This window comes from Winogradskyella arenosi, assembly GCF_003337305.1.
Taxonomy (GTDB): domain Bacteria; phylum Bacteroidota; class Bacteroidia; order Flavobacteriales; family Flavobacteriaceae; genus Winogradskyella; species Winogradskyella arenosi.
The window spans coordinates 769,203-826,873 of record NZ_QPJO01000001.1; the positions used below are offsets into that span (position 1 = coordinate 769,203).

Consider the following 57,671-nt stretch of genomic DNA (forward strand, 5'->3'; position numbering starts at 1 on the left):
AAAGTAATCCTTTTAATGAGTTCTCGATACAAAATTGCAGAAAGAGCAATTTCACTCGAACTGACGTTTTTACTTCAATTGAAACGTTATATCTAGTAGAAACCTAAAGCGTCACTTCGAGTGATTTGTGAGGTACGAGAAAATTGTATCGAGAAGCTTTATAAGAAAAAAGTAAAGTAATCGTTTTAATGAGTTCTCGATACAAAATTGCAGAAAGAGCAATTTCACTCGAACTGACGAAAATACTTCAATTACAACAGTATATCTATTAAAAACCAATAACGTCACTTCGAGTGATTTGTGAGGTACGAGCAAATCGTATCGAGAAGCTTGTAAGTAAAAATTAAAGCAATCGTATCGAGAAGTTCATTTATAAAAAAAAAGACCTCAAAGTTCAAAAACGATGAGGTCTAATATTTTAAATTTAGTAACTAACGGGGCTCAATGAGCTAGCTATAACTAAAATCTAACTACGCTTCTTGCGTTTATTTTTTTTCTTCTTTTTCTTGGATTTAGTCTCCTCTTTTTTAGGATGTACTAAAGTCATTTCGTCAATAAGGTGCGTGGCTCCAGCATACTTATCTACAATGAAAAGCACGTAACGTAAATCGACCATAATGTTTCGGCAGATTTCAGGGTCGTAGTTCATATCGCTCATAGTCCCTTCCCAAACACGGTCAAAGTTAAGACCTACTAGGTTACCTTCAGCATCAATCGCAGGACTTCCCGAGTTTCCACCTGTAGTGTGGTTGGTTCCTAAGAAACAAACCGGTACTTTTCCGTTGCTATCGGCATATTGGCCGTAGTCTTTAGCCTCATAGAGGTCAATAAGTTTTTGAGGCACATCAAATTCATAATCACCAGGAACGTATTTTTCAATAACGCCATCTAAATAACTCACCGGATTGTAATACACGGCATCTCTTGGAGAATACCCTCGTACTTGTCCGTAAGTTACACGGAGTGTACTATTAGCATCTGGGAAATAACGTTCGTTAGGTAAAGCCTCCATTAAAGCTGTCATATATTCGGTTTGTAAGGCATTAATAGGTTCGTTTTTAGCTTCGTACGCTACATTTATAGTGTCATAGAATTCTGAAATTATAGGTTTAGCATAGGCATAAGCCGCATCTTCATTCAGGTTTTTAATGACTGTCGCCGCATCACCTTCTAATAATTTTAAGGCGGCATCTAAATCTGTAAAAGCGGTTTTATCATAAATAGAGGCATCAACAGGCTTTCCGTATAAAGGCATAACATTAAGGTACACGCCCTGGTCTACACCAACATCGTAGTTTTTGTGAATCCCTTTTAAGGTTCCGGTTAAGCTTGCTTTTGCTCTGTCTAGAATTGCAGGGTTATCCTTTAAAGCTTGCTCAATTTGGTAAGCTCTAAACGTCATTTGCATTAATTCATTAGTCGTTAAAAAGACTTCAATAAAGTTTCTTCGTTTTATATTAATAGGAGCAAAATCCTTATATAATTTGTCAAATTCAGGAAGAATATGGCCGTATTTAGTTTCAAGATTCTTTTCTTTTAGCGCTTTTGTAAAGGTGGCTTCAAACGCTCTACGTTTTTCAACGGCATTTGTTTTACTGATTCCTAAATTTTCACCTATCCATTTTTTCCAAGCGTTTGCAATGCGGGCTTGTTTAGAGGCATACTTAATACGTACGGCATCACTTTCTTTCATTTTTTGGTCAATGACTTTTAGTGCTGCTTCTCTAATGGCAATATTAGTCGGGTTATACTCTTTAGTAATATGCTCAATGGCAATGGCAGGTAAATACTCATTGGTGGTTCCAGGAAACCCAAAAACCATAGTAAAATCACCTTCTTCAATTCCATCTAATGAAATTGGAAGGTAATGTTTAGGTTGGTAAGGTTTATTGTCTTTACTGTATTTTGCCGGACGGTTATTGGCATCGGCATAAATACGGAACATAGAAAAATCCCCAGTATGTCTTGGAAAAACCCAGTTATCGGTATCACTACCAAATTTACCAATGCTTGTAGGCGGTGCGCCTACTAAACGGATATCTTCAAAACGCTCGGTTACAAACAGAAAATATTGATTCCCTTTATAAAACGCTTTGGTTTTTACATCTTGCCAAGATTCCTTTGGCCATGTTTCAAGGAGCGCATTACTGTTTTTAGAAATCTGAGACTGTTTCTCTTTTTCCGTCATACTCGCTGTAATGCCTTTTAAAACTTTGTCTGAGACATCGTGAATGCTTACAATAAACTCTATAAATAGGCCTTCGTTTGGTAATTCGTCCTCTAAATTCATCGCCCAAAAACCATCTTTCAAATAATCGTTTTCTAAAGACGAGTGTGATTGAATTTGACTAAAACCACAGTGGTGATTGGTAAGGACTAATCCTTGGTCAGAAATCACTTCACTCGTACAGCCACCGTTAAAATGTCCGATGGCATCTTTAAGGCTAGAGTTATTAACATCATATATATCTTGAGCCGTTAATTTACTGCCCAAACTTTGCATTTCATTCTCATTCATACCTTCTAATAAAGAAGGAATCCACATCCCGCCTTGTTGGGCTGAGACCTGAAAAACAACGAAAAAGAAAAGAATTTTTAAAAATCGCATATTCAATATTTTTTTAGTTTTTGTAAAGATAGAAAAGCTTGTTTTATATCTTTAATCTTTTCAGTTTTAAAGTCTATTTTTTTATGAATTTCACCTCTAAATTACCTCATACTGAAACCACGATATTTACGACAATGAGTGCATTGGCAAAGGACTATCAGGCCCTAAATTTATCGCAAGGGTTTCCTAATTATCCTAGCGATCAAAGGTTAATCGATTTGGTCTCGGCGGCGATGAATAATGGCTACAATCAATATGCGCCAATGGCGGGAAATTTAGACTTGCGTTTAGCAATTGCTCATAAATATGATGTGTTGTACAAACAACATTATCATCCTGAAAAAGAAATTACTGTGACCGCTGGGGCCACGCAGGCTATTTTTACAGTGATTTCCGCATTTATAAAAAGTGGCGATGAGGTCGTGGTATTTAAACCGGCCTATGATTGTTATGAACCTGCTGTAAAAGTACAAGGAGGTACCGTGGTCCCAGTGCAACTTACAGCACCAGATTATAAGGTGAATTGGGAGACCGTGGCTTCTAAAATAAGCGATAAGACAAAGATGATTATCATTAATACGCCACATAATCCTAGCGGTACAATTTGGTCTGAATCCGATATGCTTCAACTTCAAAAATTAACAGCAAATACCGATATTATAGTGTTAAGTGATGAGGTTTATGAGCATATTGTTTTTGATGATGCGCAACATCAGAGTGTTTGTTTATTTCAAGATTTAAAACAACGCAGTTTTATAACCGCTTCTTTTGGTAAAACCTTTCATAATACGGGTTGGAAGGTTGGCTATTGCTGTGCTCCCGATTATTTAATGGCTGAATTTAGAAAAGTACATCAATACAATGTGTTTTCCGTTCATCACCCGACTCAAAAAGGTATAGCCGATTATATGCAAGATGAAAATACATACCTCAGTTTACCTACTTTTTTTCAGCGTAAACGAGATTTATTTTTAAATTTAATTTCAGAATCGCGCTTTCAATTTCAGCCGGCACAAGGCACTTATTTTCAAGTTTTAGATTACAGTGCTATTACTGATCAGGGTGATGTTGAGTTTGCAAAACACCTTACTAAGGTTTTTAAAATCGCATCGATTCCGCTTTCGGTCTTTAATCTCAATCAGCAAGACGACCAAGTCTTGCGGTTTTGTTTCGCTAAAACAGACGACACGCTATTGAAAGCTGCGGAAATTTTAAAAAGCATTTAATGTTAAAGCTTTGGTAAGACCGTGACTTTCTTAAGCGGCGTGTGTCTTAATTGAAGAACCTTTAAATACATGTAATGATGAAATTAGAAAAGTGGTGGATTTGTCTTTCTTTGGGTTTCGTGCTATCTTGTGGTAGTGAACGCGTAATTACGGCGAACGGAGTTGTTTATAACGTAAAGGGCACAACAATATTACAAGATGGAAAAGATGTTACGGCGTCTTTATCTGAGGAGGAAACCGCAGAAATTAAGTTGACCTTAAAGTCTTATAAAGCTGATGAAGAAGCCGTTAAAAAACGCTTAAAGGAAATAAAAACGCGGGAGAAAGAATTGAAAAAAGTTGAAGCGCAAGCTTTAGCAAAACGTAAAGCTTTAGAGGCAGAACAAGAGGCTATAGAGCAGAAGGCTAAGGAACAAGAAAAAGCAAGAGACGCCTTTTTAAAAGCTAAAAAACGTTTTCAGAATAAAAAAGAACGCTTTGAGAAATTGAAAGAAAAAGGCAAGCTGTCTCCTAAAAAAACAACAAAATGGGAGACGAAATTAGAAGCCCTAAGCGAAGATGTAAAATCAACAAAAGAAAAATTAAATAATTTAAATCAATAAAAAAAAGATGAGATATATATTAACGTGTTTAAGCCTAGTATTGGTCATGTGCTTAAATGCACAAGAGGTTACTAAAGAAGGTAAAGTCTATACGGTTAAAAAAGAAAAAATATTTTTAGAAGGTAAGGATGTCACAGAAACTTTAAGTGTAGAAGAAAAAGCTATTATCTTTAAGGAAGCTTCTGTTGTGGCTGAAAATGCCAAGGCTGCTGCAGCTGCTAAATTAGAAGCGGCTAAAGTTAAAGAAGCGGAGTTAAAAGCTAAGGCTGATGCTGAAGCTTCTGAAAAAGAGGCTGCTCAACTAGAGAAAGCCGAAGCTAAAGCTTTAAAAGAGAAAGAAAAGGCGGCTAAAAAGCTAGAAAAAGAAAAGAAAGCGGCGGAGAAAGCACAGAAAAAAGCAGAGAAAGCGCAAAAGAAAGCTGAAAAGGCCTTAAAGAAAGAAGAGAAACTTCGTGCTAATTTGGATAAAGCGGAAGAGAAGCTTGATAAGGCACAGAAAAAATATAATAAATTAAAAAGAAAAGGTAAATTGTCTCCTGTAGATGAAAATAAATGGATTGATAAGTTAGAGAAACTTACCGATAAAGTGGAAAAGGCAAAACAAAAAATATAAGCATGTCTAAGGTTTTAAACGTTGCGTTAATACAAACTGCTTTAGTTTGGGAAAACCCAAAGGAAAACCGACGTCTATTAAATGAAAAGATCAACACCGTAAATTCGGGTGTTGATCTTTTTGTTTTACCCGAAATGTTTACCTCTGGGTTTACTATGAACCCTAGTTTGGTAGCAGAAACGATGGAAGGGGAAACGCTAAGTTGGTTAAAAGAAAAAGCGAAGGAGAAAAATGCAGTAATGCTAGGAAGTCTCGTTATTACGGAAAACGGTAATTTCTATAACCGCATGGTTTGCGTAGAGCCTTCGGGAGCTGTTACTTGCTATGATAAACGCCATACCTTTACCTTAGCTGGTGAAGATAAAGTCTATACGGCAGGGACTGAAAAAGTGATTTTCAACTATAAAGGTTGGAAAATTTGCCCATTGGTTTGTTATGATTTAAGATTCCCGGTTTGGGCTAGAAACGTTGAGGACTATGACCTTCTCATCTATGTGGCCAATTGGCCTAAGGTTAGAGTTGCAGCTTGGGATGCTTTACTACAAGCCAGAGCCATAGAAAATATGGCCTACTGTATTGGCGTTAATAGAGTAGGGTTAGACGGTAACAATTATGAGCACTCCGGACATTCCGTGGCTTATGATGTTTTAGGGAAGCGCTTAGATCAGATCCCTGAAGATACCGAAACCATTGAGATAGTAACTTTAGAGAAAGCGGCCATTAAAAAATACCGCGACAAATTAAACTTCTTGAATGATGCGGATGCCTTTAGTCTAAAAGTTCAAACTCAATAACAAAATCAAAATTGGCACGGACGTCATCTAATTTCTCTTTAGGATAACTCACACGCTCGGGTTGGATACCCAACAAGTAATTTCCGGTATCGTATTTCCCATTGGCATTGCTATCGAAAATAGCTCTAAGTTTATAGGTTCTTGGCGTAAGATTTCTAAAATCTACAATTGGTTTTTCTTTAGCGTAACGTTCATATAAAACATCGCCATTGTCGTTTATTAACTGCACTATCATTGGCAGTTTAGCGTTTCTTAGGTTCACTCTAATATTACCATAATCTGAGATCGATTTTGTTTTAATAGCATAGTTTATAGTGTCCTTATTGGTCTCGTTATAAAAATCGGTAAACGTTCCTGGAAGTAGCGTAAAGCTATAAATTTCATTTTCTTCCTTCTCAATAGGGAAACGATAATTATTATAGATGGAATCGTAAACCACTTTGTAAGCGACTTGTATAGAATCTCTATTAATTACACTAATTTTTGTGGAATCTATTTTAGATAAAGGCGTGTTGGCTTCAATAGTTAAATCGTCTTGAAAATTAACAGGACCCTGCACTAGGGCTTTAATGTTTAAAGAATCTTGTTTTAAGTCTCTAAAACGATGTTTAAAGGTGTCTATTTTTGTACCACTATTTACTATAAAAAAGGTCGAGTCAACTTCAAATTGTGGTTGGTACCAATAGTATAAAGTATCTGTTTCTTTATCCTTAATAATTCTGGTTTTATAGCCTTCAGGTGTTTCGCCTAATACCTTAATGCGGATGGCTTCGTAATCGCCTTCATAAGGAAAAATGATTCGGCTTGCAGCATCTTGAGTAGGCTTAATGGCTTTATTATTTACCGCTTCTTTAAATAACTTTATACCGTAAGTAGAATCACTAGGAACGGTAATATAGTCTTCTTTAAATCCTATTTTATCCGTTTTCTGATTAAAGAGGTAGTTTGAATTTTCATCTTTTAAAGCAATCAACTTATAGGTTCCAGCTTTAATATTATCAATACTGAAAGACGTAAGGCTATCTAAAGTATTGGTGATATAGCGTGGCTTTTCTTTATAAACGATAGAGTCGTTATAGGTAGAGTCAACTTCATACAGCATAACCGAAATAAAGGTCTCAGGCTCTTGTTTTAGGGCATCTTCAACATAACCTTTTACAGATAGTGAATCTATGGTATTTCCTGTTGAAAACACATAACGATAATACGGATAAGGGTTTCCTTCGTTATAATCCACGATGCTTTCACCAAAATTAAAGGCGTAAGTGGTATTGGGATCTAAGGTGTCCTTTATTTTAATAGTAATGGTTTTGCTCGCACCACTAGCTGGAGTTACCACCGGAGCGTTATCCATTGGGGGAGAAACAATAAGTTGTTTCTGAAGGTTCTTTATTTGCACATACTCATTAAACTGAATCGTAATCTCATCACCCTTAAAATTGGTTGAAAAATTTTCTGGATGAGAAGCGGTTATTTTTGGCGGTAAAATATCTTTTTCGCCACCAGTTGGTGTTCCACGGTTAGCACAACTCGCAAGGGTTAATGCTATAAATAGGAAACCTAATATTCGTAAAGGAGATAAATGCATCTATTTTAAAATAAATTTAATACAAAGAAACAACTATAAATTAAAGTAACGAAAAAATCAATCTGCAATTGCTAAGGTGGCAAGACTTAACTTAATGTCTGCAATTTGAGATAAAACAATAGCACAAGATTCTATGGTGGCGCCTGTGGTAATAATATCATCTACAAGTAAAATGTGTTTGCCGCGTAACGATGTATTTTCAGCGATGGCAAAGAGCGATCCATCGTCCTTCCAACGTTTAATCCTACCTTTAAAAACCTGAGTTTTCGCAGATTTTACTTTAATTAGTACGCTATCATTATACTCGGCATTTAAGGCTGCTGCAATTTCTTGACTAAATTTAGCGACCTGATTGTAGCCTCGTTTTCTAAGCTTTGCTTTATACAGCGGTACAGGAATCACAACATCAATCTGTTTATAGGCGTCTATAGAAGCCAGTTCGGCTCCCAACCATTGGCCAAAAAAAAGACCAATATCTTCATGACCTCGGTATTTTAAATTGTGGAGCAGTTGCTGTATTGGTCCTTTTTTTGAGAAGTGTAAAAGGGCGGTGGCGCTTTCTAATTTTACACGACCATAAAGTGTTTTTTTAACAGCCTCAGGAGCCTCAAAATGAAAATTTGTAATCGGTAAATGATGGCGGCATGCGGTGCACAAAACCACTTCATTGTCGCTTAATACAAGGTTGCAAGCTTCGCAAACTCTTGGAAAAAACAAGTTTAACAAGTTTTTCATCATTTAATCGATTAAAATAAGATAACTCTATGATATCGTTTAATTTCGACTCAAATTAATAAATTTATTATAATGATAGTTAACCCTCAGCTATTAAATTATAGATTAATTGTTAGTTCTTTATTGATTGTATTAACTGTTTTAGGAGCTTATAGTATTGATAAGTATAAGTCTGTTGAATCTTACGAAACGTTTTTAGAGCAAGAAAAGGTTTTAATAGAAACGGAATTAACAGAACTTTTATCGAGTTATGATGCGCTTAATAAAGATTATGATCTTATGTCCTTACAGCTTAAAAAAGCCCAAGAGGAAACAAGAACAACTTTAGATTCCCTAAGAATACTAGAAGGCAATTTATCTATAGTAACCAAATACAAAGCACAGCTTGCCGTATTAAAGTTAAAAAGCAAAAATCTTTTAGCAACCATAGACTCTCTAAACCTTGTTAATAAACAATTACAAGAAGATAAACGTTACGCTTTAAATACCATCAAAAAGAATTCTTCTACCATTAGTGATTTAGAAGAAACTAATAGCGTATTAAATGCGTCTTTAAACACGGCATCAGTCCTAAAGGCAAGTCATATTAATGCGGAGTCTTATAAATTAAAATCAGGAAAAAAACGTATTACAGATAAAGCAAAACGTGTCAATGCTATTGATGTGTGTATTACTCTTAATGAAAATGCTTTGGCAGAACGCGGCAATAAAGATATCTATATTCAGATTGTAAATCCAAGTGGTAATGTAGTGTCTAACACTGGCGAGGTTGTTTTTGGTGATTCGTCCTTAATTTACAGCCAGAAAAAGGTGGTAAATTATAAGAATGAAAACTTAGAGATTTGCACCCCAATTATCGCTGATAATAAAGATAATCCTTTGTTAGAAGGTTACTATTTTGTTCATGTTTTTCATGAAAATACAAAGCTTGGAAGTACCAGTCTTAAATTAAAATAATTAAAGTGTAGAATTAACCTTATAAATTTTAAAAAACCGTTCTGTTAATCAGAGCGGTTTTCTATTTTTGCAGTATTATGGCAAACGAAGATCAATTTAAAAAAGTAATCTCTCATGCAAAGGAGTATGGTTACGTGTTTCAGAGTAGTGAAATCTACGATGGACTTAGCGCAGTATACGATTATGCTCAGAATGGAGTAGAATTAAAGAAGAATATAAGAGACTATTGGTGGAAAGCCATGGTACAAATGCACGATAATATTGTGGGTATTGATGCCGCAATATTTATGCATCCTACCACGTGGAAAGCCTCTGGTCACGTTGATGCATTTAGTGATCCCCTAATTGATAACAAGGATTCTAAAAAGCGTTATAGAGCGGATGTTTTAGTAGAAGATTATTGTGCTAAAATTGAAGCTAAAATTGAAAAGGAAGTTAAAAAAGCTGAAAAGCGTTTTGGTGAAGCCTTTAATAAGGAAGAATTTCTTTCTACAAATGGCCGTGTGCTTGGGTACCAAGAAAAAATTGAAACCATCTTAAAACGTTTAGGGCAATCTTTAGAAAAAGAAGATTTAGCTGATGTTAAGGCTTTAATTGAAGAGTTGGGTATTGCTTGTCCTGTAGCAGGAAGTAAGAACTGGACCGACGTAAAGCAATTTAACCTTATGTTTGGGACTAAATTAGGAGCGTCTGCAGAATCTGCAATGGACTTATACTTAAGACCAGAAACGGCTCAAGGTATTTTTGTGAATTTCTTAAACGTTCAGAAAACTGGACGTATGAAGATTCCTTTTGGGATTGCACAAACGGGAAAAGCTTTTAGAAATGAAATTGTTGCACGACAGTTTATTTTTAGAATGCGTGAATTTGAACAAATGGAGATGCAATTTTTCATTAAGCCAGGTACGCAAAAAGAATGGTTTGACTATTGGAAAGAAACCCGATTAAAATGGCATAAATCACTTGGTTTAGGTGCGGATAATTACCGTTTCCACGATCATGAGAAATTAGCACACTACGCTGATGCGGCTACTGATATTGAATTTAAATTCCCATTTGGATTTAAAGAATTAGAAGGGATTCACTCACGTACTGATTTCGATTTAAAGCAACACGAAGAATTTTCGGGTAAAAAATTACAGTATTTTGACCATGAAGATAAAGAAAGCTACACGCCATACGTTTTAGAAACCTCTATTGGTTTAGACCGTATGTTTTTAGCAGTATTCTCAAATGCTTTAGTTGAAGAAGAATTAGAGAACAATACCACAAGAACGGTTTTAAAATTACCAGCAGTTTTAGCACCAACAAAAGCCGCTATTTTACCATTGGTTAAAAAAGATGGTTTACCGGAGGTTGCTAAGAAGATTGTTGAAGACTTAAAGTGGGATTTTAACGTCACTTATGACGAAAAAGATGCCGTTGGAAGACGTTACAGAAGACAAGATGCAAACGGAACACCATTTTGTATTACCGTAGATCACGATACTTTAGAAGATAATTCGGTAACGATTCGTCATAGAGATACGATGGAACAAAAACGTGTGAAGATTGAAGATTTAAAAGACATTATAAAAGCTGAGGTTGATGTAAAGCATTGGCTGATGAAAATGAATTAAAATTTATGTAGAGTCTTAAATATAAAAAACGCCCAAGCTTTTAGTTTGGGCGTTTTTCGTTATAGGTTTTTTAGCTTAAAATCGGTAGCCTAAATTGAAGCCAAATTTGCCAACAATATTAGGATCGTCATAATCCGTATTAAAAAGATTGCGTCCAATTCCATTTATAAGTTCAAATACAAATCCGCTTTTAGTCACCCACTTACCACCTAAACCAATACCTACGGCAAGATCGGTAACGGTTTTTTCTTCGGTATAAAAATAACCATCGTTGGGGGTGATCTCTTTCTCTCTTTCACTAGAATTTAACATGGCAAAACCTTCTACAAAAAAGCCAGCAGCATATTTTTTGCCAAAGAAAACCCTGTAATACGGAGCGACGTAATAATTAATAGAGGGCTGCATAAATTCCTTATCGTAAGGGACAAGGAAAGAAAATACCAACAGAAGATTCGTCATTGAGATTACGCGCATAGCTCGCTTCTGCAGATCCTAAAAGTAATAGGATTCCATTGAGTTTTACCTCATTTTGTTTCTGATATAGCGGCGCTATACTGTCGGTTTTCTGCTATGCGTTTAACAAGGTAATGCTTCCAAAAATCCACAGGGCAAAAAGGATGGGTTTCATCATTATAAAGACAAATTGGTTAACGTAGGTACAGTGTCTAAGTTATAGATACAAAATGTGCGAAAAGGTTGCGTAAAAAAATAAGGTTTTAAAATTATAAAATCTTTTTTGCTAAGTAAACCGCATCTTTTTTAATACCGCCTAGAGTCGCTGAACCTCTAGTGTGTAACCATGGTAGGCCAATAAAATAAAGTCCTTTAGTGGTGCTAATTCCTCTATGGTGTTTTGGGTAACCGTCTTTACAAAGTTCTATTCCTTTTATCCATTCAAAATTGGGTTTATAGCCTGTAGCCCAAATAATATTCTGAACATCGTTTAAATCTTTTGTCGTGGTTTTAATGGTGTTTCCATCTGTATCTAAGGTGTAGCCCACAACCTCTACATTCGTCCTGTTTATAATGGCCTTGATGTCTGTACCAATAATAGGTTGCTTGGCATCGCTAATCTTTTTTCCAATCCACGAGTTTTTACTAAAACTTAAAAAGCCTGTAACGGTAAACCACCACCAAAGGGTTTTCCCTAAAATTTCTTGTGGTAATGTTCTTATGGCTGTGCTTCCTGAGAAATATGTGGTTGCGTTGCTTTGCTTAGAAACTTCATCTAAAATTTGAAACCCACTGTCACCACCGCCTACAACTAAGGTAGGACCGTTTTGTAATTGCTCAGGATTTTTATAATAGTTGCTGTGTACTTGGTAAATTGAAGACGACAGGTTTTTGTGAAACTTTGGAGTAAACGGAATATGAAATGGCCCTGTGGCAACAATTACCTGTTTACAAAAAATGGCTTCTTTGTTGGTGCTGATCTTAAAACCATCTGCTGTTTTTTCTATTCGTTCTGCTAAAGTGTTAAGCTGTACAGGGAACTCAAAGGTTTCGGCATAGTTTTTAAAATAGGCTGCAATTTCATATTTATCTGGGTAGTGCCCTTTTGGTGCCGGAAATGGCATCCCTATTAAATGATTAAACTCTGTAGGGGTAAATAGCGTTAAGGAGTCCCAACGTTTAAGCCAAGAAGCTCCAATTTCGTTTTCCTTATCTAAGATTAAAAAATCTTTCTTTTGCTGTTTAAGAAAATAAGCCATAGAGAGTCCTGCTTGGGCAGCTCCTATGATTACAAAGTCTTTCATTAATTGTATTGTGTTAGTCTTTGCACAGTATACCGTTTTTATAGGTTTTATACAAATTACCGCACCATATAAATTGGAGCTTTAGTCTAAAAATAGGCTTTCAGTTGTATGGTCCCCGTGTGGATGGTTTTTGCCGTTTCAGACTTTCTTCCGAAGTAATTTAGGTTAAGGTCTAAATATTTGGTTAGTTTTTTCTGTGCCAGTAGACTCCAAGTGAGGTTTTTACCTTGTTGAAGACCTTCGAGCATTTGGTAGGCTACAGGAGAATTAGAATTGCCTTCAAAGTCGTTTTCAAATAAATTAAATTCGCCTGTTAATGCTATTTTCTGAGCTTTATTATATGTGAATGAAAAACCGTAGTTGTTTTGGGCTAAGGTTTCAAAACTGGCCATGACGTTAGTTTTAGAAGTGTATTGGTAAAACACATCAAACTGAGCATTTTCATCAAACAGATAACTCAATTTAGGTTTCATAAAATACTGGTCAATGCTGTAATTCTGACTCGTAAAATTATCATTGTTACTCTCTTCATTTCCTATACTTGCTAATATCGTCGTTAACCAGTTGGCATGTAATTTATGGTTAAAATTAAGCTGATGACTGTTAGTTTTATTCTGTTGCGTCCCTGTAGATAATAAATTACGACTCTTATTACTTAGATAGGTGTACGAGGTGGTAAAGTGTTGCTTACCGCGATTAAAAAATAAGATGTTTTTAAGGCTGTAGTTTAAGGATACAAAATCTTCAGTGGCGATATCTTTTTCTAAAGCTTGAAAGGGGTTAAGGTTAAAACCATTATCTGATTTAAACTTTTCACTATTCACTAAAAATGAGGCCTGGTTGTAAAAATGCGACCAAAATAGTTGTGTTTTATTTTCTGAAGTACTCCATTTTTGTGGATTAATGGTTAAGGTTTGTCCGAACTTATTTTGATGGGTTTGCAAGTAAATTTGATTAGGGAGAAGCACTCTTATATAACTGCCTTGGTCTGAAAACTGTGCAATTTCGAATTCATCTAATTCTTGTATGCCATTGGCATTATAATCAATCCAAGTGTAGGCACCTTGCCCGGCTTCGACCTCTACATAGGTGAAATCTTGTTGTGGCGAGGTACCGGAGTTAATTTCAAAATTGCTATTCCAAATAACGAGGTTTTTAAATAATTTTTGATTCAAGATAAAGCGGCCATTCAAACTTTGCTCATCATCAGTACTCGCTTCTTTAGATTTTAAAGTTCTGTAATTTAAAAAAAGTTGTAGGCTTGTATTTTTATTTTGAATCAGTCGTGACTTTAAATAGTAGGTGTTAGAGTTGCTCACGTTTTTAAGCTCATTAGACCGTAAACTATCATTGAAACGTTTTATATAGCCAATTTCTGCATACACATCGGTGCTGTCACCAATACCGACGAAAGCTTCATAGGCTTTAAATTTCTGACTTAAGGCTGTTAAAGAATCGGTTTGTAGGTCGCGTTGCTCATTATCTTCAGTAGAGAATTTTATGCCCGCCCATTTCTTATTTTTTTGATAAGCCAACCGATTAAAAGACCGCAAAAAAGTAGAACCATTTAATGTGCTTTCACTTTTTAGGGCACTAGAGCTAGAGTAAAAGTGAAAACCTCCAAGCTGTAAATTTGTTGTCAGATTGTGTCTATTACCTTTAAAATTTTCCGCGTAATTTAAATGTTCATACGTGTAGTTGGCGCTTCCTTTTTTTAGATGCGAGAGCTGTAAGCCTGTGCTAAATAACAACTGGTCACCTTCCGGTATAGTATAGCTGGTGCTGGTCTCAGACTCCTCTAAATTCCAATCGCGAGTAAATTCCGCACGGTACAAACGCTCAATGGTATTAAAGTTTTTTTGAAGATAATCGGTATCTATGCTTGCCGATAGATTCCAAAGCGAATCGGTCTGGATAAGGTATTGCTGAAGCGTAAATTTAGCCGCATAACCATCATTGTCATTATCATCTAAGTTTGAAAATAAGTTCTCGTCTTTCTTGCTTCCGGCAACTTCAAAAAAGAGTTTTGTTTTATCACTGGGCGTGTAAGTTCCGTTTACGGTGGCAATTTGAAGGCGTTCTGGAGCTATGAGTTGGGTAATAGGTTCGTAATCTCCTTGCGGCACGCCAGCTATAGGAGCCACATATTCGTAAATATTATTAATAGCATTAGAATTGGTTAAAACATAATTGCCTTCATTGGGCCCCACATAAGTAAAGGTAAGGCTGTATAATTCGTCTTCAGAATTATTGGAGTAGACGTAGTATTCTTCGGTCCCTATGGTTTCTTTTCGGTATAAAATGCGGTTTTCAGAATAGCTGGTCAACGTTGCCGATGGTGCAGACATTAAATCTAGATTGTCTCCTGCATTGGCCAAGATTTCCGTTTGTTCTGTAGAGAGATTCTGTTGCAAGGGTTGGTTTTTTGCATCGCTTTCAGAATACACAGCAACATTAAGTTGTAAATTATCGGTTTTAAACTGGGCACCACCAAAGACCGTAAACCTAGAATAGTTACGCTCGCTAAATTGGTAATCTACGGTAATTCGCATTTCGGAGGTGATGGGGTAGGTGGCATTAAAGATAATTTCACCGGCGTTGTAGTCAATAATGTAATCTTTGTTTTCTCCGCGTTCTAAGGGGACCCCATTAACATAAACGGTTTCACTACCCGATACCACAAAGACATACAATTCATTATTAGAACCCGTTAATTTGTATGGGCCTTGGTTGCCTTCTTCAGCCGTAAATTGTGTGGTTGTAAACTGCCCTCTAACTAAAGCGCCTGAGGCAAAAACCGAAGTTTTTTCACTAAGATTGGCATGGACCAATAAGCCTTGGACTCGCTTAGAAAAATCAGCAAAATAACTGTTGTTGTTTTCTAAGTCAATATCTCCTGCTCTAATGTTCCAATCTTCAGAAAATAATTCAATAAAAACCTGGTCAAATTCATCTAAACGCTGTGAATATCCACTTTCTTGCAGCGGAATATCTGAGTCTTGGATGGATGCTCTTAGCGATACTTTATCACTTAATTTACCTGAAATTTGTAGATCGAGTTCACTATTTAAAACTGAATTCTGATTGTTTCCTATGGTAATTCCTCTAGAAATACTTCCCGAAGTGGTCAGGCCATCAAAAGGAGTAAAGCTATTTTTAGAGGTTGTACGCTTTAAACTGTAGAGTTGTCCGTAATTAGAAGAGCGGTCTATAACCACATCATCATCGAGCTGCTTATAAACTTTGGTTAAAAATTCTGGATAGCGTAAATACGCAATGCTAATGCTATCCATAGTTATTGGACGCTTAAATTGCAACCATGCTTGGGCGTAATTTACCGTGTACAAGCTAGGATCTATAAGTACGTTGTCAAGACTAAGGACTTTAAATTGGGTTGGGTTTATACTGACAGAATCTATTTGAATAGAATCGCTAACCGCCACTTTTTTTTGTCTATAATTAGATGCCGCTTCTTGAGAACTCCCCAAGGCGGTACATAAAAAACATAGAAAACAAAGTACAAACCTCATGTGGAATAATAACTGTTGAAAGCTAAAAATATTTTATCGTTAAATGCAGTATAAAATTATAGGGTAAAAGTACAGTATTATTTAATTTAGCAATTCATTGAAATTAGAACAAAAAAGAGCGTCGCTTAAAGCGAAAAATAGGTGTATGAAAATAGTTTCTTATAATGTTAACGGTATTAGAGCCGCCATAAATAAAGGATTTATAGAATGGTTAAAAGCCACAGATCCAGATGTTATATGTCTTCAAGAAATTAAAGCTATGGAAGAGCAGCTTGATTTAAGCTTGTTTACAGATGCAGGATATAACTTTAATTATTGGTTTAGCGCTCAGAAAAAAGGTTACAGTGGTGTGGCCGTATTGTGTAAAAAAGAACCTAAGCATATAGAATTCGGAACCGGAATAGAATCGATGGATTTTGAAGGTCGAAACATTAGAGTAGACTATGATGAAGTTTCTATAATGAGTATGTATTTGCCTTCAGGAACGAATGATGCAAGATTGTCTCATAAGTTTGAATACATGGACCTTATTCAGAAATATCTTATAGAATTGCAGAAAGACAAACCTAATTTAGTGGTTTGTGGTGATTATAATATTTGTCATGAAGAAATTGATATTCACAACCCAAAAATGAAAGGAGTTTCAGGGTTTTTACCTGAAGAGCGCGAATGGTTGGGCGATTTTATTGACAGTGGATTTATAGATAGTTTTCGATTCTTACACCCAGAGCGTCAAGAATATTCATGGTGGAGTTATAGAGCCAATTCTAGAGCAAATAATAAAGGTTGGCGTTTAGATTATGCCATGGTGAGCAGCCCATTAAAAGAAAAAATAAAACGTAGCGTTATATTAACAGAAGCGGTTCATAGTGACCATTGTCCTATTTTACTAGAACTCGATTTTTAAGCAAGTCCCCAAATTAAATATAGATTAAAATAAACCTAACAGAACAAATGATGATTAAAAAACTTTCAATATTAGCCGTAGGCCTTACCTTATGTACGTCTTGTGTTTCAAAGAAAATATACACGGAATTAGAAGATAAATATGCCGATTTAAAGCAAGAAAATAGGGGGCTTTCGGATGAATTAGAAACCTTATCTAGTGACAAAACCCAATTGACCAATGATCTTAATGATTTACAACAAGCCTATGATAAAGCGGTTGCAGAACGCGATAAATTACAAGCAGATTATGCAGCGGCCCAATCTAATTTAGAAACGTTAAGAGCGTCGTATAAGGCATTAGAAGAAAATAGTTCTGCCTCTATTGCAAAAAATGCACAGAAAAACAGAGAGCTTTTGGCACAATTAGAAGCCAAAGAACAAGCTTTAGCGGCCGAAAATGAACGTTTAAAAACCTTAAAGCAAGAGTTAGAGAATCGTTCTCAGCGTGTGGCAGAATTAGAAAATGTTATTGCGAGCAAAGATGCTGCGATGAACAAATTAAAAGACGCCATTTCTAAAGCCTTAACTAATTTTGAAGGGAAAGGACTTACCGTAGAACAACGCGATGGAAAGGTGTACATTTCTATGGAAAATAAATTATTGTTTCAATCTGGAAGTTGGTACGTCGGAGCACAAGGAAAACAAGCCGTTAGACAATTAGGAAGTGTGTTAGCGGAGAACCCTGAAATCTCTGTGCTTATTGAAGGTCATACCGATAATGTTCCTTATAAAGGGAATGCGCAATTAAGCGGTAACTGGGATTTATCTGCAAAACGTGCTACGGCCATTGTAACTATTTTGAGAGAAAATGAGGCTATTAACCCTGAAAATCTAACGGCAGCAGGTCGTGGAGAATTTGCACCTATTGCTAGTAATGAGACTTCAGAAGGTAGAGCTAAGAACAGACGTATTGAGGTGATTTTAACACCGAAATTAGATGAGATTTCTAAGTTACTCAATGATATTTAAAAGAATTAAATGCAGGTGCGTTTTTTCTAACATAAAAAGCTTATTTTTATAGAAGAAGCTTTGTAAGTAAAGTTCGTGCATTTTAGAAAGTTAGACTTCATTGATTATAAAATTAATGAAGTCTATTTTTTTATAAGGTTTTACGGTTCTTATCGTCGAAGTCCTTAACCACTAAGTTTAATTAAAATAATCGTCCTGTTGCATCAGGATCTACTATGAAATATACCACCTTACCACATACCGATATTAAAGTGAGTAAAATTTGCTTGGGTACCATGACCTGGGGAAATCAAAACACGCAAAATGAAGGCTTCGCTCAAATGGATTTAGCCCTAGATAAAGGCGTTAATTTCTTTGATTGTGCAGAGTTGTATCCAGTTCCAGCAGAAGCAAAAACCTATGCAAAAACCGAACGAATTATAGGAAATTGGTTTCAAAAAACAGGACAGCGCGACCAAGTAGTGTTAGCGACTAAAATTGCCGGAACCGGTGATTATACGGCGCATATTAGAACCAATGGTTTTAGTAAAGAAGCTTTAAATGAAGCCGTAGATAACAGTTTAAAGCGATTAAAAACAGACTATATAGATTTATACCAATTGCATTGGCCAGAACGCCAAACTAATACTTTTGGGACACGAGATTATACCCCTAATGACAACGATTCATGGGAGGATAATTTTAATGAAATTCTTCAACATTTAGATGCCATCATAAAGTCTGGAAAAATTAGGCAAGTTGGGATTTCTAATGAGAAAGCTTGGGGAACCATGCGTTATTTAGAAGAATCTAAGCGTCATCATTTGCCACGGATGATCACCATTCAGAATGCTTATTCTTTAATCAATAGAGTCTTTGAAGGTGATATGGCTGAGGTTGCACACCGTGAAAATATTGGGCTCTTGGCCTATTCTCCAATGGCTTTCGGGGTATTATCTGGAAAATACATAAAAGGGACGGCTGCGGCAAATGCGCGCTTAAATTTATTCCCTCGATTTTCACGTTACAATAGTACTCAGGCTACAGAGGCGACAAAGCGCTATTTGAAGATTGCAGAAGACCACAATATGTCCTTAGCACAAATGGCTTTAGCTTTTGTAAATGAAAGACCCTTTGTAACGAGTAATATTATAGGAGCAACTAATTTAGATCAGTTGACAGAAAATATAGAGAGTATAGATATCAACTTATCTCAAGAGCTTATGGAAGCGATTAATGCGGTACATGCTGAAATTCCTAATCCGGCGCCTTAATAGTAAGGTTTCAAATTTGAATATTAAAAAAGCACGCATTTTAAACACGTGCTTTTTTTAGATTTTTATTTGACGATTGATCTGCTCTTGAAGCGAAATAAAGGTTTCCGTTCTTGAAACCCCTTTAATACTTTGGATTTCAGAATTAAGAACATGCATTAAATGCTCATTATCTCTAGAGAGTATTTTAATAAAGATAGACCAGTTTCCTGTGGTGTAATGACATTCAATAACTTCAGGTATTTTCTGCAATTGCTTTACGGCCTCTGGATTACTAATGGCTTTATCAAGATAAACACCGACAAAAGCCATAGTGGTATAGCCCAAGACTTTTGGGTTAATGATGAATTTAGATCCGGCGATAAGACCAGATTTTTCTAGTTTTTTTAAGCGCTGATGAATGGCGGCACCAGATATGCCTACATTACGCGCAATTTCTAAAATTGGGGTTCGTGCATCATCCATCAAAGCCCGAAGTATTTTTTTATCAATACCATCAATATAAATACCTCCATCATTAATTTTCATAAGACTACCTTCTTTTAAATTGAAATGGGAAGATAAAAAAAGCGTTTCAATTTGAAAGGCTTTTAAAATAAATACTTTAAATATTAAGGTTACACATTTAAAGGGTTATAGCCTAAATACGGAACCTCATATTCTTTAAACGCTATATCGTATGCTTCTAAAGCTTTTAAAATAGGTGTATATACTTCTTTAGTAATCGGAATTTGAACGCCTGATGTTTTTATGTCGCCGTTTAAGATGGCTAACGTCGCTATAGCTACCGGTAAGCCTACAGTTTTAGCCATAGCCGTATAGGTTTGATCCTGTCCTAAGGTAACCATCGTGGCATCAATTTGATGCTTTTTACCATTTAGCTCGTAGCCAAATTTATGATACATCACAATCATGTCTTTATCGTCTTTTTCTAAGGTCCAACTGTCCATTAATATCTTTTGAAGAATTTGAGCTGGAGTCCCTTTATCAAGCTCTACCATTTTTTTTGGGTTAAAAAGATCTAACTCTAAAAACTTGTCCCACATCATATCATCTTGATCAATTTTAAGGGCGTGTCTAAATTTTAATTCCACAGAGTCGGTAGGACTGTAGGGTAAAAATGCATTGACAAAATCGCGATAACTCATGTTTTTACTATCGTCAATGGTATAGCTATCATCTGTCATTCCTAATTGTACAAAGGCATTCCACGCTCTACTAAAGCCTACACGTCGCATGGTCCCGCGGTATAAGGTTTTTACATGATCTAAGCCATACACATTTTGATATTTTAAAGAGTCTCTATTAGCATAGGCTTCAAAACGGCCATAGTTTTCAACATCTAAAAATTCGGTACGTCTAAATAATCGGTTATAAGAAATGTACTTAAATTGGTCTTCCTGTAAAAATTTAGCGGCCCCTCCTTGACCAGCGACAACTACGTTTCTAGGGTTCCATGTAAATTTATAGTTCCATAAATTAGTATCACTTTCTGGTGCTACTAAACCGCCAGTAAAGGATTCAAATAAAATCATTTTACCACCTTTATCTCTAATACGGTCTATCACTTGCATGGCACTCATGTGGTCTATACCAGGATCTACACCTATTTCATTCATAAAAATGAGCTTATTGGCTTTAGCTTCTGCATCAAGAGCTTGCATTTCTTTACTCACATAAGAGGCTGTTACCATATGCTTCTTAAATTTGATACAATCTCTAGCCACTTCAATATGAAAACGGGCAGGAAGCATAGAAATGATAATATCGGCTTTTTTTATGGCTTCTGAACGCGATTCAGGATCAAAGACATCAAGGTGTATAATATCAGCCTTAACATTAGTACCGATAAGTTTCTTGGCATTTTCAACATTCAGATCGCCAATGGTGAGTTTTAGATTTTGCGATTCAGAATGATCAAGTAAATATTTTATAAGGTAAGAGCAAGATTTACCAGCTCCAATGATTAATATGTTTCGCATCATGAGTATATATGATTAAATTTGTGTTTTACGAAAATAAGGAATACAAAAGGCAATAAAGACTACATAAACGTTAATATTATGAATAAGAAGCTGTTGATTACCGGATCTATTTTGGGCATGTTAGGGATTATTTTGGGAGCCTTTGCGGCTCATGGGTTAAAAGCTTTAATTAGTACGGCAGCTATTGCAACTTTTGAAACCGGAGTACGTTATCAAATCTACCATGCCTTTTTCTTACTCTTTTTAGGAAATACCACGATGGTGAGTCTAAAAATGAAGTCCTATATCTTTTATTGTATTCTATTTGGTGTGTTACTTTTTTCAGGTTCTATTTATGGTTTAGCCACCAATGTCCTTACTGTTATAGATTTCAAAACCATAGGTTTTGTAACGCCTATTGGCGGATTAGGACTTATTTGTGGGTGGGGACTTTTGCTTTGGGCTGTATATAAACATAAGGTTAATTAAACGGGCTTAAAGGTGCGGATTCAAAATAATATTTTAGTTTTGCATAACTAAACAACACTAATATTATGGCAAATCATTCCCAATTTACGAAAACGATTTCGTTAAATCAATATGGAATTAAAAATGCAAAGGTTAATTATCAATTAACATCAGAAGAATTACACGCCGAGACCTGCTCTAAAGGTCAAGGTGTAGAAGCTTCCTCGGGCGCTTTAGCAGTGCATACTGGCGAGTTTACCGGACGTTCTCCAATGGACCGTTTTATAGTAGAAGACACTATAACCAAAGATAAAGTTTGGTGGGGGCCAGTGAATATTCCTTTTGAAAGCTCTAAATTTCAAAAGCTTTATGATAAGGTAGTGGACTACCTATCTAATAAAGAGATTTATGTTCGTGATAGTTATGCGTGTGCAGATCCTAATTACAAACTAAATATCAGAGTTATTAATGAGTACCCTTGGAGTAACATGTTTGCTTACAACATGTTTTTACGTCCAACGGAAGCGGAATTAGAACATTTTACACCAGAATGGACCGTGGTTAATGCGCCTGGTTTTATGGCCAATCCCGAAGTGGATGGCACACGTCAGCACAATTTTGCAATTTTAGATTTTACACGAAAAATAGCCCTTATCGGAGGGACAGGATATACCGGAGAAATTAAAAAAGGAATCTTTTCGGCCTTGAATTTTATTCTTCCAGTGTATAAAAACACCTTACCAATGCACTGTAGCGCTAACGTTGGGAAGAACGACGATACGGCTATTTTCTTTGGATTATCCGGAACTGGAAAAACAACCCTTTCTACAGATCCTAATCGAAGTTTAATAGGAGATGATGAACATGGTTGGACAGCTGAAAACACTGTTTTTAATTTTGAAGGAGGTTGCTATGCCAAGGTTATTAATTTATCACAAAAACAAGAGCCCGAAATTTTTGCAGCGATTAAAAAAGGAGCCATTCTTGAAAATGTAATCATGGATAGCGAGGGGCATGTGGATTTTGCAGATACTTCTATTACACAAAATACACGAGTGAGTTATCCTATTTATCACATAGACAATATAAGACAACCCTCTATTGGGGAAAATCCTAAAAATATATTTTTCTTAACTGCAGATGCTTTTGGAGTTTTGCCTCCAATCTCTAAGTTAACTCCAAGTCAGGCAGCTTATCATTTTATTTCTGGGTATACGGCAAAAGTAGCCGGTACAGAAGCCGGTGTAGTAGAGCCTGTACCAAGTTTTTCTGCTTGTTTTGGAGCACCGTTTATGCCATTACACCCTACGGCTTATGCTAAGATGTTAAGTGAAAAAATGCAGGAGGCAGGCGTTAATGTTTGGTTGGTTAATACAGGGTGGACTGGCGGACCTTATGGTATAGGAACACGTATGAAATTAAAATACACCAGAGCGATGATTAACGCCGCACTAAATGGCGATTTGGGAGATTATACTTATGAAGATTACCATATTCATTCCGTGTTTGGGGTAGCGCAACCAAGAACTTGTCCTGGTGTGCCTACGGAAGTTTTAAGTCCGAGAGCGACATGGAAAGACGATAAAGCATATTATACTATGGCCTTTAAACTCTCTAATGCCTTTAGAGAAAACTTTAAGAAATTTGAGTCTTATGCTTCTGAAGAAGTAAGACGTGGTGGACCACAGCGTTATGCGTTTTAAATAACAAATTGATGCAAAAAAAAAAGCGATTCTAAATTTTAGAATCGCTTTTTTAATACGGTCTTGTGCGTAATTATTTTCCTTTATTTACAGCGTCAATATATTTCTGTAAAGCCATCGTCATGGAAGGTGTTTCTGGTGTTGGTGCAGAAATATCTACACGCAATCCTTTTTCTTTCACTGCTTTTACAGTGGTGTTTCCAAATACAGCGATACGCGTGTCATTCTGCTTGAAATCTGGAAAATTGTGGAATAAAGACTCAATGCCAGATGGGCTAAAGAACACTAAAATGTCATAGGTTACATTAGATAAGTCAGATAAATCGCTGATGACTGTTTTGTAAAAAGTGGCCTGTTTCCAATTTACGCCTAAAGCGTCTAAATTTTCAGGAATAATAGGTTTTACTTTGTCTGTAGTGGGCAATAAGAAGTTTTCGTCTTTATATTTTTTAATTAAAGGCATTAATTCTTCAAAGGTACGTTTCCCAACATAAATTTTACGTTTTCTGTACACCACATACTTCTGTAAATAATAAGCAACAGCTTCAGACTGACAGAAATATTTCATAGAATCTGGCACTTTAAAGCGCATTTCATCTGCGACTCTAAAGAAATGATCTACAGAATTTCTGCTGGTAAGAATAATGGCTGAATATTTGCTTAGGTCAACTTTTTGTTGTCTCACGTCTTTAGAAGATACACCTTCAACATGAATAAAGGGTCTAAAGTCTACTTTTACTTTTTGCTTTTCTTGCAAATCAAAGTATGGTGAGTTCTCTATTTTAGGCTCTGGTTGCGATACTAAAATTGTTTTCACTTTCATACGGAATGCTTGTGTTTTAAGCGTTATACTCGCTAATCACCTTATATAAAAGAATATAAGGGCTAATTTCGAGAGCGCAAAGGTACAATAAAAAATAGAAAAAATTAGGATTTATTAATTTTTGATGTGTTTTAAATGTAGAAACAAAACCAATAAGGTTGGTTAGGCAAACAACTGTAAATGCTATAACTAGAATGATACTTGTGTTAAAATCAGTATACAACAAAAATAAATTTGCTGTTAAAAACAGAATTCCTGAGAAATTTTTAAAGGTTGTTTTTTGAAATATATAATCGTCAATTAAGCTATCCATTTCAAAAAGACTCCCAATTAAACGCTCTAGAAGGGTTTTTATAATTAAAATCGTAGAGACGGCGAGTAATAATTTTAAAAAAACTATAAGTTCAAAACTTAAAGGCGTAACAAAGGTGGTGTAGGCGAAATAAATAAAAATACTGAGCGAAAGACTGAGGTTCACAAAGAGAAAACTATCAAATTGGTCAATAAATTTTTGATCCTTAGCATAGATTTTTAAATATTTTGAACGGCCAATGACTTGCAAAAAATCCTTAAAACGAAGCGTATTCATATACTTGGCTACCGTTACGGCAAACAATCCTAAGACTGTAAATAGGGTAAACCACTCGTATGTTATATAATTTCGCATGGGGCTAAATTATAAAAAATGATTTTAAATTTATAGGGGATTACTTATCTATCAAAAAAGTTAATTCCGACTTTTTATCCATTAAAAACTTTATTTTTGTTGAAATTCTAAAACGCCACCTGAGAAGGTTTAAAAGTGAGTTAATGTCGGACGCTGTTGTCATCATCCCAACCTATAATGAGATTGAAAATGTAGAGTCAATCATTAAAGCCGTGTTTTCACAACAGAAGACATTTGATGTGCTTATTGTTGATGATAACTCACCAGATCAAACGGGAACCGCTGTCAAAACGTTGCAAAGCCAATTTAAAGATCAACTTTTTCTCTTAGAGCGTACCTCTAAAAGCGGATTAGGAACGGCTTATATTGCAGGTTTTGAGTGGGCCTTAGAAAAAGGCTACGATTTTATATTTGAAATGGATGCCGATTTTTCTCATAATCCAGATGATCTTCCTAAACTCTATGAGGCCTGTGCCTCAAAAGGTGCTGACATAGCAGTGGGTTCGCGCTATGTAAAGGGAATTACGGTGGTCAATTGGCCTTTATCAAGAATTCTCTTATCTTATGGAGCCTCACGTTACGTGAGATTTATAACACGGATGAAGGTAAAAGACTCTACAGCTGGGTTTATTTGCTATAAAAGAGCCGTTTTGGAAGCTGTTAATCTAAAGAAGATTAAATTTGTGGGTTATGCTTTTCAAATTGAAATGAAATTTAAAGCCCATAAAAAAGGGTTTGAAATTGTTGAAATCCCTGTAATCTTTAAAGATAGAACCAAAGGAAAATCTAAAATGAGCGGCGGTATTATTACTGAAGCGATTTTTGGTGTGATTAGTTTAAAAATTAAAAGTTTATTTACGAAGTAAAATAACATGACGCGAAATACCCTCATAAAAAATGCAAGAATCGTCAACGAAGGAAAAATTGTTGAAGGTGATATTTATATTGAAAACAATATTATAAAGGAAATTGACAGTTCTATAAGTGTAAAGTCGGCAGACATTATGGTTATTGATGCCGAAGGTAATTATGTTTTTCCTGGCATGATTGATGATCAAGTGCATTTTAGAGAACCGGGATTAACCCATAAAGCCAATATAGAAACAGAATCTAAAGCTGCAATTGCTGGTGGTATTACCTCATTTATAGAGATGCCTAATACCAATCCACAAACCACCACCCTTGAAAAGTTAGAAGAAAAATTTGACATCGCAGCGAAGTCTTCTTATGCTAACTATTCGTTTATGTTTGGGGGGACTAATGATAATTTAGATGAAATTTTAAAAGTAGATCCTAAAACCGTAGCCGGATTAAAATTGTTCTTAGGTTCCTCTACAGGAAATATGCTTGTGGATGACCCTAAAGTGATTGAAAAAATATTTTCAAGTACCGATATGGTTATTTCTGTACACTGTGAAGATGAAGCAACCATTAAGGAGAACTTAGCCAAATACGAAGCAGAGTACGGGGATGATATTCCTATGGAAATGCATCTGATTATTAGAAGTGAAGAAGCGTGTTACAAATCGTCTTCTAAAGCTATTGAGTTGGCTAAGAAAACCGGTGCTAGACTGCATATTTTCCATTTATCAACAGGTAAGGAAACCAATTTATTCACCAATAAAATTCCTCTAAAAGACAAAAAGATTACCGCTGAGGTTTGTATTCACCATTTGTGGTTTTCAGATGAAGATTACGCTAAAAAAGGCAGTCATATTAAATGGAATCCTGCGGTGAAAACAGCCGACGATAGAGCGCAATTATGGAAAGCCTTATTAGACGACCGTATTGATGTTATTGCTACCGATCATGCACCACATACCTTAGAGGAAAAAAATAATCCTTATACCAAAGCGCCTTCTGGTGGACCTTTAGTGCAGCATGCGCTAATGGCATTGATGGAAGCGCATCATCAAGGGAAAATTTCAGTTGAAAAAATTGTAGAAAAAGCATGTCATAACCCTGCAATTCTATTTAACGTAGAAAAGCGTGGTTATATTAAAGAAGGTTATTTTGCCGATTTAGTGATTGTAGATCCACAGAGCCCTTGGACCGTTAATAAGAGCAATATCTTGTACAAATGTGGTTGGTCTCCGTTTGAAGGTAGTACCTTTAAGAGTCGTATTACCCACACTTTTGTAAACGGAAAATTAGTGTATAACAACTTTAATGTATTGGATGTTAAAGCAGGAGAACGATTAACTTTTGATAGATAGGATTAAAAAGAAAAGCATGTTAAAGCAGATTAGTTTATTGGTCATTTTAGGCGGAGTAATGTGGGCCTGCGATGGTGTAAAACCACCCGAGAAACCCGAAAACTTAATTTCTAAAGACAAGATGGCTGATCTGCTTTATGAATTGCATATTATTAATGCCGCTAAAGGGGTGAATAGAAAGATTTTAGAAGATCACCACTTTGATCCGGAAGCTTACATTCTAGAAAAATATGAGATTGATAGCCTTCAATTTGCAAAAAGTAATATGTATTACGCCTACGATGCTGAAGCGTATAAAGCCATTGTAGAAGACGCTAAAACCCGTTTAGAAGCGGAAAAAGAGCGTTTAGAAAAGTTAAAAGAGAAGGAAGAAGATTCCATTAAGAAAAGTAAAGCCGCTAAATCTGCTACGGAAAAGAATACTAAACCTAAGCCCTCAAATAATTTAAGTGGAGAAGCGGTCTTTGATAAATAGAGTACTGACGGTCTCTATACTTTCATCTATGGGTGTAAATTCAAAATCTAAGGCCGATTTTAGTTTCGAGTTATCATAATAGGTAAGACTTTGAGCCGATTTTGCCGCTTGCTTAGAAAGAATGCGGGGTTGTCTTAAAATAGCATGCTTAAGCCAATCTAAGCGCCACGCAAGTTGTAATAACCAAGATTTTGCTTCTTTATATGGAGGTTTCACCTTTAAGGCTTTAGCCACTTTAGTGAAAAAGGTTTTAAAGCTTAAGTTTTCTGAAACTAAAATAAAACCTTCATTCTTTATATGGCTTTGCATCAGCATTTCCATCACTTTTACCACATCCCAAATGCCAACATACCCAGTAACCCCAGCGGTGTAAAAACTCTGACCTTCATAAAGGCGTTTAAACAAACTGCCACTACCGGCCCCATGCCAATAGCCTCCACCTAAGATAATACCAGGATTAACAATAACGGCGTCTAAACCTTCTTGGGTTCCTCGCCACACTTCAAGTTCGGCGCCATATTTAGTTATAGCATACACGGTGTTGTCGTCTTCAGGATTCCATTCCGTTTGCTCATGAATATGTTTTTCAGGCCTATTATAATGGCCTAAAGCCGCAATAGAGCTGACATAGCATAATTTTTTAACATCGTGACTCAGGCACAGGTTTACAATATTAGCCGTTCCTTTTATATTAACCGTTCGTAAAAGTTTATAACGATGAGGGTCAAAAGAGACTAAGGCAGCACAATGGTAAACCCATTGAACACCTTTAAACGCATCTTGTAATTGGGGAATGTTATTAATGTCTGCCTCCACCCAATCAATTCTATTAAAAAGCGTATTGGGATGATTAGAAAAATAAGCAAATACATGTTTTACATGCTGCAATGTTTCTTTTCTCCTGTAAGTAGCACGGATAGGAACATCACTTTTTAAAAGTTGAAAAAGAAGATGTGAACCAACCAAACCAGTAGCGCCTGTGACTAATATCATACCACAAAGTTACATTATTTAAGCCTAAATTTTTAGGTGCTTTAAGGAATTCTATGGCTTAAGTAAACTTCCTAAATTGGGTTAAATTTGTCTTTTGTCTTTAAGCATGGAAAGTTATCTTTGCGTAAATCAATTTTGAAAGAAAAAAGCAATGGCAAATAAATTTGTTGAAGAATTACGTTGGAGAGGAATGGTACATGATATCATGCCGGGAACTGAAGAGCAATTAGATAAAGAAATGACCACGGCTTATATTGGTTTTGATCCGACATCAGATTCACTACACATAGGAAGCTTAGTACCTATTATTTTATTGGTGCATTTAGAAAAAGCAGGACATAAACCTGTGGCTTTAGTGGGAGGTGCTACCGGAATGATTGGTGATCCTTCAGGAAAAAGTGATGAGCGAAACTTGTTAGACGAAAAGGCTTTAGCCCATAATGTAGCAGGAATTAAAGGTGTTTTATCACGTTTTTTAGATTTCAATTCTACCCATGAAAACGCGCCGTTGTTAGTGAATAACTACGACTGGATGAAGAACTTTAGTTTTATTGACTTTGCACGTGATGTAGGAAAACGTATTACGGTGAACTATATGATGGCCAAAGATTCTGTAAAGAAACGTTTTAGTGGAGAAGAAGGTAATGTAGGGATGTCTTTTACGGAGTTTACATACCAACTTATTCAAGGATACGATTTTCATCATTTATATAAAACCATAGGTTGTAAATTACAAATGGGAGGAAGTGACCAATGGGGGAATATTACCACAGGTACTGAACTTGTAAGACGTATGCATGATGGTGAAGACCAAGCCAAAGCTTATGCGATGACATGTCCTCTAATTACAAAAGCAGACGGTTCTAAATTTGGAAAAAGTGAAGGTGGAAATGTTTGGTTAGACGCAGATAAAACAAGTGTTTATAAGTTTTACCAATTCTGGTTGAACTCTACCGATGAAGATGCTGAAAAATATATTAAGATTTTTACCTTTTTAGATAAAGAGACGATTGAAAACTTAATAGCAGAACATAAAGAAACGCCACACTTACGTTTATTACAAAAACGTTTAGCCGAAGAGGTAACTGTTTTTGTTCATAGCCAAGAGGATTATGAAAATGCTGTAAAAGCGTCTAAGATATTGTTTAGCAAAGATTTTAAAAACGAAATTAAACAATTATCAGAATCTTTATTTTTAGATGTTTTTGAAGGTGTAAAGCATGCTCAAATTACAGCTGCAGATTTTAATGAAGGTGTTGATATGATTGGAGCTTTAGCAGCTAAAACTAATTTCTTAGCCTCTAACGGTGATGCTAGACGTGCTCTAAAAGAAAATGCAATTGCAGTAAATAAAGAAAAAGTAAAAGAAGATTATATCTTATCGTCGGAAGATTTAATTCACGATAAATACATTATTCTAAGTCGTGGTAAGAAAACCAATTTTATCTTAGAAATCGTATAGATTTCGAACGACTTAAATGTTTAAAAGTCTCATTGGTTTTTCTATCGGTGAGGCTTTTTAATTATAAAAAAAGTGCTCAATAGTATTGAGCACTTCTAACCAATCAATCAACTCATGAAAATTTTCCTTTTTCATAGCATTGATTAAGTCGTATAAAAATAAAGTTCCTTACAAGGCCATTAAATTACATCCTCGAATATCAGAATTATCAAAGCGACCAATAATTTCAAACTGTCCTTGTGGATCTATTTTGCCTAAATCTTGAGTGGCTATAAAGGCACAAGAATTGAGGTTGGCTAAATCTATAACATTAAGTCCTCCAGTTTTGTTTGGCGCTTGAATGCTCAGAGGATCTTCAGGATCTCGGGTTAGGATTTTCATCCATGGTGGGCATTCAAAAATACCCTGACCTTTAGAATAGGCTTGGCTTAATAATTCAGTCATACCGTATTCACTATGTATAGCTTGTGTATTAAAACCGGTTTGTAATATATGGTGTAACTCTTGTCTTATAATTTCTTTTCGGCGGCCTTTCATCCCACCTGTTTCCATAACAATTGTATGTTCTAGATTTAACTCGTGCAGCTCCACCAAATCTAAAAGTGCAAAAGAAACCCCAATTAATAGTGTTTTTTGTTTTTTGGCTTCAAGGGTTTTTAAGGTGTTGGCTAAGGCGTCTAAATTGTTGAGGTAGAATCCGCTCTCCGGTTGTTTTGATTGTGCTATTAAATCGTTCACCATATAAATCAATGAAGAGCCATCACGCTCTAAATAAGACGGTAATAGGGCCAGGACAACATAGTCTTCTACAGGGCCATAAAAGTGTTTAAAAGCCTTGCGATAACTGTTTTCGTAAAGTTTAATGTCATTAACATAATGCTTACTGGTTATACTCCCAGTAGTCCCTGAGCTAGAAAATGTTTTTTCAATAGGGTTTAAGGTGCTAACAACCTTGCGCGATTTAAAGAATTCTATAGGTAAGAACGGAATGTCTGCAAGCTGTTTAATATCTGCAGGGTGCTTATAGAGCAAGTCGCAAAATGAACGATAAACTTTGTTATTTTGAAACTGAAATTTAAAAACTTCTAAAGCCAAAGTTTCAAATTCAGCATCAGATTTTATATTAAAAATGGCGTCTTTAGATATCATGCTGCAAAAATATGGAAAATAAAAAAGCGTAGCTCAAAATTTTGAACTACGCTTTTCTAAAAAGTTAAGAATACAACTTATTTGATAACTAATTTCTTAGTTGTAGAAGCGTTATTCTGAGTGATCTTTACAATGTAAACACCAGACTTTAAGTTAGCCACGTTTAAGGTGTTGTTGGTGATAACTTCGTTTTTAACTTGCTTTCCTAAGATATCAAATACTTGTACCGATATTACTTCAGTATTAACAGAAGTAATAGTTACAGAACCTGTAGTTGTTGGGTTAGGATATACGCTAAAAGTGTTGGTGTTGAAATCATTTACACTTAAGGCTTCAGCAATATCACTAATGTATCTTGGTAAGATCTGGTACTCTCCGTTATATTCACCACCTAATCCTGTTACATTAGAAATAGAAGTTGGTATTGCTGAACCGATTAAATCTTCATCACTAAAACTAGTTCTAGCTGTGGTAGCATCTGCACCATCTGTTAACGTATAGTTTGTGAAGCTTTCAAAGTTGCCTGTTTCAGAAAACATAACATCGGTTACTGTGATTAATCTACTTTCGTAAGCCTCTCCATTGCTAGCAAACTCAGAAGCACTAACACTAATTGGTGTTATAGTATTTCCTGTAGATGAAGCTGCAGCAACATCTTCTGTTGGTGTAAACTGTAATACGCCAAGGTATTCAGAAAGTGTTCCTGTTACACCAGTCATACCATCTCCTATAGCAAATGTAGTCGTGATTATTCCTGCAGGATCATCAATTAAGATTCCTGCTCCAGCATCTTGGATGTATTTTTGGTTTCTTGTACTACTTGTTACGAGGTAAGAGATGATGGCTTCACCTGTTAATTCGTATACGTACTCGTCACCCATATTTCCATTTCTCAATTCAGTGATCGTGGCAACTTGAGCGGTTGTTGTTGGATTAGCAACGCTAAAAGTGATTGAGCTCGTGCTAATTGTACCTGTTGCATCAATTAAATCTGCAGTTACAGCGTAAGTTTCTCCATCTACCGTTGTTATTGAAAAAGGACTTGTAGCATTAGTTGATTCAGTTCCGTTTACAGTGATTGTTACACTTTCACCTCCAACTAAGTTAGCTGTTGTAAACTCTACGTTTACAGAAATAGTCCCTGAGTCAAATTCAGTGTTGTTTGTTGGGGTCGTTATAGAAACACTAGGAGAAGGAGTACCTGTTGAAGAATACGTTCCTACACCTCCAATTAAACTTTCAAAAGTTTCTGTTCCATTCTGGCATACGCCTAAGCCATCTAATGCGCTTACGCCACCGAAAACCCAATTAGTAGGGGTGAAAACAGAATCTGGACCTGTACCGTTAGCGCGCTTTGCATAAGAGTCTTTATACTCCCAATCAGTACCTGAACCATCAGTACCTTCAACACCATATTGGTCTATAACAGAGCTATCAGAGGTTAAAATAATTCTAACTCTATCATCACCGTTTAGGTTCATTGTATTACTCTCTAAAACATTAGCCGTTGCTAAAGAAGGAAAGTCAGAGGCGATTGCATCAGAACTACCAGAAGTTGTAATGTAGACAAAACCATCCGTTACAGTACCTAAGTCTGTTAAAGCTTGTTGATTTCCCCAATCTGTATTTGCATTGGTTTGGTTTTCTATGCTGTATAGGCTAAAGTCTACAGTACCTTCTGCATAGATTTCAAGTAATTTAGGGTTCCCTCCACTACAATCACCATCTACAATCGCGGTAATAATAGGTGATTGCCCATATGTGGCAATACTCATTAAACAAAGTAATAAAAAGTAAATTTTCTTCATAATTGATAATTTATTAATAGGATTAGTTCACAAATATAATAACAAAAACCTAGCTTTTACTAGCCTAATAAGTATTAGTTATTATTTTACAATTCCTTAACAAGGTTAAAATCAGGTGCTTCTTAAAGTCAGTTACTTATCGTTTCAATGTTAGCGAATTGTTATCAATTTTATATCTTTACTATCTTAAGGCAGTTATACTCTATATTTGTCCAACTTTAAAGCTCTTAAATTTTGAATAAAAAGGATATAAAAATATTACTGGTAGACGATGAGCCAGATATTTTAGAAATTGTAGGTTATAATTTGTCTTCTGAAGGTTACCAGGTTTTTACTGGTGAAAATGGTGTTGAAGCTGTTGAAAAAGCTAAAAAACATAAACCTCATTTAATTATCTTGGATGTTATGATGCCTGAGATGGATGGGATTGAGGCTTGTGAACGCCTTAGAGAACAACCCGAGTTAAGCGAAACTATTATTACATTCTTAACTGCGAGAGGTGAGGATTACTCACAAGTGGCAGGTTTTGATGCTGGAGCCGACGATTATATTTCTAAACCTATAAAACCAAAAGTTTTAGTGAGTAAGGTTAAGGCTCTTTTAAGACGCCTTAAAGATGTGGAAGGCGCCACAGATGCTGTGGTTAAAATAGGTGATTTAGTAATCTATAAAGAGGAATATAAAATCACAAATAAAGGCGAAGAAATAACCTTACCTAGAAAAGAGTTCGAATTATTATCTTTATTAGCAACCAAGCCAGGAAAAGTATTTAAACGCGATGAAATCTTAGATAAAGTCTGGGGTAATGAAGTTGTGGTCGGTGGAAGAACCATTGATGTGCACATTAGAAAACTTCGTGAGAAAATTGGTGATAAGTCCTTTAAAACCGTTAAAGGTGTTGGCTACAAGTTTGTGGACTAATGCAAAAAAATAAACTGAGAAAAACCTATAAGTTTGCGCTTAGAACATCGTTATATGTAACCTTGTTTTCTACAGGCCTCGTTATGGCGTTTCAGTACTTTTTTTACGACCTAAGATGGGAGCTTATTTTCTTTCCACTCATTTGTTTTCCCTTGTGTTTTGCTATTGTGCAATACCGTGTAGAACATTTTATCTATAGACGTGTAAAGAAAATATATGACGAAATTACACTGTTAGAATCGACCAACTTAAGGCAACAACCCATTACGACAGATATGGGGACTTTAACTCGGGAAATTGATAAATACGCACGGAGTAAAAAGATTGAAATAGAAACCCTAAAAGTTAGAGAAGAATACCGAAAAGAGTACATGGGGAATGTTTCTCACGAACTAAAAACACCATTATTCACTGTTCAAGGTTACATCCTTACACTTCTAGATGGCGCTATGGACGATGAAAATATTAGACAGAAATACTTAACTAGAGCGAGTAAGGGAGTTGAGCGACTTATCTATATCATTAAAGATTTAGATATGATCAGTAAGCTTGAAGTTGGGGATTTAAGTCTTAACAAAGAAGCTTTTGATATCGTAGAATTGGTGAAAAATGTTTTTGATCTTTTTGAAATGAAAGCCTCTAAGAAGAAGATTACGCTCACCTTTGATATGGAATATAAAACACCCATTATGGTGTATGGGGATGTAGAGCGTATTCAACAAGTGCTTACCAACTTAATCGTTAATTCAATTAAGTATGGTCGAGAAAAAGGAACGACAGAAGTTAGCATAGAAAATCTAATTAAAAACAAAGCCATTATAAGGGTGACCGATAATGGGGAAGGGATTTCTAAACAGAATATACCACGTTTGTTTGAACGTTTTTATCGTGTAGATAAAAGCGGTTCTCGTAAAGAGGGCGGTTCAGGGTTAGGCTTAGCCATTGTAAAACATATTATTGAAGCCCACGAAGAGAAAATTTATATTGAAAGTGAGCTTGGTGTTGGGAGTGAGTTCTCCTTTACCCTTGAAAAATCGAAAACAACTCAGAAAGATTAACCTCCGTTTTTAAAGCTTTAAAACCGGTATATTGGTTAACCTCAGACAGCATTTTAATACTAAATTTATCTTGTTTGCAACACGGTGCCACCTGTTGGTCGTGTAATCGTTTTGCTAGGTACAGTTGTTCAAACTGTCCAGGTGTTGGGATAAAGAAAGCCTTCTTCTCTAGTTTTGCTAAATCCATAATTGTGGTATAGCCCGATCGGCTAAGAATAAGTTCACTTTCGTTAATCCCTTTCTCAAGATCTTCGCTCGTCATAAAATTATAAAACGTTATTGAGCCTTGGACCGTTATGTGCTGTTCAGCTTCTACTTGTCCTTTTATAAATAAAACATTTCCACGGTAATCTTTAAGCTCTTGTATTAACTTTTCTTCTAAGAACGTTCGCTGTGGCTCTGGGCCCGATAAGAGTACTAAAAGCTGATATTTTGTTTGAAAATCTTGCTTTTTAAACCGTGTTAAAGGTCCTATGTAGTTTATGGTGTTGGCCAAAGTGGTACCATGACCCAAATCGCCACTGAGATTAAGCGCTCCGCTATGATCTGGTACCCAACAGGCATTAAATTTCGAAATGATGTTTTGATGTATTTTACTACTCAACCACGTTGTATTGCCGCTGAGGACTCGCAATTGGTGGGTTATAAATACTGAAGGAACCGATTTATGGCGTACCCCAAAGCGGTTGTCCGAGATAATCCCGGAGAGCTCTTCGTCCTTAACCAGGGTTGCAATGCGTTTTTTTTCCTTTTTTATGGTTTTTAACAGGTGAGGCGTGTCTTTCAGTAGTTTCAATTTAAAACTATTTGCTTTCTTTGCATAAGTAATATTATAAGAAGGCAATTCAATAGCTTTTAATTGGGGGAATTCTTTTTTTAAGAGTTCTAAAGCGTAGCCGTCGCTAGCAATAATAGGTTCAAAATCATGAAGTATTAAGGTGTTTATTATAGGAATACACCGTGTGGCATGGCCTAAGCCCCAATTTAATGGAGCGACTAAAATGCGTTTTTTAGGTTGTAATAGTTCCAATCGTCTACGATTTTAAATATCAGTGGATTTAAACAAAGATAAACCTAAAATGTTTCCTTAATTTTACCGAATTATTATTAATGTATAGAAATTAACAGACCAGTGGGAAGTAAAAATAAACTGAAACGCTTTAAAGAAAACGAATCTTTTCATAATGTATATCAACCAACACGCGAAGAAATCGTAGATGCAACCTATAAACTAAAGGGAAAATGGCGATCTGAAGTTTTTAAAAATGACCATCCTTTGGTTTTAGAGTTAGGCTGTGGTAAAGGCGAATATACCATTGGTTTAGCAAAACGTTATCCTAATAAAAACTTTGTTGGTATAGATATTAAAGGTGCACGCTTTTGGCGCGGTGCAAAAACAGCTATAGAAGAAGGAATTCCGAATGCTGCTTTTATTAGAACTCAAATAGAATTGGTCGATTCTGTTTTTGAAGAAAATGAAGTTGATGAAATTTGGATTACATTCCCAGACCCACAAATTAAATATAAGCGTACAAAACACCGTATGACTAACCTTCAGTTTTTAGAACGTTACAAAAAGGTTTTAAAGCCCGATGGTATTATGCATTTAAAAACCGATAGCGAGTTTATGCATGGGTATACCCTTGGGTTATTACATGGTGCGGGGCATGAGGTTTTATATGCTAATCATGATGTTTACAGGCAAGAAGGAAGTCCAGAAGAGGTTACAGAAATTCAAACCTTTTATGAAAGTCAATATTTAGAAAAAAATAAGGCCATAACCTACACTAGGTTTAAAATCAACTAAGTTTGAGTATCACTGTTATTTTTTTTCTAGGGCTAATTGTAGCATTAATAGGTGTTGTACCTCCAGGATTGTTAAACATGACTGCGGCTAGAATTAGTCTTAAGGAAGGGGCCAGTCGTGGAATTATGTTTTCTACAGGCGTCTGCGTCATTGTATTTATTCAAACCTATGTGGCGGCTATTTTTGCGCGCTATCTCTCTAATCATTCAGATATCGTAGCTATTCTACAACGGGTAGCTTTCGTTATTTTTGTACTGATTACGGTGTATTTTCTGCTTTTAGCTTCAAAAGAAAGCCAGCTTAAAAAAGAAAAGGAAATTAAAAGCAAACACGGTCGCTTACTGCATGGTATGCTATTATCTGTACTTAACGTATTTCCAATTCCTTACCAAGCCTATATGACCATCACTTTGGTTTCTTTAGGATGGATGAATTTTGAAAAATTAAGTATCGTGACCTATGTTACAGGCGCTGCAACAGGAACATTTGTGATGCTTTATTTTTATATTTTCTTTTTCGATAAGATAAAGGATCGAAAATTTACATCTCAAAAAAGTATGAATTTGAGTATTGGGATCATTACAGGGTTGGTGGCTTTAGTTACTTTAATTAATATTTTACGTGACTTTTAATTCCTTGTAGACTCTAAATTATCCATAAAATCATAAACGCATGACGCCAGAAACCCTTAGTTTTTACGAAAAAGTATATGAGGTTGCTCGGCGTATTCCCTCGGGAAGAGTTACAAGTTATGGAGCCATAGCTAAATATTTAGGTGCTGCAAAAAGCGCTAGAATTGTAGGCTATGCTATGAATAATTCACATAGCAAAGACGTTCCGGCCCACCGCGTGGTAAATAGAATAGGCCTCTTAACCGGAAAACATCATTTTGAAGGTACCAATCTTATGCAACAATTGTTAGAGAATGAAGGTGTTGAGGTGATTGAAAATCAAATTCAGAATTTTGAAAGCCTATATTGGGATCCTGCTAAAGAGCTCTAAGGCTTATAATCGCTCTTTATTATAATTTCGGTCAATAAATACAGCGGTATTTCCCAATAAAACCTAGCATTTTACTACGATTGCTAACGCTAATCCTACCATTATACAATTCAATTTATCTAGTTTATATTCTAACATTTTCTAAGTATCTTTGCCTTTAGAATTAATCTTAATAAGAAAAGAATCTGCGGCTTCATTTTCAGTCGTTACCTTCTTCAATAGTAACATAATATGAAACTAGTTAAACAAGATATATTAAACGCTTTAAAAACTATTACGGCACCTGGAGAAGGTGAAAATATGGTAGATAGTGGTGCAGTGACAAATGTCGTGACTTTTGCCGATGAGGTTATCGTTGATATTACCATTAAAAACCCAAGTCTACAAGCGCGTAAAAAAACTGAAGTTGAAATTTTACAAACTATCCATAAGTTGGTTTATGAAAAAGCCAAGATAAAGGTTAATGTTAAAGTTGAAGCTCCTGCTGCAGCACCAAAAAACGAAATTAAAGGAAAGGCCATTCCTGGTATACAAAATATCATTGCGGTCGCTTCTGGTAAAGGAGGTGTAGGGAAATCTACTGTTACGGCTAATTTGGCGGTAAGCTTAGCTAAAATGGGCTTTAAAGTGGGAGTTCTTGATGCGGATATCTACGGACCATCAATTCCTATTATGTTTGATGTGGCCAATGAACGTCCTTTATCGGTTAATGTTGATGGAAAATCTAAAATGAAACCTGTAGAAAATTATGGGGTTAAAGTTTTATCTATTGGATTTTTTACCAAACCAGATCAGGCTGTAATTTGGAGAGGCCCAATGGCGTCTAAAGCTTTAAATCAGATGATTTTTGATGCCGCTTGGGGCGAATTAGATTTCTTATTAATTGATTTACCTCCTGGAACCGGAGATATTCACCTTAGTATTATGCAAGCCTTACCAATAACAGGATCTGTTGTGGTGAGTACGCCGCAGAATGTGGCCTTAGCCGATGCTAAAAAAGGTGTGGCTATGTTTCAGCAAGAAAGTATCAACGTTCCTGTTTTAGGGATTATTGAAAATATGGCGTACTTTACTCCTGAAGAACTTCCTGAGAATAAATATTACATTTTCGGTAAAGAAGGAGCTAAATATTTAGCAGAAGATTTAGACGTACCGTTTTTAGGTGAAGTGCCATTGGTACAAAGTATTAGAGAAGCTGGAGATTTAGGTCGCCCGGCAGCGTTACAAACGGCTACCGCTATAGAAGCCGCATTTGAAACCATCACAAGAGATGTGGTGCAACAAGTGGTTTACCGTAACGATAGTTTACCTGAAACAGAAGCTATAAAAATTACAACAATGGCAGGTTGCTCTGCTGTGAAGAAATAGTCATTCAGTCTAAAGAAATTTAGATTCCGAATGAATAAAAAAAGAGGAAATGAGCGCAGAAGAACTTAAAAGTAATGTTGAAAAAGCATTAAACGAAATCCGTCCCTTTTTACAAAGTGATGGCGGGGATATTAACTTATTGTCTATTGATGACGGTAAATTGGTTAAAGTACAATTAGTAGGGGCTTGTACCTCTTGTAGCGTAAATCAAATGACGTTAAAGTCAGGTGTAGAAATGACTATTAAGAAATACGCACCGCAAATAGAACAAGTGGTTAATGTAGAGCTTTAATGTGACTTTTGTCACCAAGTCTCTATAAGAACATCGCTACATTTGTTCTTGAAACCATCGTAATTTAAAAACACCTACTAGGCCTGTACTGAATATGTTTCTGTATGTAAACCTTGTAGGTTTTTAATACTTAAAAAAGAGGTGTTTTTTAGTAAGAAATGCCTTGGCAGTACTAGCATGATTAAAACAGATATACTTATTATTGGCGCTGGCCCAACCGGACTTTTTACGGTTTTTGAAGCTGGTTTATTAAAACTTAAATGTCACTTAATTGACGCTTTGCCACAACCTGGAGGGCAGTGTACAGAACTTTATCCTAAAAAACCTATTTATGATATTCCGGCTTATCCTGAAATCTTAGCAGGCGATTTAACGCACCGATTGATGGAGCAGTGTAAGCAGTTTGAACCAGGGTTTACCTTAGGGGAAAGGGCTGAGACTATAGAGAAGCAAGAGGACGATACGTTTATAGTAACGACCAATAAAGGGACTAAGCACCATGCGCCTGTAGTAGCGATTGCAGGTGGTTTGGGAAGTTTTGAACCTAGAAAACCTTTAATTCATAACATTGCCGATTTTGAAGATCGTGGTGTGGAATACATGATTAAAGATCCTGAAATGTACCGCAACAAAAATGTGGTGATTGCAGGTGGAGGCGATTCAGCTTTAGATTGGAGTATCTTTTTAAGCGATGTAGCTGCTAATGTGACCCTAATTCACAGACGAAATGAATTTAGAGGGCATCTCGATTCTGTAGAAAAAGTCCAAGAGTTAAAAAACAAGGGGAAAATTAATTTAATAACACCTGCTGAAGTTGTTGGTATTGTTGGCGATAAAAGTGTTAAGGCGGTTGTCGTCAAACAAGCACAGCATATAGAAAAGGAATTTGAAATAGAATGTGATCATTTTATTCCACTCTTTGGCCTTTCTCCAAAATTAGGACCTATTGCCAATTGGGGACTAGAAATAGAGAAGAATGCTATTAAAGTGGATAATGCTTTAGATTACCAAACTAATATACCTGGGATTTATGCTATTGGCGATGTTAATACATATCCAGGGAAATTAAAGCTTATTCTTTGCGGATTTCACGAGGCAACATTAATGTGTCAGTCGGCCTACCAACGCATCAACCCAGGGAAACGTTATGTTTTAAAATATACCACGGTTGCGGGTGTAAATGGTTTTGATGGCACACGTAAAGAAGCGCCAAAAGCAGTTGTAAAAGCAATAGATTAAAAGAGAAGCAATCATATACGGTTTCCAAAAAAGGTTAGACTTTGGGAACCTGTTGTTTTCTTTATTAAAGGTTTTACCTACCTTAGTCCTACGGGCTTAAAATAGGGTATTTAAAGAACTAAAAGTCGTCGTTTGAAATAAAGAGACCTGAAGAATCAGGGAAAGCATATGGAACAAGATATTAATATTACAATCATTGATAGAGAAGGCGTAAAACATCAAGTAGAGGCTCCAACTGATATGGCTATGAATTTAATGGAAGTGGTAAGATCTTATGAGCTTGCTCCTGAAGGAACCATAGGGGTTTGCGGCGGAATGGCAATGTGTGCTTCTTGTCAGTGTTATGTTCTGAGTGAAACGGAATTGCCAGAGATGCAAGATGATGAAGAAGCGATGCTTTCTGAAGCCTTTGATGTAAAGGAGAACTCTCGTTTAGGCTGTCAGATTCAAATGACACCAGATATGGAGGGCTTAGAAGTAGAGCTGGCTCCAGAGAGCTAATAGCTAAACCGTTGCTTAGGTTGTTTTATAATCCTTTAAAGGCGTAGGTCCTTCTAAGATAAAGCGGTCAATTTTTAAATTGCCATCTTCAGAGGTCACAACCTGCCATTTAATTAATGAAATGGCTCCGTTTTCAATCTCTAAACCCGTTATGCTTCTAGGGTGTACACAACTCCCATCATTAAAATAAGCAATGTCACCAGGCTCTGGAAATCGTGGCCGATGCGTATGGCCTACAATCGTAATAACATTGTTATTTCTTATAATCCATTCCTTGGTACGCTTTTCAATTTTAATAAGCTCGGTATAATTTTTTGCCGGACTGGTAGGATCAGCGATGCCCATAACATTTAAGGGCTTCCATAACACACGAACCATAAAACGACTCCATTTCCAAAACAAAAAATTCCACCAATCGGCCTGATGGCCATGTGTAAGAAAGAGTTGCTGTTTGGTGTCGGTATGCTCTAAAACAATAGCTTCATGATAGTGGAGGTTGCAAAATAAATCCTCCTCATTTCCGGTTTTAGGATCAAAAAAAGAATAAAGATTTTTTTCTACATATTTAGGATTCCGATAGACCATATCATGATTGCCCCAAATCATGTGTAAACGGTCTTCATCATGAAACTGTTTCATTAACATATACACGTTTTTGTGAGCTTTAAAAATAGATTCAAACGATAAGTTTTCCCAAAGTTCATCTCCATCACCAAGCTCGCAATAACTAAACCCTTTCAGGTAATAATGTCTTAAAGCATGGTAGTAGATGTTTCTATTGTTCGCAAAATCATCAGCAAAACTATTATCTCCGCGATGGCAATCGCTAAAGAGAATGATCTTAGAAGTATCATTAAACGTTAAACGTTTTGCATTTTTATAAGCACGATCTAAGCGGGTTTGTGAAGACATGGTATAAATGTAACTAAAAATGCCTCTCTAAGGTAGAGAAGCATTTTTTTTCGTTTATTAAATAATAGTAGATTTTAAAGTCTGAAGTTCTCAACTTATTTAAAAGCATTAAGACCTGTAACATCAAGCCCTGTAATGAGAAGGTGAATATCGTGTGTGCCTTCATAGGTAATTACACTTTCAAGATTCATCATATGTCGCATTATGCTGTATTCACCACTAATGCCCATACCGCCTAACATTTGTCGAGCTTCTCTAGCGATGTTAAGTGCCATATCTACGTTATTTCTTTTTGCCATTGAGATTTGTGCTGAGGTTGCCGTACCATTTTCGCGCATAACCCCAAGACGCCACGCTAATAATTGAGCTTTGGTGATTTCGGTAATCATTTCAGCAAGTTTCTTTTGTTGCAATTGAAATTGACCGATAGGTTTATCAAATTGTAAGCGTTCCTTACTGTAACGTAAGGCTGTATCATAACAATCCATAGCAGCTCCTATAGCACCCCAAGCAATACCAAAACGTGCCGAGTCTAAACAACCTAAAGGGGCACCTAATCCCGATTTGTTTGGGAGTAAGTTTTCTTTAGGGACTTTGACATTATCAAAAATCAGTTCGCCCGTAGCAGAGGCTCTCAGCGACCATTTGTTGTGCGTTTCAGGAGTAGAGAAACCTTCCATACCGCGTTCTACAACAAGTCCGTGAATGCGTCCTTCTTCATTTTTAGCCCATACCACAGCAAGGTCGCAAAACGGGGCATTACTAATCCACATTTTGGCCCCATTAAGTAAGTAGTGGTCGCCCATATCTTTAAAGTTGGTTACCATACCGCCAGGATTAGAACCGTGATCGGGTTCGGTTAATCCAAAAGAACCCATCCATTCCCCTGAGGCTAGTTTAGGTAAGTATTTTTGGCGTTGGTCTTCATTTCCATATTTCCAAATGGGATACATAACTAATGACGATTGCACAGAGGCTGTACTTCTAACCCCAGAGTCGCCACGCTCAATTTCTTGCATAATTAAACCATAAGAAATTTGATCTAATCCTGCGCCACCATAAGCTTCAGGGATATAAGGGCCAAAAGCTCCTATCTCCGCAAGCCCTTTTACAATTTGAGTTGGGAATTCGGCACGCTGAGCGTAATCCTCAATAATAGGCGAGACGTCTCGTTTTACCCATTCTCTGGCAGCATCACGTATTAATTTGTGCTCTTCAGTTAATAATTCGTCAAGGTTATAATAGTCTGGTGCTTCGAATAAGTCTGGTTTCATTAGAGTGTTTTGTTGGTTATAAACGGGTCAAATCCAAGAACAGTTGCTCAAGGAATTCATGTTGTTTATTTAGTTTCAAACAAAAATAACGAAATCGTTTTCAGCCTACAAAGCAATCTTACATTTTCAAATAAAAATCTTTGGTAAGATTAATGTAGTCTTCAGTGTATTGATGGCGAGCGGTTTCTATAATTAATTCTGAAGTTTCTGTGGTTTTTTCTTCAAAAGAAAATTCTATTAAGCTGCGTTTTACAGCTGTATCGGGGTTGCCTTTTACGTGAAGTTTGCGTTGTGGAGACAAACCTGCTGTTTCGGCTAAAGCGATAAAATTGGTCTCTTCTTTATGCGGAATGATCACAGAAAATACTCCTGTTTCAGACAGTAAGTTTACCACTGCATAGATAAGATGTTCAAAAGGCATGGCGTCATTAAAACGGGCTAAATCTCTTGAAGGATTTTCAGTTTTGTAATCTTCAGAATAAAAAGGAGGGTTACATATAATAAGGTCGTAACGGTCTTCAATTTCTTCAACAAACTCTAAAAGTGAAGCATGATAGCAAAACAAGCGATCTGCCCATGGAGAGTTTTCAAAATTTTCAGAGCATTGTTCATAAGCGTTATCATCAATTTCAAGACCTTCAATATTTTGCGCCGCACTGCGTTGGGCCATCATTAAAGATAAGACACCGGTACCTGCCCCAATATCTAAAACAGAAAATGGTTGGTGGTCTAAGGAGGTCCAAGCGCCAAGTAATACACCATCGGTGCCAATTTTCATAGCACATTGGTCTTGGGAAACAGTAAATTCCTTAAATTGAAATGGTTTGCTCATGGTTTTGTGGTAACTGCAGTCTAAGATTCTAAATAGAGGTCAATAAGGCCTTCTGGAGTTTTAACTTCTATGGTTTGCTGCTCACGGTCTACCTTTACAATAAATTCGTCATTCATAGGAATTAAAATTTCAATACCATCTCTATCAATTTCAAACAAAGCTTGAGCGGTAGAGTCATTAATGCCAGTTATTGTTCCAACAGCACCAAAATTTTGATCTTTTATTTTAAACCCAATAACTTCATGAAAGTAAAATTTATCACCTTCTAGCTTAGGCAGTAAATCTAAAGGGAGGTATAAATCGGTTTTTATAAGCGCATCAGCATCGGCTTCCGTATCTACATCTTCAAATTTTAAACGCAATAAATCGGATTTGTGTAATTGCGACGATTCTACAAAAAAGGGAACAAGGTTACCTCTTAAATCTACAAAAATAGCCTCTAACTGATCGTATAAATCAGGCTCATCTGTATCTAATTTGGCTAAAAGTTCGCCTTTAAAGCTATATTTTTTTACAATTTTACCGAGGTAGAAACAATCGTCTTTTTTCAAAATATCTTAATTATTACAGGGTTTAGGGACTAAAACGTCTAGTAAAGCCCTACAACTGTAGGTTAAAATAATAAGGCGTTTTTAAGAAGGCCTTATTGCAAATTACATTATAAAAAAACCCAGACCTAATAAAGTCTGGGTTTAAAAGTATAAAAAATATTATTTTTTACTCTTCTTCGCTTGAAGCATTTGTGTCTTCAGTTGCAACATCTTCTGCTACTTCTTCTTCAACTACTGGTGCAGCTGCAGCGATACGTGCTTCATTAACAGCTTTTTCAGCGGCATGAGCTTTAGCTTTAGCTTCAGCATCAGCTTGAGATAAACCGTCAGCTTTAGCTTGTACTTTAGCTGCTTTTTCTTCTAACCAAGCGTTGAATTTCTCTTCAGCTTGCTCTTCAGTTAAAGCTCCTTTTCTTACACCACCAGCTAAATGATTTTTAAGCATAGCTCCTTTATAAGATAAAATTGCTTTTGCTGTGTCAGTTGGTTGAGCTCCGTTTTGTAACCATTGTACGGCTCCGTCAACGTTTAACTCAATTGTTGCTGGGTTAGTGTTTGGATTGTAAGCCCCTAATTTCTCAAGGTATTTACCATCTCTTTTTGCGCGTGAATCCGCTGCTACGATCCAGTAATAAGGTTTTCCTTTCTTACCGTGTCTTTGTAATCTAATTTTTACAGGCATAATAATTAATTAATGAGGTTCTCGACCTCTGTTATTAATGAGGGCGCAAAGATAATATAAATTTTTAATATTCAGTAAGATAATTTGTAAGGTGTAAAAAGAAATGCCTATTTAAAGGCATTATGAAAAATTATTATATTTTTGGCGCTCTTGTTTCCCTATATTTGGGGGCATCTACAAAAATATTTTACAGAATATGAAAAAACTACTTCTCCTATCCCTTGTTTTTCTAACGATGTATAGCTGCGGCGACGAAGTTCAATTTAACACTCCTGCTTTTCAAGGAGACCGTGAAAATGAACTTTGGAGAGCTAAAAGCTTTTCAGCAAGTATAGATGCCAATGGCTTTCTTACCATTACCGGTGCTAATAATTACGAAACGGTAGAACTTACAGTACCTTCGGTTATTGAATCGGAATTTATTGTAGGAGATATAGATGTTATTGAAGCCAAATATACCGACGGTTTCGGAACTGAATATTCTACAACAAATACCCCTGATGAAAGTGTCTCAGTATATCCTGAACTCGGTGAAATTACTATCGAAGAAATTGATGTGGTGAATAAAACATTTACAGGAACGTATCGTTTTTTAGCGTTTGATGCTTCTGGATTAAATTCTGTTGGGTTTACCAATGGAATCTTCTTTAAAGTTCCTTTGCTTTCTGGTGAATTGCCAACGGACCCAATTACTTGTTTAGATGTAGAAACGGCTGCACAAACGGCTTTATTGGCATACCAAGCAACGTTTTCTCCAGATTTAGAATTTGTAAGTAGAGCGGCTTTTGAAGCGGCATGTACTGCTTACAGTCAGGCTTTAACCGAGCAACGTACCTTTTGTGGTGATGCCGATGGTAGCTTACAAGCAGCAATAGAAGCTTTAGATGGTTGTGCGTTTCCTTGTGATTTAGCTGTAGCAAATGTTACTGAAGCTGAAGCACAATACACCACAGCAACCATTGGAAATTACGTTGAAAAATGTGATCAGTATAGTTTATACTTACAAGAACAAATAGATATTTGTGGTGACGCCGATGGAAGTATTCAAGCAGAAATAGACAGTTTAAATTGTGGTGATACGGATTCGGACGGTGTGCCAGATGTGTTTGAAGATTTTAATGTTGATGGCGACTTAGATAACGATGATATAGACAATGATGGTATTGCTAACTATTTAGATAATGAGGATGATGGCGATGGGATACTGACATTCTATGAAGCTAAAGATGCTGATGGAAACCCGGTAGATACAGATGGTGATGGTGATTTCGATTATTTAGATAATGACGATGATGGTGATGGAGTACTCACAGCAAATGAAGGTGCAGATCCAAATGGTGATGGAAATCCTGATGATGCTCTTGATACAGACGGTAACGGTGTGCCAGATTATTTGCAAGCCTAATTGGTTTAAAACATAAACTTTTTAAAAGCGTTAATTCATTGGGATTAGCGCTTTTTTGTTAAATAGTATTAAGACTTTGTTAAAGATGTTAATTCATTTTCTAAAGGCGTTTATAACGTTTATCTTGAAGATGATGTGAAACAATACGCATCATTAAAAAAGGTATTGAAATCTCAAAATGATAAAGATATTATGACGTATAGTGAAGAAATTTCAAATCAATTAAATGAATTATTAGAAAAAAACTACGATGCCGAAAAAGGCTATTTAAATGCTGCCGATAATGTAGAAAGTAAGAACTTAAAGATCTTTTTTAAGCGCCGTGCTTCTGAACGTAGTGAATTTGCCAAAGAATTACGAACGGAAATTTTACAATATGGTGAAATTCCCGAAGACTCAGGAAGTTTTAAAGGGGTTGTTCATAGGAATTGGATGTCTTTAAAATCGACCTTTAGTAGTAATAATGAGGAAGCTATTTTAGAAGAAGCTTTAAGAGGTGAAAAAGCGAGTTTAGAAGAGTATAACGATTTAATCAAAGAACCAAACTTGCCACCAAGTATTGATGCCTTGTTATTAAAACATAAAAACGCCATCCAAGCAGCCATTAACACTGAAAAAGTGGAAGAAGAATTATTGGCCTAAAGGATAATTCATAGAAATAATAAAAGTCAACTTTAAAAAGTTGGCTTTTTTTTTGTGCTTAAAAACTAAAATTCATTTTATAAGCGTTTAAATTCTATGTAATTTTATCCGCTCATTTTTTTTCAAACTCAGAAAATCTTTAAAGTTAATATTTTGATTTTAAGTGCTTGTTTATTAGTTTTTTAGAGGCTTTTTGAGGTGTGTTTATCCTCTTGAAAGGCTTCAAGAAATTTTTAAATGTTGAAAAAATATGCAGAACCGGTTTTTACGATACATTCTGAAAAGCATAGAATAGTAAAAAAAACTTCAATATAAAACATTCAATAGCGCTATGTACTTAATATTTGATACTGAAACCACAGGATTGCCAAAACGTTGGGACGCTCCAATTACGGATACGGATAATTGGCCTAGATGTATTCAAATTGCTTGGCAATTACACGATGCTATGGGAAACTGTATTGAGCATCAAGATTATTTAGTAAAACCTGAGGGCTTTAATATTCCTTATGATGCCGAGAAAATCCACGGTATATCTACGGAACTAGCACAAGAACAAGGGGTGCCACTTACAGAGGTCTTGGAGAAATTTAATAGGGCCCTCTCTAAAACCAAATTTGTTGTTGGACAAAATGTTAAGTTCGATTTAAACATTATGGGGGCGGAGTTTGTCCGTGAGACTGTAGATAATCAACTGCAAGAGCTTCCGGTGTTAGATACCTGTACAGAACATACCGCTAATTTATGTCAGATTCCAGGGGGACGTTATGGTAAGTTTAAATTACCAACCTTAACGGAGTTGCATGAGTTTTTATTTAATAAACCCTTTTCAGAAGCGCATAATGCGACTGCCGATGTTGAGGCAACCACCCGATGTTTTTTCGAATTAATACGAAAAGAACAGTACACCGTAGAGCAGTTAGATGTAGCGCCGGATTATTTTGAGCGTTTTAAAGAAGCACATCCTGCCGAGATTCAGCTTATAGGTCTTAAGCATATTAATTTAAAGCGCGAAAGTGCTAAAATTAATGCGCGTATACAGAAAGCGCAAGCTGCGGAAACCCCTGTAACGATAGACAAGGAAGCCGCATCTCAGGTGGCTGATGTCGATTTTGTACATCTCCATAACCACTCGCAGTTCTCCATTCTTCAATCTACCATTAGTATCAAAGATTTGGTCGCTGCGGCTGCAAGAGAAGGTATGCCAGCCGTGGCCCTAACCGATCACGGAAATATGATGGGGGCTTTTCATTTTGTGAGTGCTGTATCTAATCATAATAAAGGCATAAAAGCTCAGCATAAAGCCGCAGAAGAAGCTGGCTTGGAGAAAAAAGGCAAATTGATAAAGCCTATTATTGGTTGTGAATTCTTTGTGTGTGAAGATCACAAGGACAAGACCCGTAAAGATAATGGCTATCAAATTGTATTGATGGCGAAGAATAAAAAGGGGTATCATAACCTTGCGAAATTATCTTCAGCAGCCTTTACCGATGGGTTTTATTACGTTCCACGAATCGATAAAAAATTAATAGAACAGTATAAGGAAGAGCTGATATGTTTAACAGGAAACCTCTATGGAGAGGTACCTAGTAAGGTGTTGAATGTCGGTGAAAATCAAGCTGAAGAAGCTTTAATCTGGTGGAAAGAAACTTTTGGTGACGACTTATACATTGAGTTAATGCGTCATAACCAAGAAGATGAAAACCGTGTTAATCCTGTTCTTATTCAATTTGCAAAAAAGCATGAGGTTAAATTGGTAGCCACTAATAACACTTATTATGTGGACCAAGAAAACGCCAACGCTCACGATATCTTACTTTGTGTAAAAGACGGTGAAAAACAAGCAACTCCAATAGGTCGTGGTCGTGGTTACCGTTACGGACTGCCTAATCAAGAGTATTATTTTAAGTCTACGGCAGAAATGAAAGCCTTATTTAAGGATGTGCCAGAGGCTATTGTAAACATCCAAGAGCTTGTAGACAAAATAGAACCTTATGAGTTGGCCAGAGACGTTTTATTACCGGCCTTCGATATTCCAGATGAGTTTAAATTTCCTGAAGACGACATTGATAATGGAAAACGTGGAGAAAATGCATTTCTAAAACATCTTACCTATAAGGGCGCTAAAATTAGATATGGTGAGATTACCGAGGATATTAAAGAGCGTCTCGATTTTGAGCTGAGTGTAATTGAAAACACCGGGTATCCTGGGTACTTCTTGATTGTTGAAGATTTTATTCGCGAAGCCCGAAAAATGGACGTTTCTGTAGGGCCTGGACGTGGATCTGCAGCAGGATCCGTAGTAGCCTATTGTTTATGGATTACCAATATTGACCCTATTAAATACGATTTACTTTTTGAGCGTTTCTTAAATCCAGATCGTGTGAGTATGCCCGATATTGATATTGATTTTGATGATGAAGGTCGAAGTCGGGTTATGGATTATGTAATCGAAAAGTATGGTGCTAATCAGGTAGCTCAGATTATTACCTACGGAACTATGGCCGCAAAATCTTCGATTAGAGATACGGCTAGAGTGCTCGATTTACCACTAAATGAAGCCGATCACTTAGCGAAGTTAATTCCGTTGATGTCTAAACTTGGAAAAATATTTGGATTAGACGAAAAGGAATTGGCTAAAAAATTCCGTGCTGAAGATTTAGAGAAAATTAATGAATTATTAAACATCTCAGAGGGCGAAGATTTACAGGCGGAAACCTTAAACCAAGCACGCGTTTTAGAAGGGTCGGTGAGAAACACCGGGATTCATGCTTGTGGTGTTATTATTACCCCAGGTGATATTACAAACTATGTACCTGTATCTTTAGCTAAGGATTCGGATTTATATGTGACACAATTTGATAACTCCGTTGTGGAAAGCGCGGGTTTATTGAAAATGGATTTCTTGGGCTTAAAGACTTTAACCTTAATAAAAGACACGGTTAAGTTGGTGAAGGCCAAACACAATGTAGACCTAGATCCGGATAGTTTTCCGCTAGATGATGTAAAGACCTACGAACTTTTCCAACGTGGTGAAACGGTTGGGGTGTTTCAGTATGAATCGCCTGGAATGCAGAAGCATATGAAGAATCTTAAACCTACGGTTTTTGATGATTTAATAGCCATGAATGCCCTGTATCGACCTGGACCAATGGAATACATTCCAAGTTTTATTGCGCGTAAACATGGTGATGAAGAGATTGTTTACGATTTGCCAGAAATGGAAGAATACCTTAAGGAAACTTACGGAATTACAGTCTACCAAGAGCAGGTAATGCTTCTGTCTCAGAAATTAGCCGATTTTACCAAAGGTGAAGCTGATGTCTTGAGGAAAGCCATGGGTAAAAAGCAAATTGCGGTTCTAGATAAGATGAAACCGAAATTTATTGAACAAGCCGGGGCCAAAGGTTTAGATAAATCCAAGCTAGAGAAAATCTGGAAGGATTGGGAAGCCTTTGCGAGTTACGCTTTCAACAAGTCGCACTCCACTTGTTACGCATGGATTGCTTATCAGACCGCGTACTTAAAAGCCCATTATCCTGCGGAATATATGGCGGCGGTACTGTCTAATAACATGAATGACATTAAGACCATAACCTTCTTTATGGAGGAATGTAAGCGAATGCGTTTACCTGTATTAGGGCCTGATGTTAATGAAAGTTTTTATAAGTTCTCCGTAAACCAAGATAACGCGGTCCGATTTGGAATGGGAGCGATAAAAGGTGTGGGTCACGGTGCCGTGAAAACGATTGTTGATAACCGTAAAAAAGACGGTCCTTACAAGTCTATTTTCGATTTAGCCAAACGTATAGATTTAAGAGCGGCCAATAAAAAAGCCTTTGAAGGTTTAGCCAATGCGGGTGGGTTTGATTGTTTTAAAGAAACCCATAGAGCGCAGTATTTTGCGCATGAAGGTGATGGCGTGACCTTTTTAGAAAAGGCCGTAAAATATGGTGCTAAACATCAAGAAAACGAAAACTCGGCACAGGTCAGTTTATTCGGAGCGGCGAGTGATGTGCAAATTGCTGAACCTTTAGTGCCACCATGTGAAGATTGGGGAACCATGGAAAAGCTGTCTCGAGAGCGTGAGGTCGTTGGGATTTATATTTCAGGGCATCCCTTAGACGATTTTTCTATTGAAATGAATTCCTTTTGTAACGGTGTGGTGGCGCATTTTAATAATTTAGAAGCCATTGTTAACAGTGAAATTACATTTGGTGGGGTTGTCACCGATGTACAACATCGTGTGAGTAAACAAGGAAAAGGCTGGGCTATTTTTACTATTGAAGATTATACCGATAGTTTTGAGTTCCGAATTTTTGGAGAAGATTACTTAAAATTCCGTCACTTCTTTGTGGTGAATTCTTTTGTGTATGTAAGAGCATTTGTACGAGAAGGTTGGGTAAATAGAGATACGGGTAAAAAAGGAGATCCTAGAATTCAGTTTAATAGCTTTCAGTTGTTGCATGATGTTATGGAAACTTATGCGCGTAAATTATCCATTCAACTTAATATTCGCGATTTAAAAGAAGAGACGGTAAGCACCTTGTACGATTTGATAACGCTTCACGAAGGAACAAAACCTTTAAGTTTCTTAATTTACGATAATGCGGAAAAAATTAAGGTACATATGCCTAGCCGAAAAAACAAAGTGAAAATTTCTCAAGAATTATTAAACGCTTTAAAAGCGCATGATGTAAAATATAAACTGAATTAAATGATTGTTTAGGATGTTCACTGGGGGCTTTCAAAAGGAATGATTTTCAATTTAAAGCATGTGTTTTTTGAAAATAGGAACCTTGGTGTTTCTGAGCTGAATTCTAGAAGTTATAGGCATCAACCTTAGAATATATAAATGCTCTATAAGGCTATAATTAAAACATATACAGGCTTTGTAAGGTTTGCGGAATATTTTGACTAATTTTGTACTTCCATTCCCAAAAGGGAGAGAAGAAAATTGAAGTACAAAACATAAAAAATAAACATTATGGCATTAGAGATAACAGATGCAAATTTTGAAGAAACAGTATTAAAAAGTGACAAGCCTGTAGTGGTTGACTTTTGGGCTGCTTGGTGTGGGCCATGTCGTATGGTTGGACCAATCATTGATGAAATTAGCACAGAGTATGAAGGTAAAGCTGTTGTTGGTAAAGTAGATGTTGATGCAAATCAAGAATTCGCTGCTAAATACGGTGTAAGAAACATTCCTACAGTATTAGTTTTCCAAAACGGAGAAGTTGTAGGGCGCCAAGTTGGTGTTGCACCTAAAAATGCGTACGCTGAAGCTATCGACGCCCTTTTATAGTCCTTACTCTAAAAGATATGATAAAAGGTTTGCCTATACGGCAAACCTTTTTTAGTTTGTACCAGTGTTAAGGCTGAGGTCTGGCAAATCTGCTATGCAGATTATTATATTATGGATATGGATTTACAAAAGGAACTTAATAAAACCGGTGGTTTTAAAAACTTAGCGCTTTTAGCGAAGCAAGTGGTAGAAGGATTTATTGCAGGGATGCATAAAAGTCCGTTTCATGGGTTTTCAGCAGAATTTGCAGAGCATAAAATTTATAATCCAGGTGAAAGTACCAAGCATATTGATTGGAAGCTTTATGCCAAAACAGATCGGCTGTACACCAAACGCTACGATGAAGAAACTAATTTACGTTGTCATCTTATTATAGATAATAGTGCTTCTATGCATTATCCGGAATCTGCAGGAACTACGCTAGAGAATTTAAACAAGATCGCTTTTTCCGCTTTAGCGAGCGCCTCACTGATGCATATTTTAAAGAAACAGCGCGATGCTGTGGGTTTAAGTGTCTATAGTGATCAATATGACTTTTACGCCCCAGAAAAGGGCAGTGAGCGTCACCATCAGATGTTAATTCATAAGTTAAACGAAACGGTGATGGAAAAATCTGAAGCTAAGACAACGGAAACCTATCGTTATTTGCATCAAATTGCTGAAAAAATTCATCGCCGCTCTCTAATATTCGTTTTTACCGATATGTTTCAGTCGTCAGAATCTGATGAAAAGTTGTTCGAAGCTTTAAGACATTTAAAACATAATAAACATGAAGTTGTTTTATTTCATGTTTTTGATAAAAGTAAAGAGCTAAGTTTTGATTTTGATAATAAACCGAAGCGATTTATAGATATTGAAACAGGAGAACATATTAATTTATATGCCGATACGGTAAAAAATAATTACCAAACAGCTGTTAATGCGTACTTTAAGGACTTGAGGATAAAGTGTGGTCAGTACCGAATTAAGTATGTAGAGGCCGATATTAATGCGGGTTTTGATAGTATTTTGACGACCTATATGATCGAGCGTCAAAAAATTATTTAATTTTTTTTAAAGTTTTTTCATTTTTTTCTTGTGGAATTGAAAAAGGGTTGTATATTTGCACTCGCAATTAAGCAACGGTCTGGTAGTTCAGTTGGTTAGAATGTCGCCCTGTCACGGCGAAGGTCGCGGGTTCGAGTCCCGTCCAGACCGCTAAAATTGCAAAATGAAAGCTTCAAGAAATTGAGGCTTTTTTTTGGCGACTATAAAGATGTTGTGTTGTTCTAGGAGTGATCCTAGAGTAGTTGTAAGCGTCCTAAGTAATTTAGGGTCTTACCGATGAAAGGCTTTCCTTTTTTCTTAATAAGAAGATCGGGATGCTTTTTTGTTTTAAAGCAAGTGCTCAAGCTTGCCAAGCATAATCATGATGCTGTTTTTCTTCTCCTTAATTTTTTAAAATCTGAAGGCCTTCTGTTAAGTGTGAAGGAGTTAGGATTCTTTTTTTGTTCTAAAAGCTAGAAATTTCCTTGAATTGTTAATAACTACAGTATTTCGTCGATGAAAACCCGTATTTTGTAGTAAAAAACTTGCTTTATCAACAATTTAGTTTTATAATTGTCCTGCTTAATAAGCCTTAATTCAGCTTGTTAGGGCTAATTGCTCATTTTATATGCAGACTTATTTTAGTTTGGTAGCCTCCCTCGCTATTGTTGTGAAATGGTTTTGGACATTATGCCTGAAAAATAGTTAATAATCCATTCTTCCCTCGTTCTAGCGCAGTTATTGTGCTACAACTTAACTATTAACAAAATTTAACCCTAATATAATCCTTATGAAAGCCCTAAAAATTACTTGCGCCCTAGTCGCTGTGGCATTACTTGCTGTCTCAGTCGTAAATTCTGATACGGTAGTTCCAACAGACGATGCGCCAACATACAAAACGTATTCTCCAAAAGATTTATTGGCTACAGACAAGAAGAAGAAAATCTTAGAAACACACGCATAATCTTAATCCCTAATTCAAAACCTTATAATCCTTATGAAAACTTTAAAAATCACTTTCGCTTTAATCGCCATCTTAGTCTTAGCAGTCTCAGTCGTAAATTCTGACACCGTAGTTCCAACTGATGATGCACCGACTTACAAAACGTATTCTCCAAAAGATTTATTGGCTACAGACAAGAAGAAGAAAATCTTAGAAACACACGCATAATCCTAATCCCTAACTCAAAAACCTACAATCCTTATGAAAACTATAAAAATCACCTTCGCCTTAATTGCCATCCTAGTCTTAGCAGTCTCAGTCGTAAATTCTGACACCGTAGTTCCAACTGATGATGCACCGACTTACAAAACGTATTCTCCAAAAGATTTATTGGCTACAGACAAGAAGAAGAAAATCTTAGAAACACACGCATAATCTTAATCCCTAATTCAAAAACTTATAATCCTTATGAAAACTTTAAAAATTACTTTCGCCTTAATCGCCATCTTAGTCTTAGCAGTCTCAGTCGTAAATTCTGACACCGTAGTTCCAACCGATGATGCACCGACTTACAAGACATACTCTCCAAAAGATTTATTAGCTACAGACAAGAAGAAAAAAATCTTAGAAACACACGCATAATCTTAATCCCTTATTCAAAAACCTACAATCCTTATGAAAACTTTAAAAATTACTTTCGCCTTAATCGCCATCTTAGTCTTAGCAGTCTCAGTCGTAAATTCTGACACCGTAGTTCGAACCGACGATGCACCGACTTACAAAACGTATTCTCCAAAAGATTTATTGGCTACAGACAAGAAGAAAAAAATCTTAGAAACACACGCTTAATCTTAATCCCTTATTCAAAAACCTACAATCCTTATGAAAACTTTAAAAATCACCTTCGCCTTAATCGCCATCTTAGTCTTAGCAGTCTCTGTCGTAAATTCTGATACGGTAGTTCCAACCGACGATGCGCCAACATACAAAACGTACTCTCCAAAAGATTTATTAGCTACAGACAAGAAGAAGAAAATCTTAGAAACACACGCATAGTATTTGAGAGACAGGAGGATTTGTAAACCTTCTATAGGGAAGAAGAATCTATATTATAATTTTAGTCTATTTTTGATATAAATCAATAGACCTTGTTGAAACAAATCATTTTAATAGGCTTCCTATATTTTGGTAGTATTCTATACCTTGGAGCTCAAAACAAAGCCCTTAACCAAATAAATGCCTTAATTGAGCAGTCGCAAGACCTGAACTTTGACTCGAATCAGCGTTTAGAATTTGCGCTTCGGTCATCGGAATTGGCTACAGAGACTCAAATAGATTCCTTGATTTTAAAAGCGAATCGAAATTTGTCTGTGTCTTATTTTCATTCAGAATTATATGATAAATATATAAGTCTTAACCGTGGAAATTTTGAACTTGCTAAGAAACTAAACGATTCAAGCTCTATAATTGTAGCCGCCTCCAATTTGGGCTCGTCGTATCGTTATTTTGAAGAAAATGATAGCTCTTATTACTTTTATTCCCAGTCCTTAAAATATTTTTCACCCAATGAAATTTCTGAAAAAAAGGCGACCGCCTTACTTTATATAGCTGATATTCTTCAGATTGAAAAAATATATGCGGGAGCTGAAGAGTCTGCCATTAAATCCATTCAAATTCTAAGCAGACTCCCTAAAAACAAAATCCGATCCGATAAATTATGGAATGCCTACAATCTTTTAGGGATCATTTCTAAAGAACTAGGACATTACCAAGCGGCTATTGATTATTACGATAAGTCTAATGCCTATACCGATATTATTGATGATGGCTATCTCAACGAAATTTATTCCATTAATAACAAAGCGGGCGTTTATAGAAGAATGGGCGATTATGCTAAAGCCATAGAACTTTACAAATCCCTATTAGAAGCCCGGAACCAGTATGAAGGGGAAGATCCGTCCTTTTATGCCACCATACTAAATAATGTAGCCGATACAGAATTAGAATCGGGTAACTATAATTTTCAAACTGTTCAAGGACAATTCAGCGACGCTTACCGTATGGCGAATGATTTGGATGACGACGTGCTTAAAATGAACGTCGCACTGCATACGGCAAAGTTATACAAGGAGGAGCAAGTCTTAGATTCCGTGGTTAAATATGCCAATGAAGCCTTAACGATTTCTTATGAAGTATCGTCTAATGAAATTAAACAAGAAGCATTGCTATTGCTCGCTGATACTGATGATGGCGACAAAGGAAAATACTATTTAAAAGAACATATTAGAATTTCAGACAGTTTGCTTGAGGTTGACCATGCAGTAAGAAATAAATATGCCCGTATAGAATTTGAAACTGATGAATTAGAGGCTCAAAATGAAAGAATAGAAGCTGAAAATGCACAAATCTCTAAAGAAAATCTGTATTTAGTGATGCTAACTTTAGGTGTAATTTTCTTTGCGATTTTACTCTATATCGTCATCTTACAACGGGTAAAAAATAGAAAGTTAGAAATGATGCAGATGCAGCAGAAAGCCAATGAAGACATCTATAATTTAATGTTGGTTCAACAAGATAAAGTTGATGAAGCCCGAGCGAAAGAAAAAGTTAGAGTGTCTAAAGAGTTGCATGATGGTGTTTTAGGGCGACTTTTTGGTATTCGTCTAAGTTTGGATAGTATAAACTTAAAGGAAGGTCAAGATGCGGTGTTAACTCGCGCAAAGTATATTCAACAGCTTCAGAATGTAGAACAGGATATTCGGAAAATTTCTCATGAATTAAATACCGATTTTGTCTCTGGATCAGGATTTATGGATATTGTTCAGGAGCTGGTTGAAAACCAGGCTGTAGCTTATGATTTAGCGTACAGCTTTAAGTTTACGGATGATATTGATTGGGATGAGATTTCCAATAAAACGAAAATCAATATTTATAGAGTTATTCAAGAGTCGATGCAGAATATCTATAAACACGCCAATGCAAAC

At 36.2% G+C, this 57,671-nt stretch carries 55 protein-coding genes and 1 tRNA gene (1 of these 56 only partly in view); 37 read left to right on the plus strand and 19 right to left on the minus strand.

The genetic code is table 11. The annotated features are described in order from the left end of the window. Positions 1–466: 466 nt before the first annotated feature. Positions 467–2,608, minus strand: coding sequence for a S46 family peptidase (locus DFQ08_RS03250; protein WP_114308350.1), 2,142 nt, complete (start codon positions 2,606–2,608; stop codon positions 467–469). Positions 2,609–2,691: 83 nt separating this feature from the next. Here DFQ08_RS03250 and DFQ08_RS03255 point away from each other — a divergent pair, with 83 nt between their 5' ends. The 4 genes from DFQ08_RS03255 to DFQ08_RS03270 all read left to right on the plus strand — a co-directional run bounded on the left by DFQ08_RS03255 (position 2,692) and on the right by DFQ08_RS03270 (position 5,843). Beyond that, the gene (locus DFQ08_RS03255) at positions 2,692–3,834 is read left to right on the plus strand and encodes a methionine aminotransferase (RefSeq protein ID WP_114308351.1); all 1,143 of its coding nucleotides are present in this window, start codon (positions 2,692–2,694) and stop codon (positions 3,832–3,834) included. Positions 3,835–3,908: 74 nt separating this feature from the next. Next, entirely contained in the window at positions 3,909–4,436 is a 528-nt protein-coding gene (locus DFQ08_RS03260; protein WP_147269436.1) for a hypothetical protein, read from the plus strand. Between the two features lie 7 nt (positions 4,437–4,443). Then, entirely contained in the window at positions 4,444–5,049 is a 606-nt protein-coding gene (locus DFQ08_RS03265; protein ID WP_147269437.1) for a hypothetical protein, read from the plus strand. 2 nt (positions 5,050–5,051) lie between these two features. Beyond that, entirely contained in the window at positions 5,052–5,843 is a 792-nt protein-coding gene (locus tag DFQ08_RS03270) for an amidohydrolase (protein ID WP_114308354.1), read from the plus strand. On the opposite strand, the gene DFQ08_RS03275 is transcribed toward DFQ08_RS03270, so the two are convergent. Then, on the minus strand, positions 5,818–7,431 hold the full coding sequence (locus DFQ08_RS03275; RefSeq protein ID WP_114308355.1) for an Ig-like domain-containing protein: 1,614 nt from the start codon (positions 7,429–7,431) through the stop codon (positions 5,818–5,820). The genes DFQ08_RS03270 and DFQ08_RS03275 overlap by 26 nt on opposite strands. 57 nt (positions 7,432–7,488) lie before the next feature. After that, positions 7,489–8,169 carry a ComF family protein gene (locus DFQ08_RS03280; RefSeq protein WP_114308356.1) on the minus strand — a complete coding sequence of 227 codons (681 nt, stop codon included), beginning with the start codon at positions 8,167–8,169 and terminating at the stop codon, positions 7,489–7,491. Between the two features lie 69 nt (positions 8,170–8,238). On the opposite strand from DFQ08_RS03280, the gene DFQ08_RS03285 reads away from it, so the two are divergent. Further along, the gene (locus tag DFQ08_RS03285; protein WP_114308357.1) at positions 8,239–9,123 is read left to right on the plus strand and encodes a hypothetical protein; all 885 of its coding nucleotides are present in this window, start codon (positions 8,239–8,241) and stop codon (positions 9,121–9,123) included. Between the two features lie 77 nt (positions 9,124–9,200). Continuing rightward, positions 9,201–10,742, plus strand: a complete 1,542-nt coding sequence (locus DFQ08_RS03290) for a glycine--tRNA ligase (RefSeq protein ID WP_114308358.1) — start codon at positions 9,201–9,203, stop codon at positions 10,740–10,742. Positions 10,743–10,817: 75 nt separating this feature from the next. On the opposite strand, the gene DFQ08_RS03295 is transcribed toward DFQ08_RS03290, so the two are convergent. The 3 genes from DFQ08_RS03295 to DFQ08_RS03305 form a co-directional block, all read right to left on the minus strand. Further along, entirely contained in the window at positions 10,818–11,216 is a 399-nt protein-coding gene (locus tag DFQ08_RS03295; RefSeq protein WP_220235571.1) for a hypothetical protein, read from the minus strand. A 248-nt stretch (positions 11,217–11,464) separates the two neighbouring features. After that, positions 11,465–12,499: a flavin-containing monooxygenase gene (locus DFQ08_RS03300; RefSeq protein WP_114308360.1), complete on the minus strand. Its 1,035-nt coding sequence runs from the start codon at positions 12,497–12,499 to the stop codon at positions 11,465–11,467. An 86-nt stretch (positions 12,500–12,585) separates the two neighbouring features. Then, entirely contained in the window at positions 12,586–16,029 is a 3,444-nt protein-coding gene (locus DFQ08_RS03305) for a hypothetical protein (protein WP_114308361.1), read from the minus strand. A gap of 145 nt (positions 16,030–16,174) precedes the next feature. Between DFQ08_RS03305 and DFQ08_RS03310 the strand changes: the two genes are divergently transcribed. From DFQ08_RS03310 to DFQ08_RS03320, 3 genes are all read left to right on the plus strand, one after another. Beyond that, complete coding sequence (locus DFQ08_RS03310) at positions 16,175–16,936, plus strand: exodeoxyribonuclease III (RefSeq protein ID WP_114308362.1); 762 nt, start codon at positions 16,175–16,177, stop codon at positions 16,934–16,936. A 50-nt stretch (positions 16,937–16,986) separates the two neighbouring features. Beyond that, a complete protein-coding gene (locus DFQ08_RS03315) occupies positions 16,987–17,946 on the plus strand; it encodes an OmpA/MotB family protein (protein WP_114308363.1) in 960 nt (319 codons plus the stop codon). A 215-nt stretch (positions 17,947–18,161) separates the two neighbouring features. Then, on the plus strand, positions 18,162–19,199 hold the full coding sequence (locus DFQ08_RS03320; RefSeq protein WP_114308364.1) for an aldo/keto reductase: 1,038 nt from the start codon (positions 18,162–18,164) through the stop codon (positions 19,197–19,199). Positions 19,200–19,256: 57 nt separating this feature from the next. Here DFQ08_RS03320 and DFQ08_RS03325 read toward each other — a convergent pair whose 3' ends face one another. Continuing rightward, positions 19,257–19,727, minus strand: a complete 471-nt coding sequence (locus tag DFQ08_RS03325) for an Lrp/AsnC ligand binding domain-containing protein (RefSeq protein ID WP_114308365.1) — start codon at positions 19,725–19,727, stop codon at positions 19,257–19,259. Positions 19,728–19,816: 89 nt separating this feature from the next. Next, positions 19,817–21,181, minus strand: coding sequence for a saccharopine dehydrogenase family protein (locus DFQ08_RS03330; RefSeq protein ID WP_114308665.1), 1,365 nt, complete (start codon positions 21,179–21,181; stop codon positions 19,817–19,819). A gap of 81 nt (positions 21,182–21,262) precedes the next feature. On the opposite strand from DFQ08_RS03330, the gene DFQ08_RS03335 reads away from it, so the two are divergent. Together DFQ08_RS03335 and pckA are read left to right on the plus strand one after the other, a co-directional pair. After that, complete coding sequence (locus tag DFQ08_RS03335) at positions 21,263–21,652, plus strand: DUF423 domain-containing protein (protein WP_114308366.1); 390 nt, start codon at positions 21,263–21,265, stop codon at positions 21,650–21,652. A 65-nt stretch (positions 21,653–21,717) separates the two neighbouring features. After that, a complete protein-coding gene (gene pckA, locus DFQ08_RS03340) occupies positions 21,718–23,334 on the plus strand; it encodes a phosphoenolpyruvate carboxykinase (ATP) (protein ID WP_114308367.1) in 1,617 nt (538 codons plus the stop codon). Positions 23,335–23,407: 73 nt separating this feature from the next. On the opposite strand, the gene DFQ08_RS03345 is transcribed toward pckA, so the two are convergent. Beyond that, positions 23,408–24,157, minus strand: coding sequence for a uroporphyrinogen-III synthase (locus DFQ08_RS03345; RefSeq protein ID WP_114308368.1), 750 nt, complete (start codon positions 24,155–24,157; stop codon positions 23,408–23,410). 16 nt (positions 24,158–24,173) lie between these two features. Next, positions 24,174–24,824: a DUF4271 domain-containing protein gene (locus tag DFQ08_RS03350; RefSeq protein WP_114308369.1), complete on the minus strand. Its 651-nt coding sequence runs from the start codon at positions 24,822–24,824 to the stop codon at positions 24,174–24,176. A gap of 143 nt (positions 24,825–24,967) precedes the next feature. On the opposite strand from DFQ08_RS03350, the gene DFQ08_RS03355 reads away from it, so the two are divergent. Genes DFQ08_RS03355 through DFQ08_RS03365 form a run of 3 tightly spaced genes read left to right on the plus strand, consistent with a single transcriptional unit; the run spans position 24,968 to position 27,515 of the window. Continuing rightward, entirely contained in the window at positions 24,968–25,690 is a 723-nt protein-coding gene (locus DFQ08_RS03355) for a polyprenol monophosphomannose synthase (RefSeq protein WP_114308370.1), read from the plus strand. 6 nt (positions 25,691–25,696) lie between these two features. Then, the gene (locus tag DFQ08_RS03360) at positions 25,697–27,040 is read left to right on the plus strand and encodes a dihydroorotase (RefSeq protein WP_114308371.1); all 1,344 of its coding nucleotides are present in this window, start codon (positions 25,697–25,699) and stop codon (positions 27,038–27,040) included. Positions 27,041–27,056: 16 nt separating this feature from the next. Continuing rightward, positions 27,057–27,515 carry a DUF4296 domain-containing protein gene (locus DFQ08_RS03365; protein WP_114308372.1) on the plus strand — a complete coding sequence of 153 codons (459 nt, stop codon included), beginning with the start codon at positions 27,057–27,059 and terminating at the stop codon, positions 27,513–27,515. Here the strand turns inward: DFQ08_RS03365 and DFQ08_RS03370 are convergent. Continuing rightward, positions 27,486–28,508, minus strand: coding sequence for an NAD-dependent epimerase/dehydratase family protein (locus DFQ08_RS03370; protein WP_114308373.1), 1,023 nt, complete (start codon positions 28,506–28,508; stop codon positions 27,486–27,488). The two genes, DFQ08_RS03365 and DFQ08_RS03370, sit on opposite strands and share 30 nt — an antisense overlap. A gap of 151 nt (positions 28,509–28,659) precedes the next feature. Here DFQ08_RS03370 and tyrS point away from each other — a divergent pair, with 151 nt between their 5' ends. Beyond that, positions 28,660–29,970 (plus strand): tyrosine--tRNA ligase, encoded by a 1,311-nt coding sequence (gene tyrS / locus DFQ08_RS03375; RefSeq protein ID WP_114308374.1) that lies wholly within the window; start codon positions 28,660–28,662, stop codon positions 29,968–29,970. Positions 29,971–30,138: 168 nt separating this feature from the next. Here tyrS and DFQ08_RS03380 read toward each other — a convergent pair whose 3' ends face one another. After that, positions 30,139–31,119, minus strand: coding sequence for a LuxE/PaaK family acyltransferase (locus tag DFQ08_RS03380; RefSeq protein ID WP_114308375.1), 981 nt, complete (start codon positions 31,117–31,119; stop codon positions 30,139–30,141). A gap of 77 nt (positions 31,120–31,196) precedes the next feature. Continuing rightward, positions 31,197–32,927, minus strand: a complete 1,731-nt coding sequence (locus DFQ08_RS03385; RefSeq protein WP_114308376.1) for a T9SS type A sorting domain-containing protein — start codon at positions 32,925–32,927, stop codon at positions 31,197–31,199. 234 nt (positions 32,928–33,161) lie between these two features. Between DFQ08_RS03385 and DFQ08_RS03390 the strand changes: the two genes are divergently transcribed. Both DFQ08_RS03390 and DFQ08_RS03395 read left to right on the plus strand, forming a co-directional pair. Further along, a complete protein-coding gene (locus DFQ08_RS03390) occupies positions 33,162–33,848 on the plus strand; it encodes a response regulator transcription factor (RefSeq protein WP_114308377.1) in 687 nt (228 codons plus the stop codon). Beyond that, on the plus strand, positions 33,848–34,906 hold the full coding sequence (locus DFQ08_RS03395; RefSeq protein ID WP_114308378.1) for a sensor histidine kinase: 1,059 nt from the start codon (positions 33,848–33,850) through the stop codon (positions 34,904–34,906). Before DFQ08_RS03390 ends, DFQ08_RS03395 begins: the two co-directional genes overlap by 1 nt. Here DFQ08_RS03395 and DFQ08_RS03400 read toward each other — a convergent pair. Further along, on the minus strand, positions 34,869–35,936 hold the full coding sequence (locus tag DFQ08_RS03400; protein ID WP_114308379.1) for a glycosyltransferase: 1,068 nt from the start codon (positions 35,934–35,936) through the stop codon (positions 34,869–34,871). The genes DFQ08_RS03395 and DFQ08_RS03400 overlap by 38 nt on opposite strands. Positions 35,937–36,038: 102 nt before the next feature. Here DFQ08_RS03400 and trmB point away from each other — a divergent pair, with 102 nt between their 5' ends. From trmB to DFQ08_RS03435, 7 genes are all read left to right on the plus strand, one after another. Continuing rightward, positions 36,039–36,713: a tRNA (guanosine(46)-N7)-methyltransferase TrmB gene (gene trmB, locus DFQ08_RS03405; protein ID WP_114308380.1), complete on the plus strand. Its 675-nt coding sequence runs from the start codon at positions 36,039–36,041 to the stop codon at positions 36,711–36,713. 2 nt (positions 36,714–36,715) lie between these two features. Then, positions 36,716–37,345 carry a LysE family transporter gene (locus DFQ08_RS03410; RefSeq protein ID WP_114308381.1) on the plus strand — a complete coding sequence of 210 codons (630 nt, stop codon included), beginning with the start codon at positions 36,716–36,718 and terminating at the stop codon, positions 37,343–37,345. Positions 37,346–37,385: 40 nt separating this feature from the next. Then, the gene (locus tag DFQ08_RS03415; RefSeq protein WP_114308382.1) at positions 37,386–37,715 is read left to right on the plus strand and encodes an MGMT family protein; all 330 of its coding nucleotides are present in this window, start codon (positions 37,386–37,388) and stop codon (positions 37,713–37,715) included. Positions 37,716–37,946: 231 nt separating this feature from the next. Beyond that, entirely contained in the window at positions 37,947–39,083 is a 1,137-nt protein-coding gene (locus DFQ08_RS03420) for an Mrp/NBP35 family ATP-binding protein (protein ID WP_114308383.1), read from the plus strand. Between the two features lie 49 nt (positions 39,084–39,132). Next, complete coding sequence (locus DFQ08_RS03425) at positions 39,133–39,375, plus strand: NifU family protein (protein WP_114308384.1); 243 nt, start codon at positions 39,133–39,135, stop codon at positions 39,373–39,375. A 177-nt stretch (positions 39,376–39,552) separates the two neighbouring features. Further along, positions 39,553–40,614: an NAD(P)/FAD-dependent oxidoreductase gene (locus DFQ08_RS03430; RefSeq protein WP_114308385.1), complete on the plus strand. Its 1,062-nt coding sequence runs from the start codon at positions 39,553–39,555 to the stop codon at positions 40,612–40,614. Positions 40,615–40,782: 168 nt separating this feature from the next. Next, positions 40,783–41,115 (plus strand): 2Fe-2S iron-sulfur cluster-binding family protein, encoded by a 333-nt coding sequence (locus DFQ08_RS03435; RefSeq protein WP_114308386.1) that lies wholly within the window; start codon positions 40,783–40,785, stop codon positions 41,113–41,115. Positions 41,116–41,130: 15 nt separating this feature from the next. On the opposite strand, the gene DFQ08_RS03440 is transcribed toward DFQ08_RS03435, so the two are convergent. From DFQ08_RS03440 to DFQ08_RS03460, 5 genes are all read right to left on the minus strand, one after another. Continuing rightward, positions 41,131–42,027 (minus strand): metallophosphoesterase family protein, encoded by an 897-nt coding sequence (locus tag DFQ08_RS03440; protein WP_114308387.1) that lies wholly within the window; start codon positions 42,025–42,027, stop codon positions 41,131–41,133. A gap of 95 nt (positions 42,028–42,122) precedes the next feature. Further along, on the minus strand, positions 42,123–43,301 hold the full coding sequence (locus DFQ08_RS03445; protein ID WP_114308388.1) for an acyl-CoA dehydrogenase family protein: 1,179 nt from the start codon (positions 43,299–43,301) through the stop codon (positions 42,123–42,125). Positions 43,302–43,419: 118 nt separating this feature from the next. Further along, positions 43,420–44,133: a tRNA1(Val) (adenine(37)-N6)-methyltransferase gene (locus DFQ08_RS03450; protein WP_114308389.1), complete on the minus strand. Its 714-nt coding sequence runs from the start codon at positions 44,131–44,133 to the stop codon at positions 43,420–43,422. Between the two features lie 20 nt (positions 44,134–44,153). Continuing rightward, a complete protein-coding gene (rimM, locus tag DFQ08_RS03455; RefSeq protein ID WP_114308390.1) occupies positions 44,154–44,684 on the minus strand; it encodes a ribosome maturation factor RimM in 531 nt (176 codons plus the stop codon). A 166-nt stretch (positions 44,685–44,850) separates the two neighbouring features. Further along, entirely contained in the window at positions 44,851–45,366 is a 516-nt protein-coding gene (locus DFQ08_RS03460) for a 30S ribosomal protein S16 (RefSeq protein WP_114308391.1), read from the minus strand. Positions 45,367–45,562: 196 nt separating this feature from the next. Between DFQ08_RS03460 and DFQ08_RS03465 the strand changes: the two genes are divergently transcribed. The 13 genes from DFQ08_RS03465 to DFQ08_RS03500 all read left to right on the plus strand — a co-directional run. Further along, positions 45,563–46,771 (plus strand): DUF6252 family protein, encoded by a 1,209-nt coding sequence (locus tag DFQ08_RS03465; protein WP_147269438.1) that lies wholly within the window; start codon positions 45,563–45,565, stop codon positions 46,769–46,771. A 192-nt stretch (positions 46,772–46,963) separates the two neighbouring features. Further along, positions 46,964–47,413, plus strand: coding sequence for a ferritin-like domain-containing protein (locus DFQ08_RS03470; protein WP_114308393.1), 450 nt, complete (start codon positions 46,964–46,966; stop codon positions 47,411–47,413). 331 nt (positions 47,414–47,744) lie between these two features. Continuing rightward, positions 47,745–52,130: a DNA polymerase III subunit alpha gene (gene dnaE / locus DFQ08_RS03475; RefSeq protein WP_114308394.1), complete on the plus strand. Its 4,386-nt coding sequence runs from the start codon at positions 47,745–47,747 to the stop codon at positions 52,128–52,130. 270 nt (positions 52,131–52,400) lie between these two features. Continuing rightward, positions 52,401–52,718, plus strand: coding sequence for a thioredoxin (gene trxA, locus DFQ08_RS03480; protein WP_114308395.1), 318 nt, complete (start codon positions 52,401–52,403; stop codon positions 52,716–52,718). Positions 52,719–52,835: 117 nt separating this feature from the next. Next, positions 52,836–53,765 carry a DUF58 domain-containing protein gene (locus DFQ08_RS03485; RefSeq protein WP_114308666.1) on the plus strand — a complete coding sequence of 310 codons (930 nt, stop codon included), beginning with the start codon at positions 52,836–52,838 and terminating at the stop codon, positions 53,763–53,765. Between the two features lie 76 nt (positions 53,766–53,841). Further along, positions 53,842–53,915: transfer RNA gene (locus DFQ08_RS03490), tRNA-Asp, on the plus strand. A gap of 619 nt (positions 53,916–54,534) precedes the next feature. Beyond that, a complete protein-coding gene (locus DFQ08_RS16070) occupies positions 54,535–54,708 on the plus strand; it encodes a hypothetical protein (RefSeq protein ID WP_181858348.1) in 174 nt (57 codons plus the stop codon). A gap of 33 nt (positions 54,709–54,741) precedes the next feature. Beyond that, the gene (locus DFQ08_RS16075; protein ID WP_181858349.1) at positions 54,742–54,915 is read left to right on the plus strand and encodes a hypothetical protein; all 174 of its coding nucleotides are present in this window, start codon (positions 54,742–54,744) and stop codon (positions 54,913–54,915) included. A 33-nt stretch (positions 54,916–54,948) separates the two neighbouring features. Next, on the plus strand, positions 54,949–55,122 hold the full coding sequence (locus DFQ08_RS16080) for a hypothetical protein (protein WP_181858350.1): 174 nt from the start codon (positions 54,949–54,951) through the stop codon (positions 55,120–55,122). Between the two features lie 33 nt (positions 55,123–55,155). Beyond that, positions 55,156–55,329 (plus strand): hypothetical protein, encoded by a 174-nt coding sequence (locus DFQ08_RS16085; RefSeq protein ID WP_181858349.1) that lies wholly within the window; start codon positions 55,156–55,158, stop codon positions 55,327–55,329. Between the two features lie 33 nt (positions 55,330–55,362). Beyond that, the gene (locus DFQ08_RS16090; RefSeq protein ID WP_181858351.1) at positions 55,363–55,536 is read left to right on the plus strand and encodes a hypothetical protein; all 174 of its coding nucleotides are present in this window, start codon (positions 55,363–55,365) and stop codon (positions 55,534–55,536) included. Positions 55,537–55,569: 33 nt separating this feature from the next. After that, on the plus strand, positions 55,570–55,743 hold the full coding sequence (locus DFQ08_RS16095; protein ID WP_181858349.1) for a hypothetical protein: 174 nt from the start codon (positions 55,570–55,572) through the stop codon (positions 55,741–55,743). A gap of 95 nt (positions 55,744–55,838) precedes the next feature. Then, positions 55,839–57,671, plus strand: partial view of a tetratricopeptide repeat-containing sensor histidine kinase gene (locus tag DFQ08_RS03500; protein WP_114308397.1) — the 5' portion only. It continues 213 nt past the right edge of the window; 1,833 of the gene's 2,046 nt are visible here — the first part of the coding sequence; the start codon lies at positions 55,839–55,841; its stop codon lies off the right edge, out of view.

Bases quoted from the DNA above. Each gene is read 5' to 3' on its own strand.
- DFQ08_RS03370 (WP_114308373.1), bottom strand. From the start codon at position 28,508: ATGATATTAGTCACAGGCGCTACTGGTTTGGTTGGTTCACATCTTCTT.
- pckA (WP_114308367.1), top strand. From the start codon at position 21,718: ATGGCAAATCATTCCCAATTTACGAAAACGATTTCGTTAAATCAATAT.
- DFQ08_RS16080 (WP_181858350.1), top strand. From the start codon at position 54,949: ATGAAAACTATAAAAATCACCTTCGCCTTAATTGCCATCCTAGTCTTA.
- DFQ08_RS03440 (WP_114308387.1), bottom strand. From the start codon at position 42,027: ATGTCTTCACAAACCCGCTTAGATCGTGCTTATAAAAATGCAAAACGT.
- DFQ08_RS03380 (WP_114308375.1), bottom strand. From the start codon at position 31,119: ATGATATCTAAAGACGCCATTTTTAATATAAAATCTGATGCTGAATTT.
- DFQ08_RS03420 (WP_114308383.1), top strand. From the start codon at position 37,947: ATGAAACTAGTTAAACAAGATATATTAAACGCTTTAAAAACTATTACG.
- DFQ08_RS03435 (WP_114308386.1), top strand. From the start codon at position 40,783: ATGGAACAAGATATTAATATTACAATCATTGATAGAGAAGGCGTAAAA.
- DFQ08_RS03290 (WP_114308358.1), top strand. From the start codon at position 9,201: ATGGCAAACGAAGATCAATTTAAAAAAGTAATCTCTCATGCAAAGGAG.
- DFQ08_RS03385 (WP_114308376.1), bottom strand. From the start codon at position 32,927: ATGAAGAAAATTTACTTTTTATTACTTTGTTTAATGAGTATTGCCACA.
- DFQ08_RS16090 (WP_181858351.1), top strand. From the start codon at position 55,363: ATGAAAACTTTAAAAATTACTTTCGCCTTAATCGCCATCTTAGTCTTA.
- DFQ08_RS03430 (WP_114308385.1), top strand. From the start codon at position 39,553: ATGATTAAAACAGATATACTTATTATTGGCGCTGGCCCAACCGGACTT.
- DFQ08_RS03350 (WP_114308369.1), bottom strand. From the start codon at position 24,824: ATGCGAAATTATATAACATACGAGTGGTTTACCCTATTTACAGTCTTA.
- DFQ08_RS03255 (WP_114308351.1), top strand. From the start codon at position 2,692: ATGAATTTCACCTCTAAATTACCTCATACTGAAACCACGATATTTACG.
- DFQ08_RS03265 (WP_147269437.1), top strand. From the start codon at position 4,444: ATGAGATATATATTAACGTGTTTAAGCCTAGTATTGGTCATGTGCTTA.
- dnaE (WP_114308394.1), top strand. From the start codon at position 47,745: ATGTACTTAATATTTGATACTGAAACCACAGGATTGCCAAAACGTTGG.
- DFQ08_RS03300 (WP_114308360.1), bottom strand. From the start codon at position 12,499: ATGAAAGACTTTGTAATCATAGGAGCTGCCCAAGCAGGACTCTCTATG.
- DFQ08_RS03260 (WP_147269436.1), top strand. From the start codon at position 3,909: ATGATGAAATTAGAAAAGTGGTGGATTTGTCTTTCTTTGGGTTTCGTG.
- DFQ08_RS16075 (WP_181858349.1), top strand. From the start codon at position 54,742: ATGAAAACTTTAAAAATCACTTTCGCTTTAATCGCCATCTTAGTCTTA.
- DFQ08_RS03320 (WP_114308364.1), top strand. From the start codon at position 18,162: ATGAAATATACCACCTTACCACATACCGATATTAAAGTGAGTAAAATT.
- DFQ08_RS03445 (WP_114308388.1), bottom strand. From the start codon at position 43,301: ATGAAACCAGACTTATTCGAAGCACCAGACTATTATAACCTTGACGAA.
- DFQ08_RS16095 (WP_181858349.1), top strand. From the start codon at position 55,570: ATGAAAACTTTAAAAATCACCTTCGCCTTAATCGCCATCTTAGTCTTA.
- DFQ08_RS03270 (WP_114308354.1), top strand. From the start codon at position 5,052: ATGTCTAAGGTTTTAAACGTTGCGTTAATACAAACTGCTTTAGTTTGG.
- trxA (WP_114308395.1), top strand. From the start codon at position 52,401: ATGGCATTAGAGATAACAGATGCAAATTTTGAAGAAACAGTATTAAAA.
- DFQ08_RS16085 (WP_181858349.1), top strand. From the start codon at position 55,156: ATGAAAACTTTAAAAATTACTTTCGCCTTAATCGCCATCTTAGTCTTA.
- DFQ08_RS03465 (WP_147269438.1), top strand. From the start codon at position 45,563: ATGAAAAAACTACTTCTCCTATCCCTTGTTTTTCTAACGATGTATAGC.
- DFQ08_RS03285 (WP_114308357.1), top strand. From the start codon at position 8,239: ATGATAGTTAACCCTCAGCTATTAAATTATAGATTAATTGTTAGTTCT.
- DFQ08_RS03275 (WP_114308355.1), bottom strand. From the start codon at position 7,431: ATGCATTTATCTCCTTTACGAATATTAGGTTTCCTATTTATAGCATTA.
- DFQ08_RS03305 (WP_114308361.1), bottom strand. From the start codon at position 16,029: ATGAGGTTTGTACTTTGTTTTCTATGTTTTTTATGTACCGCCTTGGGG.
- DFQ08_RS03415 (WP_114308382.1), top strand. From the start codon at position 37,386: ATGACGCCAGAAACCCTTAGTTTTTACGAAAAAGTATATGAGGTTGCT.
- DFQ08_RS03460 (WP_114308391.1), bottom strand. From the start codon at position 45,366: ATGCCTGTAAAAATTAGATTACAAAGACACGGTAAGAAAGGAAAACCT.
- DFQ08_RS03310 (WP_114308362.1), top strand. From the start codon at position 16,175: ATGAAAATAGTTTCTTATAATGTTAACGGTATTAGAGCCGCCATAAAT.
- DFQ08_RS03325 (WP_114308365.1), bottom strand. From the start codon at position 19,727: ATGAAAATTAATGATGGAGGTATTTATATTGATGGTATTGATAAAAAA.
- DFQ08_RS03295 (WP_220235571.1), bottom strand. From the start codon at position 11,216: ATGCGCGTAATCTCAATGACGAATCTTCTGTTGGTATTTTCTTTCCTT.
- DFQ08_RS16070 (WP_181858348.1), top strand. From the start codon at position 54,535: ATGAAAGCCCTAAAAATTACTTGCGCCCTAGTCGCTGTGGCATTACTT.
- DFQ08_RS03470 (WP_114308393.1), top strand. From the start codon at position 46,964: ATGACGTATAGTGAAGAAATTTCAAATCAATTAAATGAATTATTAGAA.
- tyrS (WP_114308374.1), top strand. From the start codon at position 28,660: ATGGCAAATAAATTTGTTGAAGAATTACGTTGGAGAGGAATGGTACAT.
- DFQ08_RS03485 (WP_114308666.1), top strand. From the start codon at position 52,836: ATGGATTTACAAAAGGAACTTAATAAAACCGGTGGTTTTAAAAACTTA.
- DFQ08_RS03365 (WP_114308372.1), top strand. From the start codon at position 27,057: ATGTTAAAGCAGATTAGTTTATTGGTCATTTTAGGCGGAGTAATGTGG.
- DFQ08_RS03345 (WP_114308368.1), bottom strand. From the start codon at position 24,157: ATGAAAGTGAAAACAATTTTAGTATCGCAACCAGAGCCTAAAATAGAG.
- DFQ08_RS03280 (WP_114308356.1), bottom strand. From the start codon at position 8,169: ATGATGAAAAACTTGTTAAACTTGTTTTTTCCAAGAGTTTGCGAAGCT.
- DFQ08_RS03315 (WP_114308363.1), top strand. From the start codon at position 16,987: ATGATTAAAAAACTTTCAATATTAGCCGTAGGCCTTACCTTATGTACG.
- DFQ08_RS03330 (WP_114308665.1), bottom strand. From the start codon at position 21,181: ATGCGAAACATATTAATCATTGGAGCTGGTAAATCTTGCTCTTACCTT.
- DFQ08_RS03360 (WP_114308371.1), top strand. From the start codon at position 25,697: ATGACGCGAAATACCCTCATAAAAAATGCAAGAATCGTCAACGAAGGA.
- DFQ08_RS03425 (WP_114308384.1), top strand. From the start codon at position 39,133: ATGAGCGCAGAAGAACTTAAAAGTAATGTTGAAAAAGCATTAAACGAA.
- DFQ08_RS03395 (WP_114308378.1), top strand. From the start codon at position 33,848: ATGCAAAAAAATAAACTGAGAAAAACCTATAAGTTTGCGCTTAGAACA.
- DFQ08_RS03355 (WP_114308370.1), top strand. From the start codon at position 24,968: ATGTCGGACGCTGTTGTCATCATCCCAACCTATAATGAGATTGAAAAT.
- DFQ08_RS03335 (WP_114308366.1), top strand. From the start codon at position 21,263: ATGAATAAGAAGCTGTTGATTACCGGATCTATTTTGGGCATGTTAGGG.
- DFQ08_RS03450 (WP_114308389.1), bottom strand. From the start codon at position 44,133: ATGAGCAAACCATTTCAATTTAAGGAATTTACTGTTTCCCAAGACCAA.
- DFQ08_RS03250 (WP_114308350.1), bottom strand. From the start codon at position 2,608: ATGCGATTTTTAAAAATTCTTTTCTTTTTCGTTGTTTTTCAGGTCTCA.